Below are 55986 nucleotides of genomic sequence, written 5' to 3'. Positions count from 1 at the left end.
CACCGGCGCACTACGCCGGCGACCCGACATCGCTGCTCGAAGTCACCGCGCCCGACACCGAGGAGCTCGTCCCGCCGCACCCCGGCGCGTCGCACTCTCGCGCCGAGATCTGGCGCGCGACCGTCGCCATGACGCTCATCGGGCTCGCCGCGAGCGCTACGATGATCGTCCTACCGCTCTACGTCGTGCACGGCATGCACGGCACGCGCATCGACGTATCGATCATGCTGGGCCTCGGCGCATTCCTCGAAATTCCGATGATGCTCGCGCTCGGCGCGCGTGCTTCGCGTCTCGACAAGCAGCGATGGCTCGCGTCGTGCGCCGTCGTGCATCTGATTTATTTCATTGCGGTGGCGGCGTCGCCCAACGTCCACTTCCTCATTCCGATGCAAGCCTTCAACGCCTTCGTCGTCTCGGTGACGTCGTGCCTCGGCATGACGTACATGCAGGATCTGATGCCGCAAAGCCCCGGATCGGCGACGGCGCTTTTCTTCAACGCGTCGCGCGTCGGATCGATCCTGTCGGGCGTTCTGTCCGGCGCGCTCGTGGCCGCGCTCGGCTATCGCGGCACGTTTCTCGTGTGCGGATGCATCGCGTTGAGCGCGGCGGTGCTGTTCGCCAATCCGCCGTTCGCGCTCATCGCGCGGCGCATTCTCGACTGGTGGAAGGCGCGGCGGCAGACATCGGCCTGACCTCTTCGCTGTCGGGGAATGGCAATATAGGCGCACCTTTCGTCGATTCCCACGCGACCATGTCTCAGCGCCTCCCGCCGCTCAACGCCCTGCGTCTCTTCGAAGCCGCCGCGCGCCATCGCAGTTTCAAGCTCGCGGCCGCCGAACTCAACGTGACGCCGGGTGCCGTGAGCCACGGCATCGGCGCGCTTGAAGCGATGCTCGGCGTCGAGCTTTTCGTGCGCGAGCCGCGCGGGCTGTCGCTCTCCGCCGCCGGCGAACACTATCTGCCGTACATCGCCGAAGCGTTTTCGCTTATCGTCGTCGGCACGCAGTCGCTGCCCGACAGGCGCAAGCGCCGCGCGATCTCGGTTACGTGCGCGCCGACGCTCGCGGCCCGCTGGCTCGTGCCGCGCCTCGCCGATTTCCGCGCGCGCTGGCCCAACATCGACGTCACCGTGGACACTTCGCGCCGCCAGGCGGGCTTTCCCGTCGACGGCTTCGACTTCGGCCTGCGCCTCTCGCGCGGCCCGGTCGATGGCGCATCGTCGTGGCAACGTCTCTTCGGCGAGCGGCTCGTGCCGGTGTGCAGCCCCGCCTATCGCGCGATGCTGACCGGCGCCGGCGGCGTTCCGGATCTCACCCGCGCCGCACTCATTCACATCGATACGGCCAGTCAGGACTGGCAAGCGTGGATGGACGGCGCGGGCATCGACGGTCTCGATCTGCACGGCGGCCTTCGCTTCGATACCGTTCAGCTCGGCTTCGATGCCGCCGCGGCCGGGCTTGGCGTCGTCATCGGCAGGCGTCCGCTCGTCGATCGCGAGCTGGCGGCGGGCACGCTGGTCGAAGCGTCAGCGACGAGCGTCGAGACGCAAACCGCCTACTGGCTCTGCGAGACGCCGCAAGCGAGCGCGCGCGCGGATTTCGTCGCGTTTCGCAACTGGCTGATCGAACAAGCGGCCCGTTTCGTCGATAACGGTTGAACTGCGCTCATCCGACGGCGAAATCTTTTCGTTTGTCAGCACGGACGTTCGCCTGCGACGATGGCCGCAAGGAGGAACGAGCCATGTCGTCTTTATCGACCACACGATCGGCCACGCACCGCGCGACGACGTGGGTGCTCATCGGCGCGGCCGCGCTGATCCTGAGCGCCGCGATGGGCGTGCGCCAGACGTTCGGGCTTTTCATCGGGCCGTTTTCGTTCGATCGCGGCATGCCCGTCACGCTGATCGCCTTCGCGATCGCGCTGCACAACCTCGTGTGGGGCTTCGCGCAGCCGTTCGCGGGCGCGGCCGCCGATCGATACGGCGCAGCGCCGGTCGTCGCGACGGGCGCGGCCACGTTCGCCGCCGGGCTCGCGCTCGCCGCCGCCGCGACTTCCGGCTGGATGCTCGTGCTCGGTCTCGGCTTGCTCGTGGGCATCGGCATCAGTTGCACGAGTTTCGGCGTCGTGCTCGCGACGGTCGGACGCGTGGCGTCGCCGCAAACACGCAGCGTCGCGATGGGCCTGGCCAGCGCGGGCGGCTCGCTCGGCCAGGTGCTGATGGTGCCGTTCGCGCAGGAAGTGCGCGTGCATGCGGGCGTGCCGGCGTCGCTCTATGCCCTCACCTTCGTGCTGCTGCTCGCCGCGCCGCTCGGCATCGCGCTCGATCGCGCGAGCCGCCGGAGCAAGGCATCTTCGGCATCGCACGAAACGCACGCGCAAGCCGCCGCGATGCCGTTGCGCGAAACGCTCGCGTATGCGTCGCGGCATCGCGGTTATCGGCTGCTGACGCTCGGCTTTTTCACTTGCGGCTTTCAGCTTGCGTTCATCGCGACACATCTGCCCGGCTATCTGATGCTGTGCCACATGCCGGTCGGACTCGGCGCGACCGCGCTCGCGCTGATCGGCCTCTTCAACATGATCGGCAGTTGGGGATGCGGCTGGCTCGGCGGACGCTGGCGGCAGCATCACGTCCTCGCGTGGCTCTATCTGATTCGCGGCGGCGCGATCGCCCTCTTCGTCCTGTTGCCGACGACGAGCGTATCCGTCGTCGTCTTCGCCGCCGTGATGGGCCTGACGTGGCTGGGCACGGTGCCGCTCACCAACGGACTCATCGCGAAGGTGTTCGGCACGCGGCATCTGGGCACGCTATTCGGCGTCGTGTTTCTCAGTCATCAGCTCGGATCGTTTCTCGGCGCGTGGCTCGGCGGCTACGTGTTCGACACGACCGGCTCGTACTCGCTGATCTGGGCCGCGACGGCAATCGCCGGACTCGTCGCGGCGCTGCTGCATTTTCCGATCGATGACCGGCCGGTCGCGGAAGCATCGCTCGCGGCGAGTTGATTTCGCGTCCGAAAAAAAACGCGCCACAATCGGCGCGTTTTTTTTCGATCGATTCACACGCTCAGCCGTGCCGCGCGACGGCGGCCTGCGCGTGGGCTTCGCGCGTCGAGCCTTTCGCCGGACGTCCCGCCCAATAGCCCGCGAGCATCGACCCCGACAGGTTGTGCCACACCGAGAAAAGTGCGCCGGGCAACGCCGCGATCGGCGTGAAATACAGCTTGCCGAGCGTCGCCGCGAGCCCCGAGTTCTGCATGCCGACTTCGATTGCCAGCGTGCGGCAGACGGCTTCGTCGAAGCCGAGCAGACGCCCGCCCCAATAGCCGCCCAATAGACCGATGCCGTTGTGCAGCACCACGCCCACCGCGACGACCATGCCCACCGACGCGATGCTCTTCTGCGTGCCGCCGACCACCGCGGCGATGATGAGCAGGATCGCCACCATCGACACGAGCGGCAGCATCCACTCGATCTTGCGCACGAGCTTGCCGAACAGATGGTTCACGACGAGGCCGATGACGATAGGCAGCGCGACGATCTGCACGATGCTCATCAGCATGCCGTGCACGTCGACGGCGATGGAGGCATCGACATAAAGGCGCGTGAGCAGCGGCGTCGCGAACACGCCGACGAGCGTCGAGAGCGCGCTGATCGTGACGGACAGCGCCACGTCGCCACGCGCGAGATAGATCATCACGTTCGACGCCGTGCCGCTCGCGACGCTGCCGACGAGCACCATGCCCGCCATCAGATCGGGCGGCATGTGCAGCGCTTTCGCGATGACCCACGCGGCGAGCGGCATCACGAGGTAATGCAGCACGATGCCCGCGATGACCGGCGCGGGCCGCGTGAACACGCGCCTGAAATCGTCGATGGAAAGCGTGACGCCCATCGACAGCATGATGATCGTGAGAAGCGTCGTGACGTGCGGCGCGATGCCCGTCACGGATGAAGGCGCACTATAGGCGGCGATGGAAACCAGCACGGCCCAGAGCGGGAAAAGGCGGGTGATGCGGGCAAGCATGAAAACGATCCTCGAATGTCGTTGCGTGTCGTGTGTGGTTCAGCGAAAGCGGCGGTGCGCGGGTTGACCGGACAGGCGCAGACGGACGAAAGCTTGCCCTCGTGGGGCGGACGCTGCCCGCGATGCCGGCGCGCGCGGGTCACGCGCGGTCTCTCTAGCCGATCGTCGGGCAGGCGCCGCATTTTACCCGTCGCGCGACGGGTTTTCGGAATTCGCTTAATTCCCGCGACGCGCGCATACGCTCGCCAACTCATTCGCGGCTCATTCTCCGGCGTCATCATGCGCATCAAACAACCACTTGCAAGGAGATGATCATGACGCCAATCGCCATCGTTCAAGGCACGCCGACGTGGGTCTGGGTGCTGCTCGCATTTCTTTTGTATCGCGGCATCAAGGCGATGCAGGCCAGCACCACCCCGCTGTCGAAGCTCGCAATCGTTCCGATTATTTTCGCGGGCATGGGCATCGCGCATCTCGTCGCGTCGCCGCTCGCCGGATGGATGGCCGTCGCCGTGTGGATCGCCACGCTGGGCGCGGGCATCGTCGGCGGCGTGTTCCTTGCGAGCCAGAGCCGCTTCATCGTCGATCCGATCGCGCGAACCGTGATGCTGCCCGGCTCCATGTTGCCGATGCTGCTGATCCTCGCGACGTTCATCGCGAAGTTCTGGCTCGGCTTCGAAATGGCGACCGTCGCCTATCTGCCCGCGCTCACGACCTATGCGGCAATCGACGCTGCCGTGTCGGGCATCGTCGCGGGCATCTTCGCGGGACGCTTCTTCACGTACTGGAAAACGATGCACGCGCTGCGCGCTTCGTGGGCTTGATCCTGATTGCTGCGGTCGCGCGTCGGGCCATCGGAACGCGCGATCGGGCAAATGGCGTCACACTTGTTACTCTCCGTTTTCCGCTATCGGAGTCAGACTGAATCACGGCAAACAACGAGCAAGAGTCCAACTCAGGAGGTTGCAAGGCCATGACTACATCCGACGAAACAGGGATGCGCACGCCGCCCGTCGTGTCGCAGGAGCAATGGGAAGCAGCGCGTCAGCAGTTGCTGGTGAAGGAGAAAGCCCAGACGCGCGCGCGCGACGCGCTCGCCGCTGAACGCCGCCGCATGCCCTGGACCGCCGTGAAGACGGACTACATGTTCGAAGGCCCCGCGGGCAAGATCGGCTTTCTCGATCTTTTCGATGGCCGGCGTCAGTTGATCGTCTATCGCGCGTTCTATGAGCCGGGCGTCTTCGGATGGCCGGAGCACGCGTGCCGCGGCTGCTCGCTGGTCGCGGATCAGGTCGCGCATCTTGCACATCTGAATGCGCGCGACACGACGCTCGTCTTCGTATCGCGCGCGCCGCAGCAGGACATCGTGCGGCTGAAGGAACGCATGGGCTGGACCATTCCCTGGTTCACGCTGACGGATCGCTTCGATGCCGACTTCGGCGTCGACGAGTGGCACGGCACGAACGTGTTCTTCCGCGAAGGAGACCGTGCATTTCGCACGTACTTTCTCAACAATCGCGGCGACGAGCAGATGGGCAATACCTGGAACTATCTCGACATCACGCCGCTCGGCCGACAGGAACTCTGGGAAGACTCGCCTGAAGGCTATCCGCAGACACCGACCTATAAGTGGTGGAACTGGCACGACAGTTATGTCGACGATGCGCCGCCCGATAAAAAATGGGTCGAAATCTCCGATGCCGGCGAAGCGGCATTCCGTGCTGAAAGCGCAAGGAACAAGGTCTAAAAACGAGCAATGTTGAATGCGGAACCGGTCATCATTTCTTGCCGGTTCCGTTCCGCATTTTTGTGGAACGATTTAGCTAAAGTTTTCAGCAAACGTTTCCGTAAACACAATCATCAACAGCGACGCCTCCGTCGCGCACGGCTCTCCCGCACCAGCCGGCACTATTCGCCGCTTTCGCCTGGACGCCCTCTCGTCCATCTCCTCCACGGATAATCTGCAATGAAGAAGTCGTTGGCCGCATGCGCGGCCGCTATCGGCACGCTCGCCGCGCTTGCCGCTCCGCTCTCGCACGCCCGCGAAATCTACGGTCAGATCGGCACCGAAGGCGTGGGCATCGGCTACTCGGAACCGCTCGGCACGCGCGACAACGTGCGCGCCGAATTCAACGGCCTGAAGTTCTCGCATAACTTCGACGCTGGCGGTCTCCACTACGACGGCACCGCGAGCATCTATCACGGCGGCTTCTATTTCGACTTTTTTCCGGCGCCGGGAACGGTCGGTTTTCGCATCACGGCTGGCGCGCTCATCGGCGGCGATCATGTCGATGGCACCGCGACCAGCATGAACGGCACCTACACCATCGACGGCATCGCTTATCCGACTTTCGGGGAAAGCATTCACGCCAAGGCTAAGTTCCCGGCCGTGCGTCCGTATATCGGCATCGGCTTCGGGCATACGCCTGTTGCCGAGAAAGGCTTCTCCGCGTTCTTCGATGCAGGCGTCGCGTATGGCCGCCCGCGCGTCACGCTCGACGTTCCGGCGGATATCGTCGCGGCGGCGGGACAAGAAAACATCGACGCCGAACAGCAGGATCTGCAGAACAAGGCGGACAAGTTGCGCTTCTATCCGATCGTAAAGGTCGGCGTCACTTATCGCTTCTGATCGCGCTTCTGATAGCGCTTCTGATCGCGTTACTGGATTGCGCCCGCGAACGCCAGCCATTCGCCGACGATCGCTTCGGGCGCATCTTCCTGCATCAGATGCCCTGATCCGCGCACGCGCGTAAAGCGCGCGCCCGGAATCAGCGATGCGAGTTCGACACCGCGCTCGACCGGTATCCACTCGTCCTCTTCGCCCCAAAGAATCGATACGGGGCATTTCAATTCGCCATAGCGCGATTGCACTTCATCGGTGTAGCGCTGATCCATCTGCGCGATCTGCCGATAGAACGCGGCCTGCCCGACTTTGCCGGTCCACGGCCGCGTATAGACGCGCAGCGTCTCTTGCTGCAACCGCCGATGCGCCGCACCCTGCAGATATGCATCGAGCATCGCCTGATGCATGTACGGCGGCACACCCGCAAACGCGGCTTCATGCTGTCGCACATGACGCACGAAGGGCGATCCCCACGGCGCGACGGCGACCGGATCGACGAGCATCAGCGAACGATACGCGCAGCCGTCGATCAACGCGGCTCGCAGCGATGTCGCGCCGCCGAAATCGTGTGCGAGCACATCGGGCAAGGCACCGTTCCACTCACCGCACCAGTGCGCGAGAAGCGCCGCGAGCACGCGATTCTGCACGCCGAGCGATACGTCCTGCCCCTCGCGCATCTCCGACGCACCGTAGCCCAGCAGATCGAAGTAATGCACACGCCGCAAACGCGCCGCTACCGGTGCGATGCGTCGCCACACCTGCGATGAAAACGGCGTGCCGTGCACCATCACGAGCGGCGCGCCCTCGCCGATCATGCCGTAGCGCACGGCTTGTCCTTCGTATTCGAAAACGTGATCGAGTGGCAGCGTATCGTTCGATTCGTTCATGGCTCAACGCAGATTCGTGCGCGCGAGTTCGACGATCTCATCGCCGCGCCCGCTCAGGATCGCTCGCAACATATAGAGGCTGAAGCCCTTCGCTTGCGACAGTTCGATGGTCGGCGGCATCGCGAGTTCATGCTTCGACGTGACGACATCGACGACCGCCGGTCCTTTGTGCGCGAACGCTTCGCGCAGCGCGTTTTCGAGTTGCTCCGATTCCTCGACGCGCACCGACCAGATGCCCGCGCCCTTCGCGATCTGCGAGAAATCGGTCTTGCTGAGATCGACGTTGGTGTCGAGATAGCCGCCAGCCTTCAGTTCCATCGACACGAAACCGAGCAGGCTGTTGTTGAACACGACGACCTTGATCGGGAGATCGAGTTGCACGGCCGAGAGCAGATCGCCGAGCAGCATCGACAAACCGCCGTCGCCCGATAGCGAAACGACTTGCCGTTGCGGCCGCGCGGCCTGAGCGCCGAGCGCCTGCGGCATTGCGTTTGCCATCGAGCCGTGATTGAACGAGCCGTGCAACTGGCGCTTGCCGTTCATTGTCAGATAACGCGCGGCCCACAGTGTCGGCGTGCCGACGTCGACGGTGAAGATCGCGTCGTCGGCTGCGATTTCATCGACGAGCTTCGTCAGATATTGCGGATGAATCGGACGTCCCGGCGCGGATGGCGTCGCGAGATCGTCGAGGTCCTTGCGGGCGGTCGCATAGTGCTTCAATGCGTTCTCGAGAAAACGCCGCTCGTCCTTGCGTTGGAGCTTCGGCAAGAGCGCCGCGAGCGTTTCCTTGATCGTGCCGACGAGCCCCATTTCCAGCGGCGCGCGGCGTCCGAGTTGCGAGCCGCGCCAGTCGATCTGCACGATCTTCGCTTGCGGCGGATAGAACGGGCGATACGGAAAATCGCATCCGAGCAGGAGCAGCGTGTCGCACGACATCATCGCGTGATAGCCCGAACTGAAACCGATGAGCCCTGTCATGCCGACATCGAACGGGTTGTCGTACTCGATGAACTGCTTGCCGCGCAACGCATGCACTATCGGTGCTCCGAGCGTATCGGCGAGCGCGACCACTTCGTCGTGCGAGCCGGCGACGCCGCTGCCGCACATGATCGTCACCGCTTCGCAGCCGTTCAGAAGGCTCGCGAGCTTGTCGAGATCGGCGTCTGCCGGCACGATCGCGCCCGGCGCGCTCGCGGTCCAGCGCGGCTCGACGGCCGGGCCTTCGCTCAATGCGACGTCGCCCGGCAACACGATCACCGCGACGCCGCGCTGATCGATCGCCGCACGCATCGCGCGTTCGAGCACGCGCGGAAACTGCGACGCATTCGACACCAGCTCCACGAAGTGACTGCATTCCCTGAACAATTCCTGCGGATGCGTTTCCTGAAAGTAGCCGAGGCCGATTTCCGTCGATGGAATGTGCGCCGCGATGGCGAGCACCGGTTGATGATTGCGATGACAGTCGTAAAGACCATTGATGAGATGCAGATTGCCTGGGCCGCAACTGCCCGCGCATACCGCGAGTTTGCCTGTCGCGGCGGCATCGGCTCCGGCCGCGAAAGCGGCTGCTTCCTCGTGACGCGTATGCATCCAGCGGATCGAGCCGACACGATCGAGGCTGAACGCCAAACCGTTCAGGCTGTCGCCCGTCACGCCCCAGATTCGCTCTACGCCCGCCGCCGCCAGTGTCTTCGCCAGATAGTCCGCTATCGTGCCCTTGGCCATGATGTGTCCCGTGATGAAGAGAGGATGTCCAGTGATCGACGGAGCCGCGCACGGAATGACGTGGCGCGCATCCGTGTTGGCTCAATGCATGCAGGATTCAAAACGCAAAAGGAGTGTACGCCGGAGCGAGGCGGTTTGTCCTGAACCGTGTCGAGACCGCGTGGTGCGGGCGTTCAGGATAGGCGATCGCGGTATTTTGAATGCATCATTCCGGAAGGAATCCGGTATGCGTAATGCAAACGACAACGGCGGCGGATCGATGACCCGCCGCCGTTGCGCATGACTGAAGCGAGACCCTGCGCTCAGGCGCCCTTGCGCATGTTCTCCGGCAGATCCCGTCCGTGATACTTCTTGTAGATCGTGTTGAGGTTGCCGCTCTTCATGTTCGCGCCGACCCAGTTGTTCACCCATTCCTTCAGGCGCGGCTGGTCCTTGTTCATCGCGATGCCGAGATCGAACGTCTTCTGCTCGAACTTCATCTCGATGTTGCGTTGCGGAGCGCGATCCTGCATCTCCTTCAGGTTCGAAGGCGTGCTCGAGAAGATGTCGACCTGTCCCGTGACCATCGACGTGATGAGCGTCGCATCGTCTTCATAGCGTTGAATCTGTGCGCCCTTCGCCTGCTGTGTCGTCAGCGTGTCGTTCACCGTTGCACGCGTGAGGCCGATGGTCTTGCCGTCGAGATCCGCATAGCTCTTCACGTTCGCCGTCTTCACGCCGCCAACGATGATCGAGATGACCGCATACGGGTTCGAGAAATCGACGACTTTGGCGCGCTCCGGCGTGACCGACAGCGAGGAAATCACGAGGTCCGCGCGCTTCGCCTGCAGCGTCGGAATGCGCGCGGCGTTGGTGATCTGCACGAGTTCTAGCTTCACGCCGAGATCCTTCGCAAGCGCGGCGGCAGTATCGACGTCCGATCCCGCGGGCTTCAGGTTCTGGTCGGCATAGCTGAAGAGCGGCGTGCCGATGGCGATCGCGACGCGCACGACGCCTGCCTTCTTGATGTCGTCGAGTTCATCGGCCATCACGCTGTGAACCGCGCCTGCCATCATCAACGTTGCGAGCGTTGCGCGTGCAATGATTGATTTCGCTTTCAAGTTACGTCTCCGTCGTTATTAATGTTGCTGAATTGATGCTGCGATTATCAAAGTCCGTTATCGAGGAATGCGCGCAATTCGGGTGTGCGCGGCGCATCGAGCATGCTGCCGTCGCCCACTTCCCAAACCTTTCCCTGATGCATGTAGATGATGCGATCCGCCACGCGCTTCGCGAAGGCCATCTCGTGCGTGACGAGCAGCATCGTCATGCCGTCGGCAGCGAGGTCTTCCATCACGCGCAGCACTTCGCCCGTCAATTGCGGATCGAGCGCCGAGGTCACTTCGTCGAACAGCATCACCTTTGGCGACATCGCGAGCGAGCGCGCGATCGCCACGCGCTGCTGCTGTCCGCCCGACAATTGCTCGGGATACGCATCGGCCTTCTGTCCGAGACCGACTTGCTCCAGCACGTTCATCGCAATGCGCCGCGCTTCGTCGCGCGACATCTTCTTGACGTGACGCAGCGCGAGCATGATGTTCTCTTCGACCGTCAGATGCGGAAAGAGGTTATAGCTTTGAAACACGATGCCCACTTCGCGGCGCAACAGATGCAGATCGACCTTCGGATCATCGACGCGAATGCCGCACACTTCGATTTGCCCTTGGTCGATCGTCTCCAGCCTGTCGATGCAACGCAACGCCGTGCTCTTGCCCGAACCGCTCGCGCCGATCACGGCGATCATCTCGCCCTTGTTGACTTCGAAGGAAACGCCCTTGAGAACATGATTGGAGCCGAAGCTCTTGTGAATATCGCCGACCTTAACGATTGCTGACATTGAGCTTGTTCTCCATCGATTGGCTCCAGCGCGAAAGCGGATAGCACAGGACGAAATAGAAAGCGCCGACCAGACCGAAGATGAGGAACGGCTGGAAGATCGAGTTATTGATGATCTGCCCCGCGCGCGTCAACTCGATGAAGCCGATCACCGAAGCAAGCGACGTCATCTTGATGAGCTGCACGAGAAACCCGACGGTCGGCGGCAGCGCGAGACGCATCGCCTGCGGGATGATGACGAGGCGCAGCGTCTGCCAGCGCGTGAGCGACAGGCATTCCGACGCTTCCCACTGCGGCTTGGGCATCGCTTCGATACAGCCGCGCCAGATATCGCCGAGATATGCGCTCGAATAGATCATCAGCGCGAGCCCGGCCGCGACGAGCGCGGGCACCTGATAGCCGTACACCGACAGGCCGAAGTACACGATGAACAGCAGGATCAGCAGCGGTATGCCCTGAATCGCCTCGATATACACGAGCGCCACGCGCGCAAGCCATGCGCGCGGCGAGATGCGCGCGAGCATCACGGCAAAGCCGCCGATACCGCCGAGCACGAACGCAAGCGCGGAAAGCACGAGCGTCCAGCCGATCGATTGCACTAGATAGACAAGGTGCGATGACGTGAATCCGCCGCTCATGCCGCACCTCCGGGAATGACCGTATCGATGCGCTGCGGATCGGGCGGCGTCTTGCCGGCGCGTTTAGCAGCAAGCCGGATCGCGCGGCGGCGCTTGAAGAGATGCTCTCCCACCGCCCACGCGATGAGCTTGATGACGAGCGACAACGCCAGATACAGCGCCGCGACCACGATGTACGTTTCGAGCGAGCGGAACGTATCGGACTGCACAGTGTTCGCGACCGCCGTGAGCTCTTCGGCCGAAATCTGCGAGGCGATCGCGGAGGCCTGCATCATCAGCAGGAACTGGCTCGTCAGCGCGGGATAGACCTTTTCGATCGACGGCTGCAACATCACATGCCAGCCGATGCGCCACTTCGGAAGCCCGAGGCATTCGGCCGCTTCGATTTGTCCGCGTGGCACCGATTCGAGTCCCGCGCGGATGATCTCGGCCGCATATGCGCCGATGTTGATCGTCATCGCGAGCGCGGCGGCCGCGAACGTCGGCATGCGCAAGCCGATGCTCGCAAGACCGAAGTACAGCAGAAAGATCTGCACGAGGAACGGCGTATTGCGCACCGCCTCGATATAGACGATGCACAGGCGCGTGAGGACCGGCAGTTTCGCGCGCTTCGCGAACGCCACCAGCATGCCGAGAATCAGCCCGAAGAACACAGCCACGCAAGTCATCTTGAGCGTGAGCCATGCGCCCAGCATGAACGTCGGCCAGTACGGCAGCAGCGGTGAAAAATCGAGAGAGAACATGGCGGCAAGAGTTCCTGTCAGGTGTGTGGGCGCTAACACGCTGTGCGCCCGCTCTGGATGTATGACGACATACTACGAGCGCCGTGATACTGCATTTCGCATGCATTAAACCGGATCGAACGGGCCAGTCGTCGTGAAGGCACCGCCCTGCAGCACCGCCACCGGATCGGTGGGCGCCGGCGGCGGCGTCGCTTCAACCTTTTCGCGGAACTGCTCGGACGAGTCACGCGGAACGAAGCCGAGATGCGCGGCGCAGCGGTTGTCCCACCATGTATGCGCGTTCGCCGACATGCCGAAGACGATCGTGTGGCCGACGTCTTTCGTGAAGAGACTGCGGCGCAACAGGTCATGAAAATCGTCGTAGCTCATCCAGCTCGCCATCATGCGGCGGTCCTTCGGCTCCGGAAACACGGAGCCGATACGAATGCTCACCGTCTCGATGCCGTACCGGTCGAAATACATTTGCGCCATGTCCTCGCCGAAGGACTTCGACAAGCCGTAGTAGCCATCGGGGCGCTTGCGCGCAGTGGCGTCGATTCGTTCGTCCTGCCGATAGAAACCCGTGACGTGATTCGAGCTTGCGAACACGATGCGCTTCACGCCCTGACGGCGCGCCGCTTCGTAAAGATTGAAAACGCCCTTGATGTTGGCTTCGAGAATCTCTTCGAACGGACGCTCGACCGATACCCCGCCGAGATGAATGATCGCGTCGCAGTCCATTGCAAGCGCATCGACGGCGTCGCGGTCGGCGAGATCGCAAGGAGCGATCTCTTCGTGAGGCGCGGCGTCGCCCTGCAACACGCCAGGCAAGTCGGAGATCCGCACATGCCGCGCGAACTCGGCGACGCGATGCCGGATCGCGCGGCCGATTCCGCCGGCGGCGCCCGTCAGCAACAGACGATCGAATTGCGCATCTTCGTCGGCGGACGGCGTGCTGGTTTGTTGTTCCATCGTGTTGTGTCTCCTGAAGGCTGTCGTCGCTAGGGATTACCCTGCGCGCGTCTTCTTGTACGTTGTCATATCACTACATGACGCATATCATCATTTGCCGAACGATTTGTCAATGTGTGTAAAACCCACGCCAACGAGACTACCGTGACGCTATCGCCCGATCTTCATGCCGGCACCGACGCATCCTCGATTGCATCGCCGCAAGCGCGACGCAGTCTGACCGCGCAACTCGTCGACGCCTTGCGCGCCCAGATCGATGCACAGGAACTGAAGGGCGGCAGCAGGCTCGCGACGGAAGCGGAAATGGTTCAGCGCTTCGGCGTGAGCCGCACCGTCGTGCGTGAGGCGCTGTCGCGTCTGCAAGCGGCAGGACTCGTGGAAACGCGGCATGGCATCGGTACGTTCGTGTGTGAAGCGGGCATGTCGCCTCTTCTGCACCTCGATCCCGCCGATGTCGCCGGTTCGATGGATGCGCTCGCCATCCTCGAATTGCGCATTAGTCTCGAAACCGAAAGCGCGGGACTTGCCGCAATGCGTTGCGATGCCGCGCGTCTTGCGACGATGCGCTCGACGCTCGGGGACTTTTCAAGGAACGTGGGCGAAGCAAGCGATACCGTATCGCCCGATCTGCGCTTTCACATGGAGATCGCGCATGCAACGGGCAATCGCTATTTCGTCGAGATCATGGAGCATCTGGGCACGCGCATGATTCCGCGCACGCGCATCACGGCGACGCCGATTCCGCGCGATCAATACGCGGATTACCTGATGCGCGTGAATCGCGAGCATGAACAGATCGCGGACGCCATTGAACGCGGCGATGCCGATTCGGCGCGCACCGCGATGCGTCTGCATCTGATCAACAGCCGGGAGAGATTGCGACGCGCGCAGTCGTCGCTTGAATGAATACGCGAGTACCGCGCGTTGGCGCGGTCCTCGCGATGCAACATCAACGCGCCATGTTCGGCTCGCCATCCTCGACGTCATGCGCGCCGGAAATCGTCTCCAGTGCCTGATCGTGATGCAGCAGCAGGACCGCCGCCACGCCGACCATGCCCGCCCCTGCCAGGCACAGCAGGCCCGCGCCGAAGCCGCCCGTGCTGTCCTTGATCCAGCCCATCGCATAGGGACCGAAGAAGCCCGCGAGATTGCCGAGCGAGTTGATCGCCGCGATGCCGCCCGCCGCCGCCGCACCCGAAAGGAACGAGGCCGGCAGCGTCCAGATCACCGGCAGGCAACCGAAGATGCCGAAGCCCGCGATCGACAGCGCGATCATCTTCATCACCGGATCGTCGAGGCCCGCCGATGCCGCGATGCCGCCCGCCGCGACCATCAACGCAATCGCGACATGCCAGCGCCGTTCGAGCTTGCGATCCGAATGACGGCCCCACAGCACCATGCTGATCACGCCCACGGCATAGGGCAATGACGTGACGAAGCCGGTCTGCAAGTTGGAAAGACCGAACGATTTGACGATCTGCGGCAGGAAGAAGCTCAGCCCATAGTTCGTGGCATTCGCGCCGAAGTAGATCAGGGCAATGGCGAGCACGCGCGGATTGAAGATGGCTTCCTTCACGCTGAACGCATGCACGGATTCGCGATGCGCGCGCTCTTGCGCCTGACGATCGACGAGCCAGTCACGCTCTTCTTTTGCAAGCCAGTGTGCGTCGGAAGGCTTGTCGGTCAGATAGAAGTACACGACGAACGCGAGCAGCAACGCGGGAATCGCTTCGATCAGATACAGCCACTGCCAGCCCGCCATGCCGTTGATGCCGTCCATCTGCAAGAGCGCGCCGGAGATCGGTCCGCCGATCACGGTGGACAGTGGAATCGCCGCCATGAAATAGCCGACGACGCGGCCGCGATACTTCGCCGGGAACCACAAGGTCAGCAGAAAGATGATGCCGGGAAAGAAGCCCGCTTCCGCGACGCCGAGCAGGATGCGCAAGCCATAGAACACGTATGCGTTGGAGAGGCCTGTCGCCTGCGCGATATGCGGAATGTAGGCCATCGCGGCTGCGAGGATGCCCCACGTGAACATGATGCGTGCGATCCAGCGGCGCGCGCCGAATCGTTCGAGCAGCAGGTTCGAAGGAACCTCGAAAAAGAAATAGGCGATGAAGAAAATGCCGGCGCCGAAACCGAACATGCTCGCAGTGAAACCGAGCGCCTTGTTCATCTGCAATGCGGCAAAGCCGACGTTGACGCGGTCCAGATATGCGATGAAGTAACACAAGATCAGGAACGGCACGAGGCGAACCATCACGCGCTTCATGGTGCGAGCTTCAAGGTCCATCAATGTCTCCTCCGGATTAGAGAATCTGTTGATCGCGGGTGCTTGAGATACCTGCGGAGACTACTCTTTCAGAAGGACTTGCAGCATTGGTGTTTGTGCTTGGTATCGGTTCCGAAGGGGGACGTGTCCATCATTTCGATGCGCGCCAATAAAATGCGCTCGAATCGTTTGCGTCCCAAATCATGCGAAAAAAATGCGGACGGGGCGAATGATCGCCCCGTTTTCGTGAAGTTTATGCTACCGGTAACAGCGCGGCGTACTCCGGCTCCGGTAATCCTTGCACGCCGGGGTTCAATGCGAACACGTGACCGTCGTCGTCAGTGGCATTCATTGCCGGACGAATAGTCGTGACATAGAGCGTTTTCAGATCGCTGCCGCCGAACGCGCACATCGACGGCTTGCTCGCAGGCAGCACGATCTCGCGATCGAGTTCGCCGCGCGGTGTGAAACGCAGCAGGCGGCCGGCGTCGTTCGCACACGTCCAGTAGCAGCCGTCCGCATCGACCGCGGCGCCATCGGGACGGCCCGCGTAGTGATGCAGATCGGCAAATGCGCGCTGCGCGTGCGGCCTGCCGGTGTCGGGGTCGAAGTCGAATGCCCAGATCATGCGCCGTTGCGGATGCGAGTCCGACAAATACATCGTTCTGCCATCCGGCGACCATGCGAGGCCGTTCTGCGTGATCAGACCATCGACGACCGATTCCGACAAAGCGCCCTGCTCATCGAAGCGATACAGCGCGCCGACGGCACTCGCGAGCGACATGTCCATCACCATCGTTCCGGCCCAGAAGCGCCCTTGCCTGTCGCAGCGGCCATCGTTGAAGCGCATGCCCGTCGCGGGAAACGAAGGCGCTGCGAGCTTCACGGCGTGCGCCTGGTTCTCGTCGGCGAGCGTCACGCCGAACATGCCGCTTTCCATGCCCGCGACGACGCGCCCAGCCTTGTCGAACGCAAAGCATGCGACCTGTTCGTCGAACGCCCATTCCGTACGTCTCGCGCTTTCGATCTCGAGCCTGACGATCCGTCGCGCGGGAATATCGACCCAATACAGCGCGCCCTCTTGCGCGCGCCATAGCGGACATTCGCCGACGGTCGCGCGCCCGGCCGCGTCGATGCGTTCCGCGCGCACGGCGGCGCTCATCGCTTGCGCTCCATCGGCTCGCCCAATACGAACGGGCCGCCCTGGAAGCGCTGCGCCGGATCATCGCGATCGGCGCTCGGTCCGGTCACCGGAAACAGCCCGTCGAACTGGGCCGAGCTGTCTTGCGGATTGAAGCCGAGGAAGCCCGCCTTCGAGTTGTCCCACCACTTCACCGGATTGTCAGAAGCGCCGTACACCACCGCATGACCGACGCGATTCGTGAACAGCGAGCAGCGCACGAGCTCGATGAAATCGCGGTAGCTCAGATACGTGACGAGCATGCGCGGATTCTTCGGCTCCTCGAACGACGAACCGATGCGCAGGTTCACCGTCTCGATGCCGAAGCGATCGAAGTAATAGCGCGACAGCGATTCGCCGAAGCACTTGGTCACGCCATAAAGACTGTCCGGGCGATGGGGCGAATCGGCGTCGAGCACTTCGGTGACTGGATGAAAGCCGATTGCATGGTTCGAGCTCGCGAACACGATGCGCTTCACCCCATGACGGCGCGCCGCTTCATAGATGTTGTACGTACCGCGGATATTCGCTTCGATCAGATCGTCGAACGGCGCGTCGATCGAGATGCCGCCGAGATGCACGATCGCGTCGACGCCCTCGACGAGCTGCATCACCTTGTCGCGATCCGCGAGATCGACGGCGCTGATCTCTTCATGGCTCGCTGCATCGTCGAGCGGCGCGATGTCGGAGAGCCTCACGACGTCGGCCCATTGAGCGAGCGCGCCGCGCAACTGACGACCCAGATTGCCGGCCGCGCCGGTCAGAAGCAGACGCTTGAACGGCTTGGCCGCTGCGTTTGGCTGATTCATCGAGACTCCTGTCAATACGTACTGATGCGTTGAAAGCAATAAGGAAGAAAACGTTTTCGGGACTATATCGATCAGTGCGACGCGCCGTCAATCGTCGTCTGGCATGCAAAACGCCGCATGCAAAACGCAAGTTTCGATGTCATCGTTTCCCGAATTTCTGCGACAATCCGTTAACAGTGCGAAAACGTTACCCTCCGAATGAAAAAAATTTCCCCGACCATTCGCGACGTCGCCGCTGCGGCGGGCGTCTCCGTCGCGACCGTCTCGAAGTACATCAATGGCGCGCAGCGCTTCTCCGCGCCGGTCGAGGCCAAGCTCAAGGAAGCCATCGATTCGCTCGGCTACCGCTCGAACCCGCTTGCGCGCTCGATGATTACCGGCAAGACGCGCACCATCGGTCTCACGATCCTCGACATCAGCAATCCGCACTTCACGCATGTCGTGAAAGGCGCGAACCGCATTGCGCTGCGGCACGACTACACGCTGCTGCTCGTCGATATCGACGAGAATCAGGCGCGCGAGCGGCCGCTCATCGAAGCGCTCGCGCAACGCGTGGACGGCCTGCTCGTCAGCTCGCGCCTGGCAGACGAAAACGCGCAGTGGATGCTCGATCTCGACAAGCCCGTCGTGCTGCTGCGTAACGCCGAGCTGCCGATTCCGAGCGTCGGCATCAACAGCCGCCTCGCTACTTACATGCTCGCGCGTCATCTGCTCGATCTCGGGCATCGCCGCATCGCGTATCTCGGCTTCGAGCACGCGCGCATCAACGATGAACGCATTCGCGGCGCGCGCGAGTGTCTCGCCGAAGCGGGCCTCGAACTCGATATCTACGAAGCCCATGCGCCAACGTCGCTTGCCGGCGAACAGGCTTGCTCGCGCGTGATGCTCGGTCCGAAGCGCCCGCAAGCGGTGATCTGCTACAACGACCTGATCGCGCTCGGCTTCATGAAGGAAGCCGCTTCGCTCGGCATTCGCGTGCCGCAGGACGTCTCGGTGACCGGCATCGACAACGTGCCCTACGGCGCATACGCCGCGCCGGGACTCACGACCGTCGACATTCAGAGCGAGAAGATGGGCGAACTCGCGATGCAGAAGCTCATCGACGCCCTCGCCGGTCATCCCGATCCGGGCAACTCCATGTTCGAGCCGCGGCTCATCGTGCGTGAATCGACTGCTGCCGCTGCATGACGTACGCCGCGCTGCCTGCAAGTTGCGAGTGCGGGCGGCGCGGCGCATGTCTTGACTAATAATCGCTAATACGAATTACGCTGCGAGCTTCGCCGGCGTCATCTTCGGCGTGAGCAAGTGCATGATCCCGAAGGCGATGAGATACGCCGATGCGCCGATCGCGAACAGCACCCAGTAGTGACCCGTGCGTTGCAGCACCTGGCCGATCACTTCCGAGAACAGCACGCCGCCGATCGAACCGGCCATGCCGCCGATGCCGACCACCGCGCCCACCGCACGTCGCGGGAACAAGTCCGATGCCGTCGTGAAGAGGTTCGCCGACCAGCCCTGATGCGCCGCTGCGGCGAGACCGACGATGGCCACCGCGACCCACAGGTTTTCTGCCTGCGAAACGAACGCGATCGGCAACACGGCGCATGCGCAGATCAGCATTGCCGTCTTGCGCGCCGCATTCACGGTCCAGCGCGCGCGCAGCAGCGCGGAAGAAATCCAGCCGCCGCCGATGCTGCCGATGGTCGTAATCGCGTAGATCACGACGAGCGGCAAGCCGATGTGCTGCATGTCCATGCCGCGCGATTCGTTGAGCCACTTCGGCAGCCAGAACAGATAGAACCACCACACCGGGTCCGTCAGGAACTTGCCGACGATGAATGCCCACGTCTCACGCTTCCTGATGAGTTCCTTGAACCCCGGCGCGCGCGCCTTGGCGTTGGCCGCGTCGGCGGCGTTGGTGTCATCGCCTTCGTCGGCGATTTCGTCGTCGTGCGCGCGGCCGTCCGGCTGGCGGTACATCACGAACCACACGACGAGCCACACGAGGCCGATCGCGCCGACCATCACGAACGCAGCGCGCCACCCGAAGGCCACCGCGAGCGCGGGAATGAGTGCCGGTGCGAAGACCGCGCCGATGTTCGCGCCGGAATTAAAAATACCAGTCGCGAGGGCGCGCTCACGGCGCGGGAACCATTCGGCGGTCGTCTTGATGGCCGCGGGGAAGTTGCCGCCCTCGCCGATGCCCAGCAGCGCGCGGACCATGGCGAAGCCCATCACGGAGCCGACGGCCGCGTGCAGCATCGCGGCGATGCTCCAGACGAACATCGCGAGCGCATAAGAGATGCGCGTGCCGAGCCAGTCGACGATACGCCCGAAACACAGCAGGCCGATCGCATAAAAAGCCGAGAACGCGATCACGATGCGGCCGTACTGCACCTGCGTCCAGCCGATGTCGTGCTGCAGCATGGGGGCGAGCAGACCGAGGATCTGCCGGTCCATGTAGTTGATGACCGTGGCGAAAAACAGCAGCGCGCACACGGTCCAGCGATAGCGGCTGGCGGTACGCACGACGCCGGCAACGACAGTGTTCATGTAAGTCTCCGGACGCGGCGGCGCTCGTCGTGCCGCGTTTCTTGTTGCGTGAACGGCGACGAGCGCCGTGGGCGATGGCTTTGCGCCGGTTAAAAGCGCAAGCTCGCCGAGGTTTTGGAAAACGTTTTTTCGAAGAATAGTGGGTTTGCTGCCTACTGGCTATCCTAGTATTTGCCCTAATCTGTGGCAGAACTGTTGCTGACGGGCGAGTTGGAAGCCCTTTCAGCACCCGTATCGACGCGTACGAAAAGTTAATCGTTTTCTAGGAATTGTCCTGGGAAACAGGAGCCGCTCGGCGCGCGCGATGCCATCGCATCGGCTTTCATGCCTGCGGCAAATTAAAGTTTCTTAAGCATCTGCCGATAAGGATCATCACAACTCTTATCGCCCAGTGATTCCCCATGTTTCGTAATGTTCTGGCCCGGACCAACGTCGGGACCAAATTCGCCGTGCTCGCCTGCGCGCTCACGGCAGTCGTCGTCGCGTTCTTCACCATCGCCGTCACGCGCAGCGCGGGCGAGCAAGTCGATACGCATGCGCTCGCGCGCGTCGAAAGCGAGAATCGCTCGATCGCGACGATGATCGGCCTCTTCGACAAGGCCGTGAGCGCGGAAGTCACGCGCTTCATGACGATCTTCGCGCATCGTTTGCCTTCGACGTTCGCGCTCGATGAAACCCGCACCGTGGACATCGACGGTAAAGCCACGCCGACTTTCCTCGCGGGCGATAAGGCGCTGAACAACGACTTCACGATTCCCGACGCGTTCCTCGAGGAAAGCGGCGCCATCGCGACGATCTTCGCCCGCACCGGGGACGATTTCGTGCGCGTGACGACGTCGCTCAAGAAGCAGGACGGCACGCGCGCGATCGGCACGCTGCTCGACCGCAAGGGCCCCGCGTATGCGCCGATCCTTGCAGGCAAGCCCTATATCGGCATCGCGGCGCTTTTCGGCAAGCAGTACATCACCGCGTACAAGCCCGTCACCGATGCATCGGGACGCATCATCGGCGCACTTTTCGTTGGCGTCGACGTGACATCCGAATTCGCAGCGTTGCAGGACACCATCGCGAAGCTCGCGATCGGCGCGAGCGGCTATCACTTCGTCGTCGATGCATCGACTAGCCCGAACCGCGGCAAGCTGCTCGTGCATCCTGGTTCGAAAGGCGAACTGGCCGATGAGCGCGTTGCGCCCTTCAAGCAGATGCTCGACACGCACGAAGGCGAGTTCTCGTTCGACGGCCCCGATATCGCGGGCGCGGATTCGCGCGTGCATGGCGGCAACAAGGAAATCATCTATATGACGGTGCCGCAATGGCAATGGATGATCGGCGGCATTGCATATCGCGACGAAGTGCTCGCCGACGTTCACGCGAGCCGCAATCGCTTCCTGGTTCTCGGGCTCGTCATCGTGGCGCTGCTCGTCGGCGTGCTGCTCTATGCGGTCACGCGACTCGTGGGCCGTCCCATCGACGACGTGACGCGCGCGTCGGAACGCATCGCCGCGGGCGACCTGACCGTGCGTATCGACAGCGCGCGCGAGGACGATATCGGCCGGCTGATGCGTGCGATCGACGGCATCGCGCGCGGACTCGCGGGCATCGTCGCGCAGGTGCGCAGCGCATCGGCGGACATGAACGAAGGGACGGCGCGCATTGCATCGGGCAGCAGCGATATCGCCACGCGCATCGCAACCCAGGCCGCGAGCGTCGAAGAAACCGCTGCGAGCATGGAAGAAATCACGAGCACCGTGCAGCAGAACGCTGCGAATACGGCGCAGGCGGGGACGCTCGTCGCGTCCGCATCCGATGCCGCGCGCGCAGGCGGTCATGCAGTCGGGCGCGTGGTCGCGACGATGGGCGAGATCGACGCATCGGCGCGACGCATCGCCGACATCACCGCGACGATCGAAGGCATCGCGTTCCAGACCAACATTCTCGCGTTGAACGCTGCCGTCGAAGCCGCGCGCGCGGGCGAGCACGGCAAGGGCTTCGCGGTGGTCGCATCCGAAGTGCGCGCGCTCGCACAACGCAGCGCGGGCGCAGTCAAAGAGATCGAAGTGCTGATCGCCGAATCGGCCGCGAAGGTCTCGCACGGCTACAAGATCGCCGAGGAAGCGAGCAGCACGATGGGCGGCATCGTCGAGCAAGTCTCGCGCGTGAATGCCATCGTCGATGAAATCGGCGTTGCGTCACGCGAGCAGGCAAGCGGCATCGAGCAGGTGAACAGCGCGGTCATGCTGATCGGCGAAGCGACGCAACAGAACGCCGCGCTCGTCGGTGAAGCGGAGCATTCCACCGCCGAACTGCGCGATCAGGCCGAGCGGCTTGCGCGCGTCGTCAGCATGTTCCGCGTTTAAGCCTTCGCGCATTCATAGCGGTTCAAGCGGACGTGGCGCGTCGTCGTGCGCGCCACATACCGACGTCGATCGTCGACGGGGCATCAGACCTCGATGAAGATGCGGCCATCCTCGACTTTCGCGGGATACGTCCGCAGCTTTTCGCAAACAGGCGCGCACAGCGGCCGGCCGTCGCGAATGTCGAAGCGTCCGTTGTGCTTCGGACATTCGATGACGTGGTCCATCACGAATCCGTCGCTCAGATGAACGTGCTCGTGCGTGCATAGGCCATCGCTGGCATAGACGGCATCGTTCACACGATAGATCGCGAAGGTGCGGCCATCGTGATCGAAACGCATCACGTCTTCGTCTTCGATATCGTCCATCGCAGCTGCATCGATCCATTGCGTCATCGGAACGGCCTCCTTGGTCATGCCTGCGTCGCGGCGGGCATCGGTCTTTCGACGTGATACGACGGATCGCGCGTTTGCCGCACGAGCGCCGGAATGATCTCTGCATATGCCGCGATCGTGCTCGTGTAAGGCGGCGGCATGTCATGCTTCACCGCTTCGTGCAGGCGCGGCAGCGCGTAATAAGGCACCATCGGGAACATGTGATGTTCGACGTGATAGTTCATGTTCAGATACAGAAAGCGGAACACGGGATTCATCATCACCGTGCGGCAGTTCTTGCGATGATCGAGCACGTTCTCAGGCATGCCCGCATGCTGCGTGAGGCCGAAGAAGAGATAGAGCCACGCGCCGTACAGACTCGGCAAGCCGATATAAAGCAGGGGAAGGATCGAATGAGACACGAAGCATGCGCCAATCACCGCCGCATAGATCGCGAGCGTCACGCGCGCTTCAAGAATGACTTTCGGCCATTCCGATTCCGGCACGTAGGTCTTTTCTTCGTCTCCGATATTGCCGAACGCGGATGAAACGATCTTCGGCACTTCGCCCGCTGCGTGCTTCAGCGCAAAGACGTTCAATGCGAGACTCAGCCAGTCCGTCGGCAGCGGCACGGCAATCTCGCGATCCCTTCCGACGACCAGCGTATCCGTGTGATGACGCGCGTGACTCCAGCGCCAGATCGTCGGCCGGCGAAACACCTGAAACGACGCGAACTGATAGAGCGCCTTGTTCATCCACGACGTCTTGAATGCGGTGCCGTGACCGCTTTCGTGCCAGCGCGAATCGGCGGGGCTGCAATAGAGCGTGCCGTAAAGAAGAAATGCGGGAATCGCCCAGAGCGAATGCGCTTGCCATGCCAACCACGCCAGCACGCCGCTCGCGATGATCGACGCATACCAGAGCAAGGTGTCGCGGATGGCGCGTGCATCGCCACGCTGCATCAGGCTCTTCATGACCGGCCGCGGCACCGCGCACTTGTACCAGTCCGCATTGACCAGGCCCGACGCTTTCGCACGCTCGCCTGCGCCGCCGATGAGCCGGTAATCGCGATAGCCGTCCCGCGCGGCCGCACCTTGCGCCTGCTCGGAATCCATCATGTCACCTCAAGCGATGATTGGATTTGCATCATTCGTCATTGCCGATTCGATGATAAAAGCGGAAGCATCGCCCGCGCAATCTTCACGCGCATTTGCTATCTTTAGGCATCATCGCGCGAATTGAAAACCCATCAATTACATCAAAGATGAGCAAGCGTCCCACGCTTCAATCCGTGGCCGAGGCTGCCGGCGTCAGTCCGGCAACAGTGGATCGCGTCTTCAACGGACGTCTCAGCGTGCGCGAAGGCACTGCATTGCGCGTGATCGAGGCAGCCGAGCGCATCGGCTATCACGGCGCAGGCTTGATGCGCGAACGTCTGCGCGCGCAACGCGGCGAGCGCCATGAACGCTACGCCCTCGGCTTCTGTCTGCAGAAACGTGCGGATCCCTTCTATCAGACGTTCGCGCGCATTCTGACGGATGCCGCCGCGCGCCACGAACCGGAGCATTGCAACGCCGTCATCGAGTACATGGATGAACTCGATCCGGCTTCCATCGCACGCACGCTGCTTACGCTCGGCGAGCAGGTGGATGCGCTCGGCGTGGTCGCAGTGGACCATCCGCATGTGACCGCCGCAATCGAAACGCTTCACGGGCAGGGCAAGCCGACGGTCACGTTGCTATCGGATCTGAGTGCGCCCTTACGCGCGGGTTATATCGGCGTCGATCCGCGCAAGAGCGGACGCACGGCCGCGTGGGCCGTGAGCCGCCTCACGCGTCGCGACGAAGGCACTGTTGGCGTGTTCGTCGGCACGCCGCGTTATCTCGGTCAGGAAAGCTGCGAGATCAGCTTTCGCTCGTACTTGCGCGAACATGCGCCCGGATTGCGCGTGCTCGATACGCAGATCAATCTCGAAGACAAGCAACTCGCTTACGAGGCGACGCTCGCGATGCTCGCCCGTCATGCCGATCTCGCCGGCCTCTATATCCCCGGCGGCGGCGTGGGCGGCGTGATACGCGCGCTGCGCGAAGAGGCCGCGGGACGACGCATCGTCACCGTGTGCAGCGACCTGATGCCCGACCGGTACGAGGCGCTCGTCGAAGGCGTCATCGATCTCGTGATCGACACGCCGCTTCAACGCATCGCCGAGACGGCCATTCAGGCAATGCTGCGCGCGTTGCAAGCGCTGCCGGGCGAAGCAGCGCAGGCCAGCCAGTATCCGCTGACGGCGCAGCTTTATACGCCGGAGAACGTCTGAGCTTGATAGCGTGCCGCTTCAACCGAATGCGTATTTTTTTCTTCTTCGACCTCATGACGCCAAAGTCATGAGAAAAATATGCAGGGCATTGCTACAGTCGCTTGCACGCAGAAACCGTTTGTCACGACTGAATGCTGAAGATGCTCGGGCATGTGGCCGAGCGCACCGAACTGCGACCATCGACTCAGGACGATAACGTTTGCGAGCCATCCTGCGTCGCCGATATGAGGCGGCGGCGATGAAATCCCAGCTTCACGCGGCCGTTTTTCCACTAGTATGTCCCGGTGGACTGCATTTGCCTGCACGCTGAAAGAGGCGAGTGTCATCGCTTCGTTGCTTTGAAGGACTAGCATGCAGTTGCTCGGGGAACCCGCCCGGCAAAAACGGCTCTATTAACGATTGTTCCATCGACATGCACGTCAGGCCGGGGTGTCCGGGGCCCGCCATATGACGTGACATGCTCCAACAATAATGCGCTGCCAGAGCTTCCCGTCTTGTACGGTGATCGAGCCAGCCTCATCCATCAGACCAGCTGCATGTCCGGTCGTGCCGCAATCAATCACAAGGTGATGCGCGTTTGCGCGCGGCGGCACGGCGGGACATCGACAACGGCTCTTCGCATGGTGCGTGCGGAGAGACAGAGCCCAATCAATCGACGGAGAGCGTCATCCATGCCGTTTGAGAGTGACTCCTTGCGAGACACCAGTCCGCTGCTCAGCATCGTCGTGGCGGCTTATAACATCGAGGGATACATCGAGGAAGCGCTCGAATCCCTGCTGTCCCAACCTCATATCGACGCGATGAAGATCATCGTGGTCGATGACGGTTCTCGCGATGAGACCTATGCGGCAGCGCGCTCGGTCGTGGAGCGCGATCGCGGCGTGCACATCGAATTGATACACCAGGAAAATCGCGGCCTGAGCGCCGCGCGCAATACCGGCCTCGCGGCGGTGCGAACGCCTTATGTCGGCTTCCTGGACGGCGACGATATCTATCTGAAGGGCTTCACCGAAGCGATGATCCCGGTGCTCGCCGAGCGCAAGTGGGATGTGGTGGAGTACAACGTCAAGATCATCGATGACGACGACCGCGAGCTCGATAACATCGAACTCGTCGACCATGCGACGAGCGGCGGTCATCCGATGGATCGCGCGGCGCTGCAGCAGTTTGCCGATCGATTCCATACCTTTGCGTGGGCGCGCGTCTATCGCACCGACCTGTTCGACGCAGCGCCCTTTCCCGAAGGACGAAACTACGAAGACATGGCCCTCGTGCCCTCGACTTATCTGCGCGCAAAAAGCATCTATCGGATTCCCGCGCCGCTGATCGGCTATCGGCGGCGCTTCGGCAGCATCACGCAGACAGCCAAGCTGCGCGACATGCACAATCTGCGCCTCACAGGGCAGGAAGCGCTCGCACGTTGCGACGGCAGTGACATGGACGATTTCTGGCTCACCGTCTTCGACAAGCTCTTTCAGCGTGCGTGCCACGTTTGCGCGCGCGTCGATCGCGCTTCGTTCAAGCAGGCGTCCGAGACGCTCACGGCCATGGCCGTCGATCATCGGAAGATGCGCGAGAAACTCACCGAAGGCGGCAAGCGTCAGGTTGTCGAACTGAAGCCGTTCGATCTGAACGTACGCGCGGACCGCTCGATCCACTTCCTCAAGGGCCTCGTGAAAAAGGTGTTGCGCCGCAGCCTCGATCATCATCAGCGGGCGCGGCGGCCGAGCACGTCCAATCAGTTGAGCGGATGACGCGGCCCCCCTTTCACGCCTCTTCGATGGCGCGCAAGCTCATTCGCTTATAGGCATCGACGAGCAATGCGCCCTCACCGCGCTTGTGCGCGACGGCGAGGCGCATTGTTTCTTCGCCTAGCTGCCAGATCAGGAACGCGAGCGCATTGACGCGCTTGCTGTCCGCACGCGGCATCACGCGCCGGATCGCCGACGCCAGCAATGCGCCGCACGCGCGGCTCTCCGCGATCTCGATGTATTCTTCGACGCGTCGTTGTCGAGCGGCGCCGAACGCATCGTGCTGTTGTCGGGACGTGGCGAAGAAGAAGCGCAGGCGGCGGAAGAAGCGCTGCAACGCTCCGGGGCGAGCTGGACCATCCTGCGTTGCAGTTGGTTCATGCAGAACTTCAGCGAGAGCTTTCTGCTGGATCCGATCCGTGAGGGCACGCTCGCGCTGCCCGTCGCCGATATCAAAGAGCCTTTCGTCGATGCGGAAGATATCGCCGATGCAGCCGTCGCCGCACTCACGCAGCCAGGCCACGAAAAGCGGCGTTACGAACTCACCGGACGTCGCGCGATCACTTTCGCCGAAGCGCTCGCATGCATCGCGAAAGCGACGAGACGTGACGTGCGGCTCGTGCCCGTGCCGCCCGATGCATTTCGCGACGCTCTGCTCGCGGCTGGCGTGCCGAAGCCCGAGACCGACCTGATTCTCTATCTCTTAACGACCGTGCTGGATGGCCCCAACGACAAGCCCGCCGATGGCGTGCGCGCCGCGTTGCATCGCGAAGCCTGCTCGTTCGAGGACTACGCCACGCGAGCCGCGGCGAGCGGCGTATGGGATGTGTGACGCACGAAGCCGCCACTGTTTCGCGGTAGACTTGAGGGATGGAAAAATGTCCCTACTGCGAGCGAATCCGTGACGAATGGGACTGTCACGGTCAGGAATGCCGCACCGCCATCGCCCGCGCGCTGCGTCGACAACGCATGGGATTGCCGATGGTGCCGAAGGTCATTCGCAATGAAATTCCGCCGGGCGCGTCGACGGGCGAAGTGATCGCTCAGTTATCGCGTCAGCGCTTGCGCGCACGGCGCGCGAACGAGGAACGCCGCGCACGCAAGGAAGCCGAAGACCTCGATCTATAGCGTAGCGGCGCAGCGCATCAAACGCGTGCGGGCGGATCGGCATTCGATCCGCCGTTCTGCGCAAGCGCACCTTCCTCGCGCCATGCACGCCGCGACTTGCGCATCTTCGTAAGCGCCATGCGCGCGACCTTTAGCCAGCCATAGGGACGCGGATCGGCAACCATGCTGAGCGCGCGCGCATAGTCGAGCGTGAGGCCGGGCGTCCAGGCCATCGTCACCGCGCGCTTGCGTATCTGCGCCGCGACCCACAGTTCCGGCGTCACGATCATCCTGACGAGCGCGCCCCAACCCGCGCGCGAACCGTAAAGGCGCCCTGCCGCCCCTTCGAGCGCGGCGTCGAGTGCGCGCGACACGCTGCTCGAACAGTTGCGGTGCGTGAGGTTATAAGTCGTATCCGCGCGATAGTTGCGCCAGAAACTATCGAGCCGCGCCGGGTCGTAATTGCGGATACGCACGCGCACGGTCGATGGACACCATGCCTTCGATTCGATCGCATAACTCGGCTGGAACACGCCGGGCACATCGTTCTCGCGCGTGGCACGCAGCAGGCGCGCGAAGTCATCGGGCGAGCGGTCGATTTCAACCGCGGGATAGAGACTCACATAGATGCCTTCCGGCGATTCGAGCGCCGCGTGTCCCGTCGAGATCACGCCATTGCGATCCACCGCGGCGATATAACGATCGACGATCGGGTGCCATTGCGTTTCGGCCTTCGACGATCCGACCGGCGTCCACACATGCACGGTGAGCGCCGGTTCGTTATCGGCGGGTGGGCCGTCCCATTCGCTGGCTTGCAAGACGCGCGCTTCGTTATCGGGCGCCTTGTCCGCAACGCTCGCCGCTTCCGCGCTTGCATCGCCCCATACGGCCGGATTGCTCGTCAGCTTGCGCACGCGCATGCCGATCATGATCAGATTCCAGCCCGCGAAGATAAAGAACGCACCGATGCAATACGGCACCGTGCCTTTGTAATGCGTCGGATACGGTTGAATCATGAAGATGCCGAGGACGATCTCGAAGATGGCGAAGCCGAGTGCGACACGATAGCGCCGGTAACGCACGACAAGCGCCGATGTCGCCTGCAACAGGCCGTCGAAGATAAACGCGAGACCAATCAGGATCGAAAGAATGAAGTGACCGTGATGATCGCCTTCGAAGATCAACGCGGCAGTAAGAACGAATGCAATGCCCTTCGCATAGCGCAGTCTGCGCTGTCCGCCGACGCCCGCCCACGCGACGGACAATGTCAGCGCGCCCTCGATCAGCAGCAGCCAGCCGACGAACGCGACCGGAAAGCCGAGCGCGCCGTCGAGGGCATCGATGAAGACGCCGATGCCGACGGCCAGAAGCAACCAGCCCGTGACCGTCAGGCTGCGCCAACGATTGCGCAAATAGTCGACGCCCAGCAGAATCATCATCAGCTTGACCATCGTTCTCTCGATTCAAAGCGTGACGGTAAGTGTTCGTATGTTAATGCACTCGACACAGAAAACCGTTTTCCTACGACCGTTCGTTGCCCTGCACTGCGTCACGCGCGGCAGCATGACGGCTTGCGCGCCGTGAAATACTTGCGCTGCCATCTTCACGCGACGCCAGACGCCATGTTCGAGCAATGCCGATGGATCAACGAGCCCGCGCAATGGCGCGTCGACAACGACACGCTCATCGTCACGACCGACACGAACACCGACTTCTGGCGCAAGACGCATTACGGCTTCGTGCGCGACAACGGCCATATTTTCGCGGCGAGCGTGGAAGGCGACTTTACGGCGGAAGTCGCCGTCGCTGGCGATTTCTCCGCGCTATACGATCAGGCGGGCCTGATGATCCGCGAAAGCCCCGAGCGCTGGATCAAGGCCGGCGCCGAATACAACGACGGCGCGCTCACGTTCAGCACCGTACTCACGAACGACCTCTCGGACTGGTCGCTCGGCTCGCGTGCCGGCGCAAACCGCTTCCGGCTTCGCGTGACGATCGCGCAAGGCGTGCTGAAAGTGCAATGCAGCGCCGATGAACGCAACTGGACGCTCATGCGTCTCGCGCCTTTCTCATCGAGCAGCGCGAACGCACGATGGCTCGTCGGCCCGATGTGTTGCACGCCCGAGCGCGGCGGTCTCACGGTCCATTTCTCAGACTTCACGATCGGGCCGCCCATCGTGAAAGACCTGCACGACATCTCGATGTAAGGCACACCGGCTCGCAAAAACACTCATTTGCAGGGCCAGGCCGCGATTCCTGCAGCAGACCGACATGGGCAAACGCGGCTGGTTCAGGCGCTTCGACGCGAAGGAGTCATCACGCCTCGAAATCGATGCCTCGCGCGCGCAACTGGCGCATGCCACTCGCGAGATGCGCCCGCGCGCTTTCGGCATCGCCCGCGCGCATCTGTTCGTACGTGCGCTGCGCGATCTCGTGCGGCACCGGCTTGAGCGGCCGGTTCGCGCTCATCGCGCGCAATTGCACTTCGGCCGCGCGCTCCAGATAGTAGAGATCGTCCCAAGCCTCCGCGATAGTTGCGCCTGCAACCATCACGCCGTGATTCTTGAGGAACAGGATATCGGCGTCGCCCATCGTGCGCGCGATGCGATCGCCTTCCGCGTTGTCGAGTGCGAGACCGTTGTAGTCCTCGTCGACCGCCGTGCGGCCGTAGAACTTCAGCGACGTCTGCCCGAGCCACAGAAGCGGCGGGCCGTCGAGCAGGCACAGTGCGGTCGCGTTCGGCATATGCGTATGAAAAGCCGCCTTCACGCGCGGCATCAGCTTGTGCACGCGTGCGTGAATGTAGAATGCGGTCGCTTCGGGCTCGCCTTCGCCGTCGATTACATTGCCGTCGAAATCGCAGATCAGCAGACGCGACGCCGTGATCTCGCCGAACGCATAGCCGTAGGGGTTCACGAAGAACAGATCGTCATGCCCTGGAACCATCGCGGAAAAATGATTGCAGACGCCCTCTTCGAACCCGTTCAGCGCCGCCAGCCGGAAGCAGGCTGCAAGCTGCCGGCGCGCTTCGGCGATCCCGGGCGCGTCGAGCCGTGCGGAAGCGGACGCGGCGCGCGGTGCGCCGCTGGAAAGCGTATGTGCCATATGAGCTTGCCTTTGTCGTTTGCGTGACCGTGAAGGCGAGGATAATCGAAAGGACGCGCGCATTATGTCCGACAAAAAAAATCAGCGCGACCGGCGCCTGAGCGCGGAGTATGACGCGTGTATGTCATGTCTCTTAGCAGAAACGCTTATTTGAACTCCGACTTGTGGCATGGTAAAACTCTATGCCGCTCGAAATTCGAAGCGCATCTTCAACGTAATTCGTCTCAATAGGGTTTGGAAAAATGGCAACAGGTACTGTGAAGTGGTTCAACGATGCAAAGGGTTTTGGCTTCATCACGCCGGACGACGGCGGTGAAGACTTGTTTGCACATTTCTCCGAAATCCAGTCCAAGGGTTTCAAGTCTCTCCAGGAGAATCAAAAGGTGAGCTTCGAAGTCAAGCAAGGCCCGAAGGGCAAGCAAGCTTCGACGATCCAGCCGCTGTAAGTTTCAACGCTGGCGCCTCAGGCACGAAACGGCCCGTATGGGCCGTTTTTGCATTGGTGCACGCGGAGATTATTTATCTACCGGATGGTCGGGATTTTCGCGCCAGCGCAAACTGACCTCGGCGCGCATGTCCTTTGAATAAATCAGTAGAATAAATACTGTATTTGCAGCGCCGTTCTCATTGACGGTAATGCGAAATTCTTTCCTCTGATTCACGTGAACTCGGCAAGCAATCGGAAAAAATGCCGTCCGCTGGTTCGGCACAAAACAAAAGCATTGCTCGTCTTCGTTTGGTTCCTGACTTGCGATGCGCGCGCGCAATCGTTCGCGGCGAATCAAAATGCCGCGCGTTTCGTCTCGGAGGTTGTGATGAACGACTTTCGCACCGCGCAGGCGGGCGGCGGTTACGTGTTTTCCTACGATAGCCGCGAAACCGAAGCGTCCTTGTCTGCCAGGCTCGATCGCTGGCTTTCGGGCGCCGATCCCCAGGCCATCGCCATGGACCCAGCTGAAAAGCAGGCGCTCTTCGGCTTCTACTGGGCCGCCAGCATGATGCCGGCGAATTCGCCGTGCTTCCGCGACATCGCCGACCCGGCTTGCGGCGCGGATCTGTCCAAGTGGATGGCGCGCGAACTCGACGACGATCCGCGCTTCATCCGTGCCTACGAGTCCGCGAGAAAGCCGCTCGGCCTGCCGCCAATCGAACGCAACGCGCACTGAGCGGCATACGGGCGCGATGTGTTTCGTCGCGGATTCTCGAGCGAAAACATCCGATTCGCGCGCGCCTGATCGGTGCGGATTTCGGCGTTTCGGGCTCGTCTTCCTCGCGCGATCCGTGCAGCAGGACGACCTTCGCCGCGATGCTTACGAGCAGCGATAGCGCCCCGATAGTCTCAAGCAAGGCGGGAATCATGTCGGTCTCCCTGAACGTCGACGCACTCGATCATCGATGCGAGAGCATCGGCCCGTAGGTCTTTACGAAAAATGCAATCGTGATACCGGCGCTGACGATCAAGGTGCCCGCGCGAACCCACTGCGGCGGCGCGCGCCGGCCGATCTGCGCGCCGCCATACCCGCCGGCGATCGCCGCGAGCAGCATCGCGATCGTCTCCGGCCAGCGCACTGCCTGCGCCGCCGCGAACGTCAGCACGGCCACCGAGTTGGCCGCGCTCACGAGCAACGTGCGCGGCGCGTTAAGGCTCTTCAGGTCGCGCGAATCGAGCAGGCCCCAGACGGCCATCATCATGATGCCGACCGCGCCGCCGAAATACCCGCCATACACGCCGAGCGCGAACTGGATCGACAGCACCGCCGCCGCGCCGATATGCCAGCGCCGCCGCAACATCTCCCCCAACTTGCGGCCGAACGCAAGCGTGAAGCTCGCGCACAGAAGCAGCCACGGCAGCACGAACGAAAACGTCCGCGACGACGTGGACAGCAACAAGACTGCGCCGACGAGCCCGCCGGCGAGCGTCGTCACGAGCATCTTGCGGATCGACACCGAGCCGACCGGACCGAGCCCATCGCGATAGGCCCACGCGCTCACGACACCGCCCGGAAACAGCGCGACGGTGCTCGAAGCGTTCGCCTGAACCGGTGGCAAGCCGGCGGCGATCATCGCGGGGAGGCTCACGAACGAGCCGCCGCCGGCCAGCGCATTCATCGCGCCCGCAAGAAAACCGGCGCCGATAACGACAATGAAGGGTTCCATGCGACAGATGCTAGCGACGCGGCCGTCCCCTTACAATCTGGCATTTCCAATGCGAGGCTTCGGCCAATCCGAAGGAAGCGCGATGCGTTTCGATCTGACCGACATGCGGCTTTTCCTGACCGTGGTCGAGCGCGGCAGCATCACGGCGGGCGCTCAGGCGATGCACCTCGCGCTGGCCTCGGCGAGCGAGCGCATCGCGGGCATGGAGGCCGCGCTTGGCGCGCCGCTGCTCGAGCGCAACCGCCGCGGCGTGCAGGCGACCGCCGCCGGCGATGCCTTCGTGCGCCACGCGCGCGCGATTCTCGGCCAGGTCGAGCAGATGCGCGGCGAGCTGCGCTCGTTCGCAACCGGCCTCAAAGGCCGCATCCGGCTGATGTCCAACACGGCGGCGCTGGCCGCCTTCCTGCCGCCGAGACTCTCGCGTTTTCTCGTCGCCTATCCCGATCTTTCGATCGATCTCGACGAACGCCCGAGTGTGGAGATCGTGCAGGCGCTCGCGGAGAGGCGCGCGGATCTCGGCGTCGTCTCGGACACGACCGATCTTGGACAATTGGAGACGCATCTGCTCGCGAAGGATCGACTCGTGGTCGTGGCGAATCGCGCGCATCGGATTGCGGGAGAAAGCGAGGTGGCGTTCGCGGAAATCGTCGGCGAGGCATTCGTCGGGCTGTCGGATGCCGCGCTCGAATTGCATCTTGCGGAGCGCGCCTCGCGACTTGGCCGCCAGATTGCCTACCGAATCCGCATGCGCAGTATCGACAACGTCGGGATGCTCGTCGAATCGGGCATCGGACTCGCGATTCTGTCCGAGGCATCGGCGCGGATGCTGGAGCGGCCGACGCTTGCGGTCGTGCCGCTATCGGAGCCGTGGGCGACACGCCGTCTGCATCTGTGTGCCCGCGACTTCCGCGCGCTCACGCCGCACGCGCGTTTGCTCGCCGAAACGTTGATGGACGGCGCAACCGCAAGCTAGAACGGACGCCCGACGATAAACGGATCGACCGCGCCGATCGCTTTGAGATCGCGATTCGCGTAGGGCAGCTTGTGCAACACATAGCGCATCGCGTTGAGGCGCGCGCGCTTCTTGCAATCGGAGCGTACGACGGTCCAGGGCGTGTCCGCGCTATCGGTATGCGCGAACATGGCTTCCTTGGCGTCGGTGTACGCATCCCACTTGTCGAGCGACGCGAGATCGACCGGACTCAGCTTCCATTGCTTCAGCGGATGAATCTCGCGCTCCTTGAAGCGTCGGCGCTGCTCGGCGCGGCTCACGGAGAACCACAGCTTGATGACGTGCGTGCCGCTCTGCGAAAGATGCCGTTCGAACGCGGGCACCTGCTGCATGAAGTCTTCGTATTCGCGCGGCGAGCAGAAGCCCATCACGCGCTCGACGCCCGCGCGGTTGTACCACGAGCGGTCGAAGAGCACGATTTCGCCCGCCGTCGGCAAGTGTTCGACATAGCGCTGGAAATACCATTGACCGCGCTCGCGCTCGGACGGCTTTTCCAGTGCGACGACGCGCGCGCCGCGCGGATTCAGATGCTCCATGAAGCGCTTGATGGTGCCACCCTTGCCCGCCGCGTCGCGCCCTTCGAAGAGGATGACGACGCGCTGACCCGTGTCGCGCACCCACGCCTGCAACTTCAGCAGCTCCACCTGAAGGCGATACTTCTGCTTCTCATACGCGCGCCGCGACATCAGGTTCCGATACGGATAGCCGCCATCTCTCCACGACGGCGACAGTTCGTCGTCGGGATCAGGCGTGCCGTTGGCGGCCCGCAGCATCGCGTCGCCATCGAAAAGATGGGCGCGCAACGCCGATACTTCATCCGGCGACATACCGCCGATCAAGGTTCGGACGGTATCGACCAGCGATTCAGCTTGTGCGCCGTCTCGCGCGTCGAAGCGCTTCAGTATGTCGTCCAGGCTGCTCGTCAGCAGGTCATGCGCCGCTTCGACCGCGCGGCCCGTTTCTTCCTGTTCGATGGACGGCGGCTTCGTTCGCGCCGCGACGCCGCCGTCGCTCGATTCGGCAGTGTTACCTGGCGATATCAACTTCATTCCTTCCTCGATGTTGTTGCTCGGAGTCTCTGTCTCTCACGTCGTTTTGTCTTCAGGCGGCTTCGTGCGCCTTTCGCAAGACCGTGTAGAGCTTGTCCTTCAGCAGCAGCTTTTCTTTTTTCAGCGATTCGATAGCGAAGCCATCCGCAGGCGTGACACCGGTCTCCATGTTGTGGATCTGATGATCGAGTTCGTTGTGGCGCTCGAAGAGCCGCGAGAAGTGGCCGTCTTCGGTCTTCAGGCGCGAGATGAGATCGCGATATTCGGGAAACATGCTTGATCCTCCGGTTGATAAACAATTAGCAATTCGAAGTACATATTACCGACCAGAGAGGGCCTTTTCTTAGACAAATATCAAGCGATGCTGTGTCAGACCGCCGCGGATTGCATTTGCAAGCACCTAGGCAAAACCCTCTTTCGCCCGGGTATCGTCCTTGCACAGAATGATGTCGCCGGCCGGGCATCCGCGCGGCCGGCGTGAGCCAAGGAGGCCGACATGAAGAAAAGCCGCAATTGCGCGCAGGGACGCGCCCTGCACATTGCGTTGATCGCCGGCGCTGCTGGCTTGTGCTTCGCCACGGCGGCCAGCGCGGACAGCCAAGCCGCGAAGAAGATGGGCCAGATGGGCGTCATCAACCAGACACTGCAGCCGAAGCCCCTGAAGCCGGCGACGCCGAACACGCCGAACGCGAATACGACGACGCCGAACTACAACGCGAACTCGAACTACAACCCCAACGCGGGCAATACGGCAAACGGCGCCGTGCCCGGAACGCCCGCCGCCGCGGGCGCGCCCCCGAGAAAGTAGGCGCCATGTGCGCGTCGGGCCGCTCGTTGGATCGGGAGCGGCCCGAGCCCTTCCCAGCGAACCGGCGCGCGCGTTCGCACGGCCGCGCATTGTCGATCTCTTATACTTGGCTCAGGCATTGCCATTCAAAGCGCACATTCCTGAGTCCATGAAAAAGATCAAACCCGGTCTCGTGCTCGAACTCGTCGCTAACCTGCTGCTTCCGTGGCTTGCGTACCGGCTCGCGCTGCCTTACTGGGGCGATGTCGGCGCGCTGTATGCATCGGCCGCGCCGCCGCTCATGTGGAGCGTCGCCGAATTCGCGCGCTCGCGCCGCGTGGATGCGCTTTCCGCGCTCGTGCTCTTCGGCATCGCGCTATCGATCGTCATGCTCGCGATGGGCGGCAGCCCGCGCATCCTGCTCGTGCGCGAATCGCTCGCGGCGGGCGCAACGGGCATCGTTTTTCTGATCTCGCTGTTTTTCGAGCGCCCGCTCGTCTTCTATCTCGCCCGCGCGACCGTCACTCGCGAGCAGGAAGACGGTGCGAAACGTTTCGAGGCGTACTGGAGCGAGAGCGCTTCGCTGCGCATGTCGTTGCGGCTGATGACGCTCGTGTGGGGTGTCGGGCTCTCGCTCGAGACCGTGCTGCGCTTCTGGTTCGCGTGGACGTGGCCGGTCGAGCGTTATCTGGTTGTCTCGCCGGTCGTGAGCTACGTGATCTACGGCGGATTGCTCGCGTGGACGTTTTGGTTCCGCGCGCGGCTCATCGAGCGTCAGGGAGAAAGCGCGTCGTCGCGCGACGGTCTGCTCGGCTAGCTAGGCCAGCGGCGCGCACGTCGCCATCGCGATGTGATCCGCGATCGCCGCGTTCACCGCACAGGCATGCGTGAGCGGCCCCATGTGTCCCGCATCCGGCACGACGATCAGCTTCGCCGCCGGCATCAGATCGGGCAAGGTTTCCGCGATCAGGCGCGTCGGCGCGGGCGCGTGCTCGCCGCGCATGACGAGCGTGGGAATGCGCAGCTTCGCATACGCGCTCGCCGGCGTCGGCTCGTGAATCAGCGCGCGAAAATCGAGCGGCGCTTTCGGCACCCAGCGCGTGAGCATCGCCTGTACGGACGGCCGCAACGCCGACCATGCGCCATGTCCGCCCCAATAATCGACGAAGGAACGCGCCGCGCCGCGCAGATCGCCGGCGACGACGCCCTCCGCCGTGCGCGCCGCGATCGCGAGAATCTCGGCGAATTCAGTCGCACCGCGCGCGCCCATGCTCTTCAGCAGATGAAACGCCGACGGCTCGTAAAGCGTGATGCTCGCGACGCCGTGCGGCCGTTCCAGCGCGGCGCGCAACGCGACGCCGCCGCCATACGAATGTCCGACGAGATGCACCTTGCCGCGCTGACGATCGATGATGTCGATCGTGCGGGCTGCTTCGTCCGCGAGCGTGAAGGCGCGCTCGCCGCTCCACGGTCCGACGCTGTCGCAACCATAGTGCTCCGGCGCCATCAACGTGTAGCGCGCGTGATCCGCGTTGAGTGCGTCGAGCGTTTCGCCGAGCTGGCGCCATTGATTCGCGCCCGCGCCCGAGCAGTGCAGCGCGATGACCGCTGCGGCGGTGTGTTCGTCGTTCGAATCCATCATCGTTCGTTCTCGCTTTCGTGAGTGATCAGGCGTCGCCGTCGCACGCGCGCATACGGCGTTCGAGCTCGCCGATATCCGCGCACGATCCGAGATAGGCGTCGCGGCGGCTATGCTCCGCACGTTCCAGCAGCATCCCGGTCCAGCAGATCAGATGCGGCAGCATGAAGTCCTTTCCGACATTGATTAGGTATCCCAACATGATTCGCTCCACTTGCACCAACGAGACCTTCCATGAAATGCCGGCTGAGCGAACGTGCAAGACGGATGAATCGGAGAGTCGCTGAGGCGGCGGGTGTCGATGCAATGCAGCGACCGTGCCAGTTTCGCCGATGCCTTGCCAGTCAAGGCTCGGGGCGAAATCAGCCGCGCGCAGGCCGACGCGGGTGTCGGGCGCGAGCCAACGCTTCGTCTTCGGAAAGACGGCGGACGTCGAACACGTCGCCGAACCTCGTCGGAAGCGACTCCTTGCGTGAGATACGGAAAAGGCCGCGAAAATATTCCCTTCGCATGGGATCAAGCTTTCGCGCCGCCGCGCCGTTAATACGGCTGATTGCCGCGAAAGGCGCTTCGCCCGGCGCGCCTGCCCGTAGACCGGCCCGCTTCGGATGGCGCGATAAGATACGGCAGCGTTCGATCTTTGCGTCCCGCAATCGCTCATTCGGAGGCAAACGGCTTGCACAGTCGCCACTCGCTCACTTTCAGGATGACGGTGTTCATCGGCGTCGTCTGCGTGCTCCTCATCGGCACCGATCTCTGGCGCAGCGTCGCCGCACGCCGCGCGCAGATCGACGAGATGACGACGGCGACGTCCAACCTCGCGCGCGCGATGGCGCAGCACGCGAACGACGCGTTCAAGGAAGCCGATACGACGCTCATCGGCATGGTGGAGCGCGTCGAGGAGGACGGCACGTCGCCGGCCGACCTCGCGCGCCTGCACCGCTCGCTCGTGTCACGCGTGCAGCAGTTGCCGCAATTGAACGGGCTCTTCATCTTCGACAAGGACGGCGCGTGGATCGTCAATTCGCAGGCGAAGCTCGACTCGCGATTCAATAACTCGGACCGCGAGTACTTCGAATATCACCGCACGCATACCGATCAGGGCTCGCACATCGGGCCGCCGGTCAAGAGCCGTTCGACGGGAAAGTGGATCGTGCCGGTATCGCGCCGCATCGACGCGCCCGATGGAAGCTTCGCGGGCGTCGCGCTCGCGACCATCGACATCGATTTCTTTTCGCGCTTCTACGACAGCCTCGATCTCGGCCAGTCGGGCGCGGCGGTTCTCGTGCTGAACTCGGGCACGATGATCGTGCGCCGCCCTTTCGAGGATCGTTTCGTCGGCAAGAACGTGAGCGACACGGCGCTTTATCGCTCGCATCTGGACGGCCGCTCGGGCGTGTTCACGACTAAATCGTCGCAGGATCACGTCACGCGTCTGAACAGCCTGCGGGAATTGCAGGACTATCCGCTCTTCGTCGCCGCAGCACTTTCGGAAGATGAAATCCTCGGCCCGTGGTGGCGCGACACGCTCTGGCACGCCTCCGTCACGACCGTGCTCGCGCTCGTCATCGCGATGTTCGGCGCACGGCTCGTGCGTCAGGTCACGGCGCGCACCCACATCGAGCAGGCGCTCGCTCGAAGCCTCGCGACGACTCAAACCGTCCTCGACACCGCGATCAGCCCGATCATCACCGTGGACGAGCGCGGCGCGGTCCGCTCCTTCAATTCGGCCGGCGAAAAGGTATTCGGCTATAAGGCGAGCGAAGTCATCGGGCAAAACATCCGGATGCTGGTGCCGCCGCCCCATCTGGATTTGTACAACGAATACATAATGCAATTCAAGGGGGAAAGCGGCGTCGCGACGGCCGACTGCGAACTCGCCGGACAGCGCAAGGACGGCACGTCGTTTCCTGCGCATGTATCGACGGGCGCGATGCGTCTCGATGGCGCTTTGCATTTTGTATCTGTAATTACGGATATCTCCAGGCAGCGGAAGGAACGCAGCGAACTGGCGCACGCGCGCGACCAGTTGCTTCTGGCTGCCGACATTGCCGAACTGGGCATCTGGTCGTGGGATCTGGTGACGGACAAGCTGCACTGGAACGCGCGCATGTTCGAGATTTATCACTATCCGCCGGAGATGCTCGATAACGGGCTGCACTTCGAGCACTGGCGCCTGCGCATACATCCCGAGGATCACGACGCGATCATGGCGAACCTGCGCGCGGCCGCTGCAGGAGAGATCGAGACCTTGCAGCCGTTCCGGATCGTCCTGCCAGACGGGACGACGCGGCGCATCCAGAGCGGGCTGCGCACGCAGCGCAACGCGAATGGCACGCCCGTCGTGATGACCGGCGTGAACTACGACGTCACCGACCAGTACGAACTGGAGTTCCATCTGCGCAATGCGAAGGAGCAGGCGGATGCCGCGAGCGCGGCGAAGTCTTCGTTCCTCGCGAACATGAGCCACGAAATCCGCACTCCGATGAACGCGGTGCTCGGCATGTTGCATCTCGTGCAGCTGACGGCGCTCAATGCGCGCCAGCAGGACTATGTGAGCAAGGCGGAAACCGCGGCCAGATCGTTGCTGAATTTGCTCAACGATATTCTCGATTATTCGAAGATCGAAGCGGGCAAGCTGCAGCTCGACAGCCATCCGTTCGAGCCGGAAAAACTGATGGAAGAGCTCGGCATCGTGCTCTCGGGCAACCAGGGCGCGAAGGATGTCGAAGTGCTGTTCGATCTCGATCCGTCCGTGCCGACTGTGCTCGTCGGCGATAGCTTCCGCCTTCAGCAAGTGCTGATCAATCTCGCGGGCAATGCGCTCAAGTTCACGTCGGCGGGGCAGATCGTCGTGAGCGTGCATCGGCTCGACGATTCGCCCGATGCATCCGGCGATGCGGTGCGCTTGCGTATCACGGTCAGCGATAGCGGCATCGGCATCAGCGAGGCACAGCTCGAACGCATCTTTGAGGGCTTCACGCAGGCGGAGGCATCGACTTCGCGCCGTTACGGCGGCTCGGGCCTTGGGCTCGTCATCAGCAAGCGGCTTGTCGCGATGATGGGCGGGCAGCTCGAAGTCGAAAGCCGTGTGGGCGAAGGCAGCCGCTTCTGGTTCGACATCACGCTTGGCGTCGAAACGGCGAGCGCGTTGACGCATGACGAAAGCGCGAACCTCGAACATGGCGCGCGCATTCTCATCGCCGATGACAACGCGATCGCAGGCGAGATCATGGCGCGCACGGTGCGCTCGCTCGGCTGGCGCGCGGACATCGTGACGAGCGGACGCGAAGCGGTCGAACGCATCGGCGAAGCTGCGCTGAACGATGCGCCCTACGACATCGCCCTCCTCGACTGGCGCATGCCGGAACTCGACGGGCTCAACGCCGCCAGGCAGATTCACGCGATGAAAGGCCGCGCTGCGCCGCCTCTCGTGCTGCTCGTCACGGCATTCGGCCGCGAGGTGTTGAAGGAGTCGCAGGAAGGCGGCGACGCGCCTTTCGCCGGCTTCCTGACGAAGCCCGTGACGCCGAAGCAACTCGCGGCGGCAATCCGTGCCGCGCTGCCTCGCGACACCGAAACGACGCGGCCCGTCACGCCGCTGCCGACAATGAAAGCGCGCCGCCTTGCGGGACTCGCGTTGCTCGTCGTCGAAGACAATGCGCTCAACCGCCAGGTTGCCGAAGGCGTGCTGCTCGCTGAAGGCGCATCCGTCACGCTTGCGCAAAGCGGCCGTGAAGGCGTCGATCGGGTCATCGCAGCAAACGCCTGCTTCGACGCGGTGCTCATGGACGTGCAGATGCCCGATCTCGATGGACTCGAAGCGACACGCCTCATTCGCGCGGACGGCCGCTTCGCCGCGCTGCCCGTCATCGCGATGACGGCCAATGCATCGGGCGCGGATCGCGATGCGTGCATAGCGGCCGGCATGAACGAACATGTAGGCAAGCCAATCGATGTGGAGCGGCTGGTCGCGGTGCTGCGCGCGCACACCGAACGCACGCTGCAAGCGCCGGATGCACATCACGCGAATGCCGATATCGAATCTATCATCGAGCCGCGTGATTCGATCGTCGCGCGTTTCGGCGGCAACGTCGATCTGATCCGCAAGGCGATCGACGGCCTCGACGCGCAGACTGGCAAGCAACTCGCGATGCTCGCCTCGGCGCTCGCGGCGCACGACGTGCGCGGCGCCGCGGCGATGCTGCATGCGATCAAAGGCAGCGCGGCCACGATCGGCGCTGCTGCGCTCGCGCGGCTCGCGAGCACGCTCGAGAAGGACGCGCATCTTCTGGAAGCTGCGCGCGTGGCGTTGCCGCGCATGCAGCAGTTGCTTGCATCGAGCGTGGCGCAACTCGTCGATGAATTCGGTCGGCCCCGATCGCCTGCACGGAACACTTCCAACGTTTCACCGCTGCAAGACTACGACTGGCGCGCACGCCTCACTGCTATCGTCGAATTGCTCGATGCATCGAATCTGCAGGCGATCGCGCTATCCGAGAACTTGTCGCCTTATGCGCCGAGCGCGTATCGCGAGCACTTCGAGCAGTTTCTCGCGTGCGTGCGCGCACTCGAATTCGCGCGCGCATCGGAGATCGCGCGCGATATGCTCGAACAGGTTTGAGCCGAACGAGAACGCTAGACGTTAGCGGCCATTTGCATCGCGAACATACACCGGAAACGGATGGACGTTCGCGCCGCATGCCGAGTCCAGCATCGCGCGCAATTCTTCCCGCGCCTTGCGCGCAGAAGCCAGCGCGCCCTGCACGCGCGCCTGCAACACGGCGGACCTGGCCGGCTTTGCAATGACATCCGCCGCGCCCGCATCGAGCGTGCATTGCTCCGTTTCGACATCGCGCGCATCGGCCAGCACGACGATCGGTACGTGGGCCAGTTCCGACAACAATGCGCGCACCGCCGCGCAAGGGTTATCGCAACAACGCGCATCCAGCACGATCGCATCCGGCTCCTTGCTTTGCGCAAGACCTAGCGCGGCATTGCAATCCTTCGCGAGATCGAGTGCGCCGATGCCTTCGAGCGCATGCCGATGCGCCTCGATCGTGTCGTCCCCGAGGATGCCGAGCACGCGCACGCCCGTAGGTTTCGACGCCGCCGCTTTACCCTGCTCGTGCCGACGCGCCTGCGCCTCCATCACGCGATGCCGCAGACGAAGCTGTGCCCGCACACGTGCCTGCAGGCGCGGCGCGACCAGCGGTTTGATGACGTAATCCGCCGCGCCGATGTTGAAGGCGTCGACTTCGAGCGCGGGCGCGTCGTGACTGGTGACGAATATCACCGGCACGCGCGCGAGCTTCGCATCGCGCTTGAGGATTTCGCAGACATCGAAGCCCGTCATGTTGGGCAGATTGGCGTCGAGAAGGATCAGATCCGGCGTCGACTCGCGCGCCAGCGCGAGTGCCGCTTCGCCAGTGGTGGCAAAGCGCTGGTTGGGGAACTCCGCGAGCATGTCCCCGATGATGCGAATCATCGCCGGGTCGTCGTCGACGAGAAGTAAACGCGGCTGGTACGTTGAGGTGGAGTTCTCTGCTTTATCCATATTCGAACGGTCATTCATCAGACGAGATGCACCTTTATGAACTCTACGCCCGCAATGCGTGCGCCGCAAATTGATATGCGTGGAGGTATTAATTATCTGATATTTCAGTGCTCGCAGATTTCTGTTCCGCAAATACTTTCGTGCATGGACATATTCATAAGTGAATAAGTAACTTGTTCCGAGCGCTCCGTGCGCGCCCGTCCGTGTCATTTAGGGCACGGCCGGATAAAGCACGTTCGTTCCGCAGGTTTTCGCACGGGCGTCCCGCAAAAAATGCTATGACGTTTTTAATCGAATCCGCCGATCAATGTAAACATTCAAAAACGGCTTATCGTTTGCGAGGCTTTTTACATTGCGACCTCAGGGCGCATACTTGCCGCAATATCTATAAAAGCCGGGAAAAAGCCATGTACGGGGAAGCCAGAACGCTCTACTTCGTGGGCCGCGCATTATCGGACGATGTCTCCGAGCGTTTGTGCGCTCGTGGCTGGACCGTCGAGCGCATCGACCCGGCCAAGCCGCCCAAGTCCGCCAAACACGGCAAACGCGCAGCGGCGGGTATCGTCGATCTCACCAGTCGCGGTTTTGCACAGGACGCGGCCGCGCTCACCGCGATGCTCGCAAGTTATCAGATCGGCTGGGTCGCGACGGTCGACGCCGAGCATGTCGATAACCCCGATATCTGCCGCCTCATTCGCGATTTTTGTTTCGATTATGTGACCGTGCCGTCCACCGCCGATCGAATCGTCGATGCAGTGGGACACGCATACGGCATGGTTTCGCTGCACGATGCCGCGAGCAACGATCCGCGCAAGGACGAATGCAAGGAAGGCAGCATGGTCGGTTCCTGCGATGCAATGCAGGCGCTTTATCGCTCGATTCGAAAAGTCGCGATGACCGATGCGCCCGTCTTCATCTCCGGCGAATCGGGCACGGGCAAGGAACTCACCGCTGTTGCGATTCACGAGCGATCCGTGCGGCGCGAGCGGCCTTTCGTCGCGATCAACTGCGGCGCGATTCCCGCGCATCTGTTGCAGTCGGAACTCTTCGGTTATGAGCGCGGCGCATTTACCGGCGCCAATCAACGCAAGATTGGTCGCGTTGAAGCGGCCGACGGCGGCACGCTCTTTCTCGATGAAATCGGCGATCTGCCGCTCGAAAGTCAGGCGAGTCTGCTGCGCTTTCTTCAGGAGCGCAAGATCGAGCGTCTCGGCGGACAAGGTTCGACGGACGTCGATGTACGCATCATTTCGGCGACGCACGTCGACATGCAGACGGCCATGCTCGAAGGACGCTTCCGCGCGGACTTGTACCATCGCCTGTGCGTATTGCAGATCGACGAGCCGCCGCTGCGCGTGCGCGGCAAGGATATCGAACTGCTTGCGAATCACATGCTCGATCGCTTCAGAAAAGACGCGAGCCGGCGGCTTCGCGGCTTCGCGCCGTGCGCGATTGCAGCGCTGCATAACTATGGCTGGCCCGGCAATGTGCGCGAGTTGATCAATCGCGTGCGTCGCGCAATCGTCATGTCGGAAGGAAGGCAGATTCTCGCCAGCGATCTCGAACTGGGCGAATATGCGGAAGCCGCGCCGATGACGCTCGCACAAGCGCGCGAAGCAGCCGAGCGACAGGCTATCGACGTGGCGTTGTTACGTCATCGCGGACGTCTCGGCGAAGCGGCGGACGAACTGGGCATCTCGCGCGTCACGCTGTATCGCATGTTGACTGCCTATGGCTTGCGCGCCAAGGCCGACAGGCCGCTGGAGGCATCAGGCGGCTGACCGGTGCGCGAATCATGATTCGCTTAAAAGGGCAATAAGGAACCTTCATTCGCCTTCGCCGCTCCAATCACGGCGTCATGAAAGCGTGAAGCGGCATTCACACCGCATTCGTACCTCACGCACGTCGCAGTTCCTCTCGTAGCGCTCCCGCGCTACGCAGTCTCGTTTCAATCATTTGCGGCCCGCCTGCGTATCTTCGGCGCGCTCATTCTGCGCTAATGCGCCATGCCATAACATTCATTCGCACGCATGATGCGTCGCGAATTCTTATGGGCGTGCCTAGCGAGTAACGTCTGGTTGTCAGTCATGGCTTTCAATAACAACGCTTCTCTCATTCGTCAATTTTCGAACTATGCAGTGCCCACCGTGCTAGCTGCATGGGTGTACTGCATGCACTCGGTCATCAGCGGCATCTTCATCGGACGCCATGTCGGCCCAGATGCGCTTGCCGCGTTGAATGTGCTCGTTCCGTTGCTCTATCTGCCTTACGCATTCAGCGTGATGATCGGCGTCGGCGGATCGACGCTCGTCTCGAGATTGCTCGGCGAGCAGCGCGAACGCGATGCCGCCGAAGCATTCACACAGGCGCTCTGGCTGCTCGGTCTATGCGGCGTGACATTCGCGATGGCGATCCATTTTTATGCCGATACCTTCGTGCAATGGACGGGCGCGCGCGGCGAGCTTGCGCTGCTCGCGAAAGACTTCCTGCACGCCTATGCGCCTTTCGTTCTGTTTCCGACCGCATGTTATGCGCTCGAACTGTTCTTGCGAATCGAAGGCGCGGCGAAGTTCGGTCTCGTCTGCCTGATCGCGGGCGGCACCGCCGATGTCGCCTTGACATGGTGGATGGTGAGCCACATGCAATGGGGCATGCGTGGCGCGGCGCTCGCATCGGGCATCAGCCAGGCGCTCGCCTGCATGCCGATGCTCGCCTACCACTTCGTCAAGGCCCGGCACGTTCGGCCTGTTGCCCATGCTTTCACGCGGCTCGATCACGCATGGCGCATGGCTTATAACGGGGCATCGGAGTTTCTCGGCGAGATCGCGCCAAGCGTCACGCTCTTCGCGTTCAATCACGCTGTATTGCGCTGGCTCGGCGACACCGGCCTCGTTGCGTTCGCAGTCGTGGAATACATGACGATGATCGCGTCGGTCATGATGGTCGCGCTCGTACAGAGCATGCAGCCTATCGTGAGCTTTCAGCGCGGCGCGGGCAACGCGCATGCCGTGTCGCGCGCGTTTTCGATCGGCGTCATCGTTACGGCAGGCTTCGCACTCGCCGCCGCTTTCGCGATCCTCGCGCTCGCGCAACCGCTCGGGGCGCTCTTCGTGCCCGACAGTCCTGCGGCACAAGCGCTTCTGCGCGACGCATTGCCGTGGTGCGCGCTCGCGTTCCTGCCTGCCGCGATCAACGTAGCGATCAGCGGCTATCTGACGGCCATCGAAGCGCCGCTCGCGTCGATGATCGTCGCCCTGTTGCGAAGCTGGCTGCTGCTCTTGTCGATGCTCTGGCTTCTGACCGAATGGTTCGGGCCGCGCGGCATCTGGATGACCGTCGCCATCACCGAGCTTGCGACGCTGGCTCTGAGCATCGTGCTGTATCGCACGCGCGGAAGGCGGTTCGAATTGCCCGCGCCAGCGACGACGAATCAGGCGCTTTTGTAGGCAACGAGTCCGACCCACTCGCGGCCATCGAGAGGGAAGTATTCCGGATTCACGCCCCGAGGACACGGCGTGAATTCCACGCACTCGATGCGAAAACCCGCGAGCATGAATTCGCGGGCGAGTATCGTCGGGTCCATGAGGTTGACTGTCGCGGGCAATAGCTTTGGCGCGAGTGCATAGCGATCCGAGTCCTCCGTCAATCCTGGCCATGCATTGCCCGATACGATCGCCCGCTCGTAGTCGGAAATCATCTTCGCCATGAAACGATGATACGGCGTGAAGCACAGCACGAATGCCTTGCCGTTGGGTTTGAGCCAATCGAATAGCCGGGCGACGCCCGTGCGGAAATCATCGGGCGCGAGGAAATGGAGTACGTGAGACGCGAGAATCACGTCGAGAGAAGAGGCTTCGAGTTCGTAGTGCGGGAACGCGCCTTCCAGCAAGACGAGATTACTGACGTACGCGGCCGGTGCAGCCTGCCGGATTTGCTCCAGTTGCGCCCGGGAAATGTCGTTCGCGATCACGCGCGTGCGTTTGCTTAACGTAGGCAGGGACGCGGTTCCATAACCTGCGCCGATATCCAGCACTACGCCACCCCGCTTGCGAGCGAATCGAATGAACGCGCGCGTGTACTTTGACAGCGGGAAAGCCGAGCCATGCCGGCTTTCCGTCAGGCGTTCTGCGCTCATGCTTATCCTCGCGATCAGGCGTCGCGCGTCAGATGAAAGCGTCGATCGACCGATGCGAGCAGGCGTCTCGACAAGCGTGTAGCACGCCCTTGAATCAGCCGGTCCGACACACGCGACAATGCATAAGAGACGACGAGCACCGCGATCAGCGTCGCGCCGAACAACGCGAGCGACGTCTCTCCATTCTTCTGTCCGAATGAGCGATCGAAGAAATGAAACGTCACGTAGACGCAGATGAAGTGCCAGAGATAAATACCATAACTTTCGCGGCCGAGCGCGGCGGCGGCGCGTCGAACGAGTGTGATGCGCGGCACGGCATGCTTGTTATCGCGATGCTTGCGGGCATGACGTGAACACACGAAGAGCAGAAAGGCCACGGCGCTGCATGCCGCGAATACGGGCGCGAGCGCATGCGCCTTGTCGAGCCACACGCCGAGCGCTGCGGTCGTGAGCGCAAAAGCCAGCGCCAGTGAAAAATACAGTAAAGACACGCGCGCCGTCACGTCGGACGCGCCGAGAAGATGCGAGCGAAATGCATACCACGCCCACATGCCGACGATGAAGCACGGACCCTGCACGGGCGGCCAGAAATAGCTGAACGTGTTATTGGCGACATTGCAATCGAGCGTGCCGTTGCAATCGGCCATCGACATCACGGCATACGAGAGGCCGAGCAACAACACCGTAGCCAGCAAGAGGCGCGCGCGATTCATCGCGAGAAAAAATAGAAGTGGCGCAATCAGGTAGAACAGCATCTCCACGCCGATCGACCATCCGCCTGGCACGACGTTATTGATCGCTGTCGGCGAAAGCGCATGCAGAAAGACCAGGTTGAGCAGCACGTCCATCGGCCCATGTGCGCCGAGAATCCATGCGCGTTCGATGCCCGAGCGCGTCGCGCCATAGCTGATGAGTCCATAGACCGCGATCGCCGCGTAGTACATCGGCGCTATGCGAAAGAAACGCTTGATATAGAAGCGCAACGTGACATGACGCGCATCCGCGCAGCGCGCGTGATCCACTTCGAGCGTCATGAAGATCGTGATCGCGCTGATCACGAAGAACAACTGCACGCCGTATTGGCCCATGCGCGCAATGAGCGTGACGGTGCCCGGCAGATTGGGAAACTGAAACGACAGGTGTACTGCGACTACCCCGACGATCGCGAGCGCCCGGCCAGCGTCGAGCGCGGCAACACGTCCTTTATCCATCGATACTCTCCTCGCGGTTCATGCCGACCTACAAAAAAGGCCGCGAGGCTCGTGGACAGCCGCGATTTCAATGAAGTTCCGCCGGACAACTCATTCAGATGACACTCTTACAACAAGAAACTTCATACACGTATGGATACATTTCTATGGCGCATTCTGACGGAGAAACCGCAGTATGCGGCTGACGACGGTGCTCGGCTGCTCCTGCTGCACCCAATGTCCTGCGCCTTCGATCAGATGCGTCGCGCGAAAATCGGTGCAGGCCAGCACGCGCATCGCTTCGAAATCGCCCGGCCGCTGGTAATAGCCCCAGTCGCTCGCGCCTGCGATAAAGCATGACGGCACGTCGATAGTGCGCCCCGACCACATCCGCAGTGCAGCAGCAAGACTCGGATCGGTGCCGCACCGATACCAGTTCAGTCCACCCTGAAATCCCGTGCGCGCGTATTCGCTCGCATAGACGTTCAAATCGCGGTTGGACAGCCAGGCACATCCGGCGATTTGATCGGCGTCGGGCGAATGTTCGGCGACGGTTTGCGGCATCGTCGCATCCGCGTTCATTACGTAGTACGTGGGCAGCAAAGCCAGTTGATCGGCAGAAACGGATGCGAGCGGATGCGGATCATTGTCCGGCCAGTCCGCGCTCTTCATGTGGTAATACGCGCGCAAGAACGCGGCGAGTCCTTGCGGCGGGTGCCACATGTCGTCATTCGCCTGCGCGCCCGAGTAATACCATTGATAGTGCTTGCGCGGCGGATCGAGCGACGCGAGCCCGGCGACCGCTTCGGCCATGAGCGATTGCGCCGTCTCGACGCGCGCGAGCCTTGCATCGTCGTTCGCGGTATTGAAGGCGAATGCGGGCGGCCCCGCAAAAGGCGCGCTCATCATCACGACCGATGCGAATACATCGGGACGAATCAATGCACACCACGCGGCAACGGGCGAGCCGAAATCGTGACCGATAACCGATGCGACTCTGCGATAACCCAGCGCCGACACGAGACCCAGTACATCGCGGACCAGATTCGGAAATGTGAACTCTTCGAGATCGGTATCGAATGAAGCAATACCGCCGATAGTGCGCCCATAACCGCGCTGATCCGGCGCGACGACATGAAAGCCCGCATCGGCAAGCGGTTTCATGATCTTGCGCCAGCTATAAGCGAGTTCGGGAAAGCCGTGAAGGAGCACGATGCAAGGCCGACCGGGGATATCGAATCCGGCTTCGAGCACATGCATCGAAAGGCCATTGCCATTGTCGATCATGCGCGCGCGAATGCCGTCCGGTAGCGGCAGATCGTTCGATGTTTCATTCATGCGTGTCTCCTTGCGATGCGATCATGCGCTCATGCTTCGAGCAAGGCCGCGAAGCGATCCGCGAGCGTCGGGCGGGAACGCATCGGCCATATTGCGCTGAGTTCGAATGGTGGCAGGTTATCGCCGTCGCGCACGTCGCAGAAGCGCACGCCGGCGAACTGCAACGCAGTCACGGATTGCGGCAGGAGCGATGCGCCGCATCCGGCCGCGACGCAAGCCAATACCGTCAGAGAACGATTCGCGTCCTGCACGACGTTGGCTTCGCAACCCGCTTTACGAAAAGCACTGAGGATGCCCGCGCGAACTACCGGCAATTGATCGCTCGGAAACCAGACGAGGCCTGCATCGGATAACTCCTTCAAACCGACTTTTCCATCGTCGCCAATAACAAAAGACATCGGCAGTACCGCGAGCAAGCGCTCTCTCACGATCAACTTTTCGCGCATGCGCCCGCCCACGGCAACAGGCGTATGCAGCAAGCCGATATCGATCGTTCCTTTCTCCAACGCGCTTGCCTGCTCCGCATTGCTCATTTCTCTCAGCATGAGTTCGACGTTCGGCACCTCTTCGCGCAGCGCCGCAATCGCGCGAGGCAACAGGCTGAAAAGTGCCGCCGATGCAAAGCCTATCGTCAGGCGGCCGCCGCGCTGCGCACCGATTTCACGCGCACGATGCGATGCCGCGTCAATGCGCGCCACGCTCAATCGAATGTCTTCGACGATTGCGTCGCCCGCCGGAGTCAATTGCGCGCCACGTCGCGTGCGCTCGAAAAGCTTCACGCCAAGATCGCGCTCCATGCGCGAAAGCGCCTGACTCAACGCGGGTTGCGCAATATCGAGTACCTCGGCCGCGCGCGTGACGCTGCCTGCATCGACTACCGCGAGAAAGTATTTGAGGTTGCGCGTCTCCATCTTGCGAGCATATCAAAATGCTATGAAAGATGAACGTATCCATAGTATGCGCGGCCGCGATTCGTTTTTAGAATTCAGTGGCATATTGAACAAGAGCCGGCCAGAGGCCAGCACAGGAGACGCGAGATGAATTGGTACCGTGAAATTTCCACGGCGGAAAGACGCACGCTTTGGGGATGCTTTGCAGGCTGGGCGCTCGACGGCGTCGATACGCAGTTATTCAGTCTCGTCATTCCGACACTCATCGCGACATGGGGCATCGGAAAAGGACAAGCCGGTCTGATCGGCGGCGCGACGCTCGTCGCGGGCGCATTGGGCGGACTCTTCGCGGGCGTGCTTTCCGATCGAATCGGACGCGTCAAGGCCTTGCAAGTCACGGTTCTCTGGTTTTCGCTTTTCACGTTTCTCAGCGCCTTTGCGCAGAATTTCGAACAGTTGCTCGTGCTCAAGTCGCTTCAGGGACTCGGCTTCGGCGGCGAATGGACGGCGGGCGCAGTATTGTTGAGCGAAACGATTCGCGCGAAACATCGCGGCAAAGCTATGGGCATCGTGCAAAGCGCATGGGGCTTTGGCTGGGCCGGTGCGGTTCTGCTCTATGCAATCGTGTTTTCATGGGTATCACCCGACTGGGCCTGGCGCGTGCTGTTCGCCGTCGGCCTCATTCCGGCTGTGCTCGTCATTTATATGCGCCGCAATATCGAAGAGCCGCCGCGTGAATCGAAACCTGCCGAAAAGGAACATGCACAACGTCAGAGCGCTCTCGCCATTCTCGCTGGAATCTTTCATCCTTCTGTGCTGCGCACGACGATCGTCGGCGGATTGATCGGCCTCGGCGCGCACGGCGGCTATCACGCCATTACCACATGGCTGCCCACGTACCTGAAAACCGAGCGGCATTTGTCGGTGCTCGGCACGGGCGGCTATCTGGCTGTCGTGATTACGGCATTCATCATCGGATGCTTTGTCAGTGCATGGCTGCAAGACAAGATCGGTCGCAGGAAGAACGTGATTCTCTTCGCTGTCTGTTGCGCGGTCACGGTCAACGTCTATGTGTTCCTGCCCATCGGCGATATTGCCATGCTCGTATTGAGCTTCCCGCTCGGTCTGTTCTCCGCGGGCATTCCCGCAACGCTCGGCGCGCTCTTCAACGAGCTCTATCCGCAAGGCGTGCGCGGTACGGGCGTCGGCTTCTGCTACAACTTCGGACGCGTCGTGTCGGCGGCGTTTCCGGTGCTCGTCGGCCACATGGGCAATTCGATGCCGATCGGACAGGCAATCGGCATCGACGCGGGCGCGGCCTATGGACTCGTCGTCGTGGCCGCGTTGCTCTTGCCTGAAACGAAAGGCCGTCGCATTGCTGTTGTGCCTGGTCAAGCTGCGTCGAACGAGCGTTCGCCCAAGCATGTCTGAACTTTCCATGACGCGTTCACTTCATTCCACGCTCGGCGATGAGCAATGGCTCGAATCGAAGCCTGCCGCCATCGAAGCGATCGACAGTCACGCGCATGTCTTCGTGCGCGGCCTGCCGCTGGCACCGCATCGTCGACACGCACCCGACTACGACGCAACGCTCGATGCCTATGCGGAACACTTGCGCACCAACGGCGTCTCTCATGCGGTGCTCGTGCAACCGAGTTTTCTCGGCACCGACAATTCGTTTTTTCTCGATGTGCTGCAGCACTATCCGCAACGCTTTCGCGGTGTGGCCGTTATCGATCCTTCGATCAGCGACGCGGAGTTGTATCGCCTCGCGGCACTCGGCGTCGTCGGCATGCGGCTCAATCTGATCGGGCTTGCGTTGCCCGATCTGCGTGAAGCGCGTTGGCGAGCGTTATTCGAGCGCGTCAACGCGCTCGGCTGGCACGTCGAGATTCATCGCGATGCCGTGGACTTGCCGATGCTTATCGCGCCATTGCTCGAACAAGCCTGCACAATCGTGATCGATCATTTCGGCCGTCCCGATCCGGCATTTGGCGCCGACGATCCGGGCTTTCGCTATCTGCTGACGACGGCGCAATGCGGCCGCGTGTGGGTCAAGCTATCGGCGGCTTACCGCAGCGTGGAAGGCGAAACCGGCACGTCGCTCGGTCAGACGCTCACGTCCGCCTTGCTCGATTCATTCGGCGCAGCGCGGCTCGTGTGGGGCAGCGACTGGCCGCACACGCAACATCAAAGCCTGATGGACTACGGCGCATCGCGCGAAGCGCTCGACCGCTGGATTCCCGACGCATCGCTGCGTACCATCGTGTTGCGCGATTCGGCGCGTGCGCTGTTCCGCTTCGAATGACGTTCGTGCGAGCGCCGAAGCGCATCGCGCGTTAGCATTGCAGACGCTGGCGCATGCATCGACGCTGAACACGAACTATCTTTCCGGAACCTTAGCCATGACCACTTCATCCTCGCGCCGCCGCGCGGCCTTTCGCGAACGGGTCAACGCTCGCAGCGCCCTGCTGCTGCCCGGCGCATTCAACGCAATGAGCGCGCAAGTCGCCGCCGATCTCGGCTTCGAGGCGATCTACATCACCGGTGCAGGTGTAACCAACATGTCGCTCGGCCTGCCGGATCTCGGCTTCATGGGACTCGCGGAAATCGCGGAGCATACGTCGCGCATCCGCGATGCAGTGGACCTGCCGCTTATCGTCGACGCGGACACGGGCTTCGGCAATGCGCTCAACGTGCGTCACACGGTACGCACGCTGGAGCGCGCGGGCGCGGACGCCATTCAGCTCGAAGATCAGGTTATGCCGAAGAAATGCGGGCACTTCGCGGGCAAAGCCGTGATATCGACGAATGAAATGGTAGGGAAGATACGCGCAGCGGCGGATGCCCGCGAAGACGATAACTTTCTGATCATCGCGCGCACCGATGCGTGCGCGGTGGAGGGCTTCGATGCAGCGATCGAACGAGCACGCGCATTCGTCGAAGCGGGCGCCGACATTCTCTTCGTCGAAGCGATCGAAACGCCGGAGCAAATCGCGTCACTGCCGAAGCTGCTCGACGCGCCGCAACTGATCAACATCGTGATCGGCGGAAAGACGCCTGTTACCGACCGCGCGGATCTCGAACGCCTCGGCTTCAGCCTCGTGCTCTATGCAAATGCGGCATTGCAAAGCGCCGTGCGCGGCATGCAGACCGCGCTCGGCGCCTTGAAATCGCAGGGACGTCTCGACGAAAATCCCGCTGTCGTTGCGCCTTTCGCCGAGCGTCAGCGGCTTGTGAACAAGCCGCTCTTCGATGCACTCGACCGCAAATACGCTGCGGACTGAATGCATCGCCTGAGGCGGTCATATAGACCGCTTCAGTCATTCACGCATTTAGCGCGAGTACATTGCGTTCCAGTCGGACTGCGACACACGTGCGCTACCCGATTGCGATGCACCGTTGGCCGCGCCGCCATAGGCCGTCGCACCATCGCGTGCGGCGAGCTTCGCTTCGGCCGCTTGAATGGCTTCGGGATAGTGCGCCTGATCGCCGTCGCCGACGTGATAGCCGACGCTCTCCAATGCCGCCAATTCCGCGCGCACTTGAGCGCGCGTGATCTGGCTTTGCGCGAACGAAGCGACGGGAATGACGAGAGCGGTTGCGACGAGTGCTGCGCGGATGATCGACTTCATGATGAAACTCCAGTGTTATAAGGTGCCCGGCTTCGAACACAGTGCCTTTCGAAGCAGTGAAAGCAGTTTATGACGCAGGTGCTCTCGGGTTAACCCCTAGCGCAAGAAAGCACCTTTCACCGAAACGCGCTTAATCGAGAATTTGCTATGCTGTCCGCCGGACTGAATGCAAATGCACAGTGCGTTCGCCTCATGGCGCAAGGCGCCCTTCAAACACTGGAGATAAAGATGGCAAAGGGATATTGGGTCAGTGTGTACACAAAAATCATGAAGCCCGATCAGGTTGCGGAATACTCGAAGATCGCAACGCAGGCTATTGCAGAAGGCGGCGGCCGTCCGCTCGTGCGCGGCGTTGCGTCGATGGTGCAAGGCGAAGGCGTGCTCGAGCGCACCGTCGTCATCGAATACGATTCACTCGAAGCAGCCGTCGCCGCCTATAACAGTGCAACGTATAAGCGCGCACTGGAAGTGCTGGGCGATTCCGTCGTGCGCGACTTCCGCATCGTCGAAGGCGTCGCTTAAATCCAGCTCGTCATTGGCCGATGCTCGCAGCGCTCACGCACCCACGGCATCGGCCAATTCGTTCATATCCTTGGCAACGACATCCCAATCGCTTTCGGCTTTTAAATCCACTGTCTGAGCGGGACCGCGTTCATAGGGCCGTGCGATGAACGCCGTGCGCAACCCACACCTTCTTGCCGCCGCGAGATCGTCGTTATGCGCGGCGACGAGACATACTTCTTCCGGCGTCAGCATCAACACTTCGGCCGTGCGTAAATACGCCTGCGGATCGGGCTTATAGATTTGCGCAATCTCCGCGCCGAGAATCGCATCCCAAGGCAGACCGGCGCGCTTCGCCATATCGACCATTAATCGAATATTGCCGTTCGAAAGCGGCGCGATGATATGGCGCGCCTTGAGCCGTTGCAAACCCGTTATCGAATCCGGCCACGGATCGAGCCGATGCCATGCAAGATTCAACTCTTCGAGCGCTTCGGCAGCCACGGCATTCGGATCGATGCCGAACTCCGGCAGCACGTCGAGCAGATTCTCGCGATGCAGCACATCGAGCCGCACGAATGGCCGCTCCCCGTTGATCACCTTGCGCATCGCAGGCACGTAGCGGCTTCGCCATGCATCGGCGAACGCTTCGGGCGTTGCGTCGATTGCGCCGTGGCGTTGAAGAAATGGCGCAGCCTCGCGTGCAACTCCGCCGCGCCAGTCCACTACCGTGCCGAATACATCGAACACGAAGGCCTTTACGTTTTGCAGCGTCACGTCGTTTCTCCTATCGGTGATTCATTCGTCT

General features: G+C 62.2%; 56 protein-coding genes (1 of these 56 cut by a window edge). 26 read left to right on the top strand and 30 right to left on the bottom strand.

Going from position 1 to position 55986, the window contains the following annotated elements; translation table 11 throughout:
- From LDZ23_RS21605 to LDZ23_RS21595, 3 genes are all read left to right on the top strand, one after another.
- Nucleotides 1-692, top strand: partial view of a sugar efflux transporter gene (locus tag LDZ23_RS21605; protein WP_008348039.1) — the 3' portion only. The gene continues 604 nt to the left of window position 1, outside the view; 692 of the gene's 1296 nt are visible here — the last part of the coding sequence; the start codon falls outside the window, past its left edge; the stop codon is at nt 690-692.
- 59 nt (nt 693-751) lie between these two features.
- Nucleotides 752-1657 (top strand): LysR substrate-binding domain-containing protein, encoded by a 906-nt coding sequence (locus LDZ23_RS21600; protein ID WP_033536266.1) that lies wholly within the window; start codon nt 752-754, stop codon nt 1655-1657.
- Nucleotides 1658-1740: 83 nt separating this feature from the next.
- Nucleotides 1741-3000: an MFS transporter gene (locus LDZ23_RS21595; protein WP_008348036.1), complete on the top strand. Its 1260-nt coding sequence runs from the start codon at nt 1741-1743 to the stop codon at nt 2998-3000.
- Nucleotides 3001-3061: 61 nt separating this feature from the next.
- Here LDZ23_RS21595 and panS read toward each other — a convergent pair whose 3' ends face one another.
- Entirely contained in the window at nt 3062-4021 is a 960-nt protein-coding gene (panS, locus tag LDZ23_RS21590) for a ketopantoate/pantoate/pantothenate transporter PanS (protein ID WP_008348034.1), read from the bottom strand.
- Nucleotides 4022-4335: 314 nt separating this feature from the next.
- Between panS and LDZ23_RS21585 the strand changes: the two genes are divergently transcribed.
- The 3 genes from LDZ23_RS21585 (at nt 4336) to LDZ23_RS21575 (ending at nt 6650) form a co-directional block, all read left to right on the top strand.
- Nucleotides 4336-4845 carry a DUF6622 family protein gene (locus LDZ23_RS21585; RefSeq protein WP_008348033.1) on the top strand — a complete coding sequence of 170 codons (510 nt, stop codon included), beginning with the start codon at nt 4336-4338 and terminating at the stop codon, nt 4843-4845.
- 149 nt (nt 4846-4994) lie between these two features.
- On the top strand, nt 4995-5768 hold the full coding sequence (locus LDZ23_RS21580) for a DUF899 domain-containing protein (RefSeq protein ID WP_033536203.1): 774 nt from the start codon (nt 4995-4997) through the stop codon (nt 5766-5768).
- A 219-nt stretch (nt 5769-5987) separates the two neighbouring features.
- Entirely contained in the window at nt 5988-6650 is a 663-nt protein-coding gene (locus LDZ23_RS21575; protein ID WP_008348031.1) for a hypothetical protein, read from the top strand.
- Between the two features lie 29 nt (nt 6651-6679).
- Here LDZ23_RS21575 and LDZ23_RS21570 read toward each other — a convergent pair whose 3' ends face one another.
- The 7 genes from LDZ23_RS21570 to LDZ23_RS21540 all read right to left on the bottom strand — a co-directional run bounded on the left by LDZ23_RS21570 (nt 6680) and on the right by LDZ23_RS21540 (nt 13463).
- Nucleotides 6680-7531: an alpha/beta fold hydrolase gene (locus LDZ23_RS21570; RefSeq protein WP_008348030.1), complete on the bottom strand. Its 852-nt coding sequence runs from the start codon at nt 7529-7531 to the stop codon at nt 6680-6682.
- Between the two features lie 3 nt (nt 7532-7534).
- Entirely contained in the window at nt 7535-9256 is a 1722-nt protein-coding gene (poxB, locus tag LDZ23_RS21565; RefSeq protein ID WP_033536202.1) for a ubiquinone-dependent pyruvate dehydrogenase, read from the bottom strand.
- A gap of 302 nt (nt 9257-9558) precedes the next feature.
- Nucleotides 9559-10356, bottom strand: coding sequence for a transporter substrate-binding domain-containing protein (locus LDZ23_RS21560; RefSeq protein WP_008348028.1), 798 nt, complete (start codon nt 10354-10356; stop codon nt 9559-9561).
- Between the two features lie 47 nt (nt 10357-10403).
- A complete protein-coding gene (locus LDZ23_RS21555) occupies nt 10404-11132 on the bottom strand; it encodes an amino acid ABC transporter ATP-binding protein (RefSeq protein ID WP_008348027.1) in 729 nt (242 codons plus the stop codon).
- The gene (locus LDZ23_RS21550) at nt 11116-11769 is read right to left on the bottom strand and encodes an amino acid ABC transporter permease (RefSeq protein ID WP_008348026.1); all 654 of its coding nucleotides are present in this window, start codon (nt 11767-11769) and stop codon (nt 11116-11118) included. Before LDZ23_RS21550 ends, LDZ23_RS21555 begins: the two co-directional genes overlap by 17 nt.
- The gene (locus LDZ23_RS21545; RefSeq protein WP_008348025.1) at nt 11766-12512 is read right to left on the bottom strand and encodes an amino acid ABC transporter permease; all 747 of its coding nucleotides are present in this window, start codon (nt 12510-12512) and stop codon (nt 11766-11768) included. The genes LDZ23_RS21550 and LDZ23_RS21545 overlap by 4 nt, the downstream gene beginning before the upstream one ends.
- 105 nt (nt 12513-12617) lie before the next feature.
- On the bottom strand, nt 12618-13463 hold the full coding sequence (locus tag LDZ23_RS21540; RefSeq protein WP_008348024.1) for an NAD-dependent epimerase/dehydratase family protein: 846 nt from the start codon (nt 13461-13463) through the stop codon (nt 12618-12620).
- A 144-nt stretch (nt 13464-13607) separates the two neighbouring features.
- Here LDZ23_RS21540 and LDZ23_RS21535 point away from each other — a divergent pair, with 144 nt between their 5' ends.
- Nucleotides 13608-14369 (top strand): FadR/GntR family transcriptional regulator, encoded by a 762-nt coding sequence (locus LDZ23_RS21535; protein ID WP_008348023.1) that lies wholly within the window; start codon nt 13608-13610, stop codon nt 14367-14369.
- A gap of 43 nt (nt 14370-14412) precedes the next feature.
- On the opposite strand, the gene LDZ23_RS21530 is transcribed toward LDZ23_RS21535, so the two are convergent.
- The 3 genes from LDZ23_RS21530 to LDZ23_RS21520 form a co-directional block, all read right to left on the bottom strand.
- On the bottom strand, nt 14413-15759 hold the full coding sequence (locus LDZ23_RS21530) for an MFS transporter (RefSeq protein WP_008348022.1): 1347 nt from the start codon (nt 15757-15759) through the stop codon (nt 14413-14415).
- A 232-nt stretch (nt 15760-15991) separates the two neighbouring features.
- Nucleotides 15992-16900 (bottom strand): SMP-30/gluconolactonase/LRE family protein, encoded by a 909-nt coding sequence (locus LDZ23_RS21525; RefSeq protein WP_008348021.1) that lies wholly within the window; start codon nt 16898-16900, stop codon nt 15992-15994.
- The gene (locus LDZ23_RS21520; RefSeq protein ID WP_008348019.1) at nt 16897-17727 is read right to left on the bottom strand and encodes an NAD-dependent epimerase/dehydratase family protein; all 831 of its coding nucleotides are present in this window, start codon (nt 17725-17727) and stop codon (nt 16897-16899) included. Before LDZ23_RS21520 ends, LDZ23_RS21525 begins: the two co-directional genes overlap by 4 nt.
- Nucleotides 17728-17925: 198 nt before the next feature.
- On the opposite strand from LDZ23_RS21520, the gene LDZ23_RS21515 reads away from it, so the two are divergent.
- Entirely contained in the window at nt 17926-18915 is a 990-nt protein-coding gene (locus tag LDZ23_RS21515; protein ID WP_008348017.1) for a LacI family DNA-binding transcriptional regulator, read from the top strand.
- Nucleotides 18916-18990: 75 nt separating this feature from the next.
- On the opposite strand, the gene LDZ23_RS21510 is transcribed toward LDZ23_RS21515, so the two are convergent.
- Nucleotides 18991-20280 carry an MFS transporter gene (locus tag LDZ23_RS21510; RefSeq protein WP_008348015.1) on the bottom strand — a complete coding sequence of 430 codons (1290 nt, stop codon included), beginning with the start codon at nt 20278-20280 and terminating at the stop codon, nt 18991-18993.
- A 401-nt stretch (nt 20281-20681) separates the two neighbouring features.
- Here LDZ23_RS21510 and LDZ23_RS21505 point away from each other — a divergent pair, with 401 nt between their 5' ends.
- Entirely contained in the window at nt 20682-22637 is a 1956-nt protein-coding gene (locus tag LDZ23_RS21505; protein ID WP_033536200.1) for a methyl-accepting chemotaxis protein, read from the top strand.
- An 83-nt stretch (nt 22638-22720) separates the two neighbouring features.
- On the opposite strand, the gene LDZ23_RS21500 is transcribed toward LDZ23_RS21505, so the two are convergent.
- A complete protein-coding gene (locus tag LDZ23_RS21500) occupies nt 22721-23029 on the bottom strand; it encodes a non-heme iron oxygenase ferredoxin subunit (protein ID WP_008348011.1) in 309 nt (102 codons plus the stop codon).
- Nucleotides 23030-23046: 17 nt separating this feature from the next.
- A complete protein-coding gene (locus tag LDZ23_RS21495) occupies nt 23047-24126 on the bottom strand; it encodes a fatty acid desaturase family protein (protein WP_033536199.1) in 1080 nt (359 codons plus the stop codon).
- 146 nt (nt 24127-24272) lie between these two features.
- Here LDZ23_RS21495 and LDZ23_RS21490 point away from each other — a divergent pair, with 146 nt between their 5' ends.
- A complete protein-coding gene (locus tag LDZ23_RS21490; protein WP_244808214.1) occupies nt 24273-25325 on the top strand; it encodes a LacI family DNA-binding transcriptional regulator in 1053 nt (350 codons plus the stop codon).
- A 692-nt stretch (nt 25326-26017) separates the two neighbouring features.
- A complete protein-coding gene (locus LDZ23_RS21485) occupies nt 26018-27079 on the top strand; it encodes a glycosyltransferase family 2 protein (protein ID WP_144403691.1) in 1062 nt (353 codons plus the stop codon).
- A 13-nt stretch (nt 27080-27092) separates the two neighbouring features.
- On the opposite strand, the gene LDZ23_RS21480 is transcribed toward LDZ23_RS21485, so the two are convergent.
- Nucleotides 27093-27413, bottom strand: coding sequence for a hypothetical protein (locus tag LDZ23_RS21480; RefSeq protein ID WP_008348003.1), 321 nt, complete (start codon nt 27411-27413; stop codon nt 27093-27095).
- 42 nt (nt 27414-27455) lie between these two features.
- Here LDZ23_RS21480 and LDZ23_RS21475 point away from each other — a divergent pair, with 42 nt between their 5' ends.
- Entirely contained in the window at nt 27456-27908 is a 453-nt protein-coding gene (locus LDZ23_RS21475; RefSeq protein ID WP_008348002.1) for a Rossmann-fold NAD(P)-binding domain-containing protein, read from the top strand.
- A 38-nt stretch (nt 27909-27946) separates the two neighbouring features.
- Nucleotides 27947-28204, top strand: a complete 258-nt coding sequence (locus LDZ23_RS21470; RefSeq protein WP_033536198.1) for a hypothetical protein — start codon at nt 27947-27949, stop codon at nt 28202-28204.
- Nucleotides 28205-28221: 17 nt separating this feature from the next.
- Here LDZ23_RS21470 and LDZ23_RS21465 read toward each other — a convergent pair whose 3' ends face one another.
- A complete protein-coding gene (locus tag LDZ23_RS21465; protein ID WP_008347998.1) occupies nt 28222-29634 on the bottom strand; it encodes an HdeD family acid-resistance protein in 1413 nt (470 codons plus the stop codon).
- A 171-nt stretch (nt 29635-29805) separates the two neighbouring features.
- On the opposite strand from LDZ23_RS21465, the gene LDZ23_RS21460 reads away from it, so the two are divergent.
- Complete coding sequence (locus LDZ23_RS21460; protein WP_033536197.1) at nt 29806-30390, top strand: DUF1349 domain-containing protein; 585 nt, start codon at nt 29806-29808, stop codon at nt 30388-30390.
- A gap of 109 nt (nt 30391-30499) precedes the next feature.
- Here the strand turns inward: LDZ23_RS21460 and LDZ23_RS21455 are convergent, their stop codons facing one another.
- Entirely contained in the window at nt 30500-31288 is a 789-nt protein-coding gene (locus LDZ23_RS21455; RefSeq protein ID WP_008347995.1) for an aldolase, read from the bottom strand.
- A 242-nt stretch (nt 31289-31530) separates the two neighbouring features.
- Between LDZ23_RS21455 and LDZ23_RS21450 the strand changes: the two genes are divergently transcribed.
- A complete protein-coding gene (locus LDZ23_RS21450) occupies nt 31531-31734 on the top strand; it encodes a cold-shock protein (protein ID WP_008347993.1) in 204 nt (67 codons plus the stop codon).
- 69 nt (nt 31735-31803) lie between these two features.
- Here LDZ23_RS21450 and LDZ23_RS21445 read toward each other — a convergent pair whose 3' ends face one another.
- The gene (locus LDZ23_RS21445; protein ID WP_235366226.1) at nt 31804-32073 is read right to left on the bottom strand and encodes a hypothetical protein; all 270 of its coding nucleotides are present in this window, start codon (nt 32071-32073) and stop codon (nt 31804-31806) included.
- A gap of 30 nt (nt 32074-32103) precedes the next feature.
- Between LDZ23_RS21445 and LDZ23_RS21440 the strand changes: the two genes are divergently transcribed.
- On the top strand, nt 32104-32454 hold the full coding sequence (locus tag LDZ23_RS21440; protein WP_235366225.1) for a hypothetical protein: 351 nt from the start codon (nt 32104-32106) through the stop codon (nt 32452-32454).
- A 223-nt stretch (nt 32455-32677) separates the two neighbouring features.
- On the opposite strand, the gene LDZ23_RS21435 is transcribed toward LDZ23_RS21440, so the two are convergent.
- Complete coding sequence (locus LDZ23_RS21435; RefSeq protein WP_008347988.1) at nt 32678-33445, bottom strand: sulfite exporter TauE/SafE family protein; 768 nt, start codon at nt 33443-33445, stop codon at nt 32678-32680.
- Nucleotides 33446-33527: 82 nt separating this feature from the next.
- Between LDZ23_RS21435 and LDZ23_RS21430 the strand changes: the two genes are divergently transcribed.
- Nucleotides 33528-34418 carry a LysR substrate-binding domain-containing protein gene (locus tag LDZ23_RS21430; RefSeq protein ID WP_008347985.1) on the top strand — a complete coding sequence of 297 codons (891 nt, stop codon included), beginning with the start codon at nt 33528-33530 and terminating at the stop codon, nt 34416-34418.
- Here LDZ23_RS21430 and ppk2 read toward each other — a convergent pair.
- Both ppk2 and LDZ23_RS21420 read right to left on the bottom strand, forming a co-directional pair.
- Nucleotides 34415-35506, bottom strand: a complete 1092-nt coding sequence (ppk2, locus tag LDZ23_RS21425; RefSeq protein WP_008347984.1) for a polyphosphate kinase 2 — start codon at nt 35504-35506, stop codon at nt 34415-34417. The genes LDZ23_RS21430 and ppk2 overlap by 4 nt on opposite strands.
- 52 nt (nt 35507-35558) lie before the next feature.
- The gene (locus LDZ23_RS21420; protein WP_008347983.1) at nt 35559-35780 is read right to left on the bottom strand and encodes an HP1242/YdcH family protein; all 222 of its coding nucleotides are present in this window, start codon (nt 35778-35780) and stop codon (nt 35559-35561) included.
- A gap of 222 nt (nt 35781-36002) precedes the next feature.
- On the opposite strand from LDZ23_RS21420, the gene LDZ23_RS21415 reads away from it, so the two are divergent.
- Both LDZ23_RS21415 and LDZ23_RS21410 read left to right on the top strand, forming a co-directional pair.
- Nucleotides 36003-36314, top strand: a complete 312-nt coding sequence (locus LDZ23_RS21415) for a hypothetical protein (RefSeq protein ID WP_008347982.1) — start codon at nt 36003-36005, stop codon at nt 36312-36314.
- 148 nt (nt 36315-36462) lie between these two features.
- Nucleotides 36463-37110: a VC0807 family protein gene (locus LDZ23_RS21410; protein WP_008347981.1), complete on the top strand. Its 648-nt coding sequence runs from the start codon at nt 36463-36465 to the stop codon at nt 37108-37110.
- On the opposite strand, the gene LDZ23_RS21405 is transcribed toward LDZ23_RS21410, so the two are convergent.
- Both LDZ23_RS21405 and LDZ23_RS21400 read right to left on the bottom strand, forming a co-directional pair.
- Nucleotides 37111-37935 carry an alpha/beta fold hydrolase gene (locus tag LDZ23_RS21405; protein WP_081851823.1) on the bottom strand — a complete coding sequence of 275 codons (825 nt, stop codon included), beginning with the start codon at nt 37933-37935 and terminating at the stop codon, nt 37111-37113. It lies immediately after the preceding gene.
- A 25-nt stretch (nt 37936-37960) separates the two neighbouring features.
- Nucleotides 37961-38134: a DUF3563 family protein gene (locus LDZ23_RS21400; RefSeq protein WP_235366224.1), complete on the bottom strand. Its 174-nt coding sequence runs from the start codon at nt 38132-38134 to the stop codon at nt 37961-37963.
- A 474-nt stretch (nt 38135-38608) separates the two neighbouring features.
- Here LDZ23_RS21400 and LDZ23_RS21395 point away from each other — a divergent pair, with 474 nt between their 5' ends.
- Complete coding sequence (locus LDZ23_RS21395) at nt 38609-42556, top strand: response regulator (RefSeq protein ID WP_244808213.1); 3948 nt, start codon at nt 38609-38611, stop codon at nt 42554-42556.
- A gap of 21 nt (nt 42557-42577) precedes the next feature.
- Here the strand turns inward: LDZ23_RS21395 and LDZ23_RS21390 are convergent, their stop codons facing one another.
- On the bottom strand, nt 42578-43489 hold the full coding sequence (locus tag LDZ23_RS21390; RefSeq protein ID WP_033536196.1) for a response regulator: 912 nt from the start codon (nt 43487-43489) through the stop codon (nt 42578-42580).
- A 407-nt stretch (nt 43490-43896) separates the two neighbouring features.
- On the opposite strand from LDZ23_RS21390, the gene LDZ23_RS21385 reads away from it, so the two are divergent.
- A complete protein-coding gene (locus LDZ23_RS21385; protein ID WP_008347976.1) occupies nt 43897-45270 on the top strand; it encodes a sigma-54 dependent transcriptional regulator in 1374 nt (457 codons plus the stop codon).
- A gap of 357 nt (nt 45271-45627) precedes the next feature.
- Nucleotides 45628-46935, top strand: a complete 1308-nt coding sequence (locus tag LDZ23_RS21380; RefSeq protein ID WP_235366221.1) for an MATE family efflux transporter — start codon at nt 45628-45630, stop codon at nt 46933-46935.
- Here LDZ23_RS21380 and LDZ23_RS21375 read toward each other — a convergent pair.
- From LDZ23_RS21375 to LDZ23_RS21360, 4 genes are all read right to left on the bottom strand, one after another.
- Nucleotides 46920-47624: a class I SAM-dependent methyltransferase gene (locus tag LDZ23_RS21375; RefSeq protein ID WP_008347973.1), complete on the bottom strand. Its 705-nt coding sequence runs from the start codon at nt 47622-47624 to the stop codon at nt 46920-46922. The genes LDZ23_RS21380 and LDZ23_RS21375 overlap by 16 nt on opposite strands.
- A gap of 14 nt (nt 47625-47638) precedes the next feature.
- A complete protein-coding gene (locus LDZ23_RS21370; protein ID WP_008347972.1) occupies nt 47639-48835 on the bottom strand; it encodes an acyltransferase family protein in 1197 nt (398 codons plus the stop codon).
- 144 nt (nt 48836-48979) lie between these two features.
- Nucleotides 48980-50152, bottom strand: coding sequence for an alpha/beta hydrolase (locus LDZ23_RS21365; RefSeq protein ID WP_008347971.1), 1173 nt, complete (start codon nt 50150-50152; stop codon nt 48980-48982).
- Nucleotides 50153-50181: 29 nt separating this feature from the next.
- The gene (locus LDZ23_RS21360; RefSeq protein ID WP_008347970.1) at nt 50182-51063 is read right to left on the bottom strand and encodes a LysR family transcriptional regulator; all 882 of its coding nucleotides are present in this window, start codon (nt 51061-51063) and stop codon (nt 50182-50184) included.
- Nucleotides 51064-51189: 126 nt separating this feature from the next.
- Between LDZ23_RS21360 and LDZ23_RS21355 the strand changes: the two genes are divergently transcribed.
- The 3 genes from LDZ23_RS21355 (at nt 51190) to LDZ23_RS21345 (ending at nt 54329) form a co-directional block, all read left to right on the top strand.
- Nucleotides 51190-52473 (top strand): MFS transporter, encoded by a 1284-nt coding sequence (locus LDZ23_RS21355; RefSeq protein ID WP_008347969.1) that lies wholly within the window; start codon nt 51190-51192, stop codon nt 52471-52473.
- 7 nt (nt 52474-52480) lie between these two features.
- Entirely contained in the window at nt 52481-53350 is an 870-nt protein-coding gene (locus LDZ23_RS21350) for an amidohydrolase family protein (RefSeq protein WP_063231777.1), read from the top strand.
- 97 nt (nt 53351-53447) lie between these two features.
- Complete coding sequence (locus LDZ23_RS21345; protein ID WP_008347967.1) at nt 53448-54329, top strand: isocitrate lyase/PEP mutase family protein; 882 nt, start codon at nt 53448-53450, stop codon at nt 54327-54329.
- A gap of 48 nt (nt 54330-54377) precedes the next feature.
- On the opposite strand, the gene LDZ23_RS21340 is transcribed toward LDZ23_RS21345, so the two are convergent.
- A complete protein-coding gene (locus tag LDZ23_RS21340; protein WP_008347964.1) occupies nt 54378-54677 on the bottom strand; it encodes a DUF4148 domain-containing protein in 300 nt (99 codons plus the stop codon).
- Between the two features lie 228 nt (nt 54678-54905).
- Between LDZ23_RS21340 and LDZ23_RS21335 the strand changes: the two genes are divergently transcribed.
- Nucleotides 54906-55199 carry a DUF1330 domain-containing protein gene (locus LDZ23_RS21335; RefSeq protein ID WP_008347963.1) on the top strand — a complete coding sequence of 98 codons (294 nt, stop codon included), beginning with the start codon at nt 54906-54908 and terminating at the stop codon, nt 55197-55199.
- Between the two features lie 33 nt (nt 55200-55232).
- Here LDZ23_RS21335 and LDZ23_RS21330 read toward each other — a convergent pair whose 3' ends face one another.
- A complete protein-coding gene (locus tag LDZ23_RS21330; RefSeq protein WP_008347961.1) occupies nt 55233-55955 on the bottom strand; it encodes a haloacid dehalogenase type II in 723 nt (240 codons plus the stop codon).
- Nucleotides 55956-55986 lie beyond the last annotated feature (31 nt).

Origin of the sequence: Caballeronia zhejiangensis (assembly GCF_022879815.1) — a bacterium.
Classification (GTDB): Bacteria; Pseudomonadota; Gammaproteobacteria; order Burkholderiales; family Burkholderiaceae; genus Caballeronia; species Caballeronia zhejiangensis.
Note: the sequence above shows the minus strand (reverse complement) of the source record. Positions and strands in the feature narration are given on the sequence as shown.

Excerpts from the sequence above, each read along its gene's own strand:
- LDZ23_RS21405 (WP_081851823.1), bottom strand. The coding sequence starts at position 37,935 with ATGATGGATTCGAACGACGAACACACCGCCGCAGCGGTCATCGCGCTG.
- LDZ23_RS21490 (WP_244808214.1), top strand. The coding sequence starts at position 24,273 with ATGAGCAAGCGTCCCACGCTTCAATCCGTGGCCGAGGCTGCCGGCGTC.
- LDZ23_RS21350 (WP_063231777.1), top strand. The coding sequence starts at position 52,481 with ATGACGCGTTCACTTCATTCCACGCTCGGCGATGAGCAATGGCTCGAA.
- LDZ23_RS21515 (WP_008348017.1), top strand. The coding sequence starts at position 17,926 with ATGAAAAAAATTTCCCCGACCATTCGCGACGTCGCCGCTGCGGCGGGC.
- LDZ23_RS21430 (WP_008347985.1), top strand. The coding sequence starts at position 33,528 with ATGCGTTTCGATCTGACCGACATGCGGCTTTTCCTGACCGTGGTCGAG.
- LDZ23_RS21545 (WP_008348025.1), bottom strand. The coding sequence starts at position 12,512 with ATGTTCTCTCTCGATTTTTCACCGCTGCTGCCGTACTGGCCGACGTTC.
- ppk2 (WP_008347984.1), bottom strand. The coding sequence starts at position 35,506 with ATGAAGTTGATATCGCCAGGTAACACTGCCGAATCGAGCGACGGCGGC.
- LDZ23_RS21580 (WP_033536203.1), top strand. The coding sequence starts at position 4,995 with ATGACTACATCCGACGAAACAGGGATGCGCACGCCGCCCGTCGTGTCG.
- LDZ23_RS21440 (WP_235366225.1), top strand. The coding sequence starts at position 32,104 with ATGAACGACTTTCGCACCGCGCAGGCGGGCGGCGGTTACGTGTTTTCC.
- LDZ23_RS21360 (WP_008347970.1), bottom strand. The coding sequence starts at position 51,063 with ATGGAGACGCGCAACCTCAAATACTTTCTCGCGGTAGTCGATGCAGGC.
- LDZ23_RS21375 (WP_008347973.1), bottom strand. The coding sequence starts at position 47,624 with ATGAGCGCAGAACGCCTGACGGAAAGCCGGCATGGCTCGGCTTTCCCG.
- LDZ23_RS21385 (WP_008347976.1), top strand. The coding sequence starts at position 43,897 with ATGTACGGGGAAGCCAGAACGCTCTACTTCGTGGGCCGCGCATTATCG.
- LDZ23_RS21555 (WP_008348027.1), bottom strand. The coding sequence starts at position 11,132 with ATGTCAGCAATCGTTAAGGTCGGCGATATTCACAAGAGCTTCGGCTCC.
- LDZ23_RS21500 (WP_008348011.1), bottom strand. The coding sequence starts at position 23,029 with ATGACGCAATGGATCGATGCAGCTGCGATGGACGATATCGAAGACGAA.
- LDZ23_RS21520 (WP_008348019.1), bottom strand. The coding sequence starts at position 17,727 with ATGAATCAGCCAAACGCAGCGGCCAAGCCGTTCAAGCGTCTGCTTCTG.
- poxB (WP_033536202.1), bottom strand. The coding sequence starts at position 9,256 with ATGGCCAAGGGCACGATAGCGGACTATCTGGCGAAGACACTGGCGGCG.
- LDZ23_RS21600 (WP_033536266.1), top strand. The coding sequence starts at position 752 with ATGTCTCAGCGCCTCCCGCCGCTCAACGCCCTGCGTCTCTTCGAAGCC.
- LDZ23_RS21540 (WP_008348024.1), bottom strand. The coding sequence starts at position 13,463 with ATGGAACAACAAACCAGCACGCCGTCCGCCGACGAAGATGCGCAATTC.
- LDZ23_RS21530 (WP_008348022.1), bottom strand. The coding sequence starts at position 15,759 with ATGGACCTTGAAGCTCGCACCATGAAGCGCGTGATGGTTCGCCTCGTG.
- LDZ23_RS21400 (WP_235366224.1), bottom strand. The coding sequence starts at position 38,134 with ATGTTGGGATACCTAATCAATGTCGGAAAGGACTTCATGCTGCCGCAT.
- LDZ23_RS21340 (WP_008347964.1), bottom strand. The coding sequence starts at position 54,677 with ATGAAGTCGATCATCCGCGCAGCACTCGTCGCAACCGCTCTCGTCATT.
- LDZ23_RS21335 (WP_008347963.1), top strand. The coding sequence starts at position 54,906 with ATGGCAAAGGGATATTGGGTCAGTGTGTACACAAAAATCATGAAGCCC.
- LDZ23_RS21450 (WP_008347993.1), top strand. The coding sequence starts at position 31,531 with ATGGCAACAGGTACTGTGAAGTGGTTCAACGATGCAAAGGGTTTTGGC.
- LDZ23_RS21570 (WP_008348030.1), bottom strand. The coding sequence starts at position 7,531 with ATGAACGAATCGAACGATACGCTGCCACTCGATCACGTTTTCGAATAC.
- LDZ23_RS21390 (WP_033536196.1), bottom strand. The coding sequence starts at position 43,489 with ATGGATAAAGCAGAGAACTCCACCTCAACGTACCAGCCGCGTTTACTT.
- LDZ23_RS21475 (WP_008348002.1), top strand. The coding sequence starts at position 27,456 with ATGCAGAACTTCAGCGAGAGCTTTCTGCTGGATCCGATCCGTGAGGGC.
- LDZ23_RS21420 (WP_008347983.1), bottom strand. The coding sequence starts at position 35,780 with ATGTTTCCCGAATATCGCGATCTCATCTCGCGCCTGAAGACCGAAGAC.
- LDZ23_RS21585 (WP_008348033.1), top strand. The coding sequence starts at position 4,336 with ATGACGCCAATCGCCATCGTTCAAGGCACGCCGACGTGGGTCTGGGTG.
- LDZ23_RS21575 (WP_008348031.1), top strand. The coding sequence starts at position 5,988 with ATGAAGAAGTCGTTGGCCGCATGCGCGGCCGCTATCGGCACGCTCGCC.
- LDZ23_RS21370 (WP_008347972.1), bottom strand. The coding sequence starts at position 48,835 with ATGGATAAAGGACGTGTTGCCGCGCTCGACGCTGGCCGGGCGCTCGCG.
- LDZ23_RS21365 (WP_008347971.1), bottom strand. The coding sequence starts at position 50,152 with ATGAATGAAACATCGAACGATCTGCCGCTACCGGACGGCATTCGCGCG.
- LDZ23_RS21460 (WP_033536197.1), top strand. The coding sequence starts at position 29,806 with ATGTTCGAGCAATGCCGATGGATCAACGAGCCCGCGCAATGGCGCGTC.
- LDZ23_RS21435 (WP_008347988.1), bottom strand. The coding sequence starts at position 33,445 with ATGGAACCCTTCATTGTCGTTATCGGCGCCGGTTTTCTTGCGGGCGCG.
- LDZ23_RS21410 (WP_008347981.1), top strand. The coding sequence starts at position 36,463 with ATGAAAAAGATCAAACCCGGTCTCGTGCTCGAACTCGTCGCTAACCTG.
- LDZ23_RS21525 (WP_008348021.1), bottom strand. The coding sequence starts at position 16,900 with ATGAGCGCCGCCGTGCGCGCGGAACGCATCGACGCGGCCGGGCGCGCG.
- LDZ23_RS21510 (WP_008348015.1), bottom strand. The coding sequence starts at position 20,280 with ATGAACACTGTCGTTGCCGGCGTCGTGCGTACCGCCAGCCGCTATCGC.
- LDZ23_RS21505 (WP_033536200.1), top strand. The coding sequence starts at position 20,682 with ATGTTTCGTAATGTTCTGGCCCGGACCAACGTCGGGACCAAATTCGCC.
- LDZ23_RS21355 (WP_008347969.1), top strand. The coding sequence starts at position 51,190 with ATGAATTGGTACCGTGAAATTTCCACGGCGGAAAGACGCACGCTTTGG.
- LDZ23_RS21470 (WP_033536198.1), top strand. The coding sequence starts at position 27,947 with ATGGAAAAATGTCCCTACTGCGAGCGAATCCGTGACGAATGGGACTGT.
- LDZ23_RS21415 (WP_008347982.1), top strand. The coding sequence starts at position 36,003 with ATGAAGAAAAGCCGCAATTGCGCGCAGGGACGCGCCCTGCACATTGCG.
- LDZ23_RS21495 (WP_033536199.1), bottom strand. The coding sequence starts at position 24,126 with ATGATGGATTCCGAGCAGGCGCAAGGTGCGGCCGCGCGGGACGGCTAT.
- LDZ23_RS21465 (WP_008347998.1), bottom strand. The coding sequence starts at position 29,634 with ATGGTCAAGCTGATGATGATTCTGCTGGGCGTCGACTATTTGCGCAAT.
- LDZ23_RS21455 (WP_008347995.1), bottom strand. The coding sequence starts at position 31,288 with ATGGCACATACGCTTTCCAGCGGCGCACCGCGCGCCGCGTCCGCTTCC.
- panS (WP_008348034.1), bottom strand. The coding sequence starts at position 4,021 with ATGCTTGCCCGCATCACCCGCCTTTTCCCGCTCTGGGCCGTGCTGGTT.
- LDZ23_RS21550 (WP_008348026.1), bottom strand. The coding sequence starts at position 11,769 with ATGAGCGGCGGATTCACGTCATCGCACCTTGTCTATCTAGTGCAATCG.
- LDZ23_RS21345 (WP_008347967.1), top strand. The coding sequence starts at position 53,448 with ATGACCACTTCATCCTCGCGCCGCCGCGCGGCCTTTCGCGAACGGGTC.
- LDZ23_RS21595 (WP_008348036.1), top strand. The coding sequence starts at position 1,741 with ATGTCGTCTTTATCGACCACACGATCGGCCACGCACCGCGCGACGACG.